This is a genomic window from Streptomyces sp. NPDC055966 (genome assembly GCF_042269865.1).
GTDB lineage: Bacteria > Actinomycetota > Actinomycetes > Streptomycetales > Streptomycetaceae > Streptomyces.
Genome location: NZ_JBHJYK010000018.1, coordinates 185,263 through 241,601, shown reverse-complemented (window position 1 = coordinate 241,601; position 56,339 = coordinate 185,263). Strand labels below are relative to the sequence as shown.

Below are 56,339 nucleotides of genomic sequence, written 5' to 3'. Positions count from 1 at the left end.
GCGCACGGCTTGTCGGCGACTCCTTCACAAGCCGCGCGGCATCGTCGCAATCGCTTGCTGGTCTTCCCCTTGTCTTACCGACGGCGAATCCGGCACTCCGCGCCAAAGCCGTGTCCGGGGACGCGGGGATGTGCAGATCCGTCGCCGTCGGTGACCCGCGTGGGTATTGGATGTGCAGATTCGCTGAAGCCGGGATTCCGTTACGCGCGTGAAACGGACCGTTACTGATCGGTAGCGGACCGTGTCGGATCGGAGTCGGTTGAGAGCCGACTCGGGGCCGACGGGGAGCCGGCCGGGGAGCCGCCGGGCGTCAGTCCAGGATCGCGTACACGGTGCTCGCCCGGGCGGCGAGCGCCCCCGAGTCCGCGTCGGACAGTGTGACGTCCGCGAAGGCCATCCGGCGGCCCAGTTTCGTCAGGACCGCTTCGATCAGGACATCCGCGCCGGTCACCGGCCGCTGGAACGACGTGGACTGCTGCACCGTCGTCATCGGCACGAAGGCGCCCCGCGCGGCCGACACCGCGATCACCGTCGCCGTGTCGGCGGCCGCCATGAGCGCCTGCCCCGACAGCCCGCCGCCCTCCCGGGCCAGCCGCTGCGACCAGGGCAGACGCAGCACCGCCCGGTCCTCGCCGATGCCTTCGACACTCAGCCCGAGATCGCGCACCCAGGGCGCGAAGCGGTCGGCGAGGATCGTGTCGGCTTCGGCGGTGGTCATCGTCATATGGGCGATTGTTCCCAGCCGCCCCCGCCACCACGCCCACCGCGGCCGACCCTGGCCGATTCCCCCACCCCGTACGGCAGTTGCGCCGCCCGTTTGAACACGGCGCGCGCCCGGTGCGTACGTACGGCCATCCAGGCGCCGAATCGAACTGCCCAAGAGCGGCAGACCCCCGTCCCCAGGAGGTCGAGAAGTTGAGTCACAAGCGAATGCCCAAGCGCAAGGCCGCGATAGCGGTGGGCGGTGTCGCGGCGCTCGGAGCGGCGGCTCTCCTGCTGCCCAACGCCATGGCGTCCCAGGACAAGAACGACACGAACGCCGCGGGCACCCTCGGCACCGCGCGGACCCTGAAGGCCTCGGACGCCTCCGGCCTCGCCGCCCAGCTCCAGAAGATCCTCGGCGACGCCTTCGCCGGGTCGTACTTCGACAGCGGCAAGCAGCAGCTGGTCGTGAACGTGGTCAACGGCAACAGCAACAAGATCGTCCAGGTCGAGAAGGCGGGCGCGGTCGCCCGCCAGGTGCAGAACAGCACCAAGGCGCTCAAGGGCGCTGCCGGGACGCTCAAGACCAGGGCGACGATCCCCGGCACCTCGTGGGCCGTCGACCCGCGCACCAACAAGATCCTCGTCACCGCGGACTCCAGCGTCACCGGCGCCAAGTGGAACAGGCTGCAGTCGACCGTGCAGAGCCTCGGCTCGAACATGGCGACCCTGAAGAAGTCCGCCGGCACCTTCAAGACCTTCGTCTCGGGCGGCGACGCCATCTTCGCCCAGACCCAGCAGGGCGGCGTCCGCTGCTCCCTCGGCTTCAACGTCACCGCCTCCGACGGCAGCCCCGCCTTCCTGACGGCCGGTCACTGCGGGGTCGCGGCCAAGGACTGGTCCGACTCGCAGACCGGCCAGCCCATCGCCACCGTCGACCAGGCGAAGTTCCCGGGCAACGACTTCTCGCTCGTCAAGTACAACGACAAGACCACCCAGGCGCCCAGCGAGGTCAACGCCGGCAACGGCCAGACCGTGCAGATCACCAAGGCCGCGGACGCCACCGTCGGCGAGACCGTGTTCCGCATGGGCTCCACCACCGGCCTGCACAACGGCCAGGTCACCGGCCTCGACGCCACCGTGAACTTCGCGAGCGAGACCGTCCCGGGCGGCACCGACACCGTCAACGGCCTCATCCAGACCAACGTGTGCGCCGAGGCCGGCGACAGCGGCGGCTCCCTGTTCACCCAGGACGGCAGCGCGGTCGGCCTGACCTCCGGCGGCAGCGGCGACTGCACGAGCGGCGGCGAGACCTTCTTCCAGCCGGTCACCGCCGCCCTCCAGGCCACCGGTGCGACGCTGGGCGCCGGCGGCAACGCGGGCAACGGCGGCGCGGGCGGCCAGTCCGGCTCCGCCGCCCCGTCGGCCTCGGCGAGCGACCCGGCCGGCGCCGGCGGCGCCCAGATCGGCGGCTCCGCCGACCCCTCCGCCTCGGCCACCGACCCGTCCGGCAGCGCCGGGGCCGGCGCCGGTGGCAGCGACCAGTCCGGCGCAGGAACCGGTACCGGCACCGGCGATCAGTCCGGCAGCGGCGCCGCGAGCACCGCGAACAACGGCTCGTCCGTGACCGGTTCGAACTGACCCCGAGCCGACCGGCTCACGGTCCGGCCCTCCGGCGGGAGGGCCGGACTCCTCTCCCGTCACGGGGAGTCAGACAACGGGGCAGGCCCGCAGCAGCAGCACCGCCACGTCGTCCGCCCGGCCCCGGGCCGCCGCACTGTGCCGTACGACCTCGTCCGCCAGGTCCTCCAGCGGCCGCTGCCCGCACTCCGACAGCAGACCGCCGAGGTCGACCAGCGCGTCCTCGATGTCGATGCCGGGGGACTCCACCAGGCCGTCGGTGTAGAGGAGCAGCACCGAACCCGGTGCGAGGGACACCTCGGTCGTCGGATACACGGCGCCCGCGTCGATCCCGAGCAGCGGGCCGCCCGCCAGGTCCAGCACCCGCACCCGGCCGTCCGGCCGCCTGAGCAGCGGCGGCGGATGCCCCGCCCGCGCCATCACGGCCCGCCCGCGCGCCGGATCCAGCCGCAGATACAGACAGCTGGCGAACAGTTCCGCGCCGAGGTCGATCAGCAGCCGGTTGGTGCTGCTCATCACCTCGTGCGGCTCCTGCCCGACCGTGGTGTACGCCCGCACGCCGGTACGGATCTGCCCCATCAGGCCCGCCGCCGTCACGTTGTGCCCCTGGACGTCCCCGATCACCGCCGACGACAGCGGCAGCGTCGGCACCAGATCGTAGAAGTCGCCGCCGATGTCCATGCCGTGCATGGCCGGCAGATAGCGGGCGGCGGCCTCGATGCCGGGCGGCGGCACCAGCGAGCTGGGGAGCAGGGCCTGCTGGAGGCCGTGCGCCAGCCGGTGCTTGGCGTCGTAGAGCCGGGCCCGCTCCAGCGCCTGCGCGATCAGCCCGCCGAGGGAGGTCAGCACGGCCCGCTCGTCGGCGGGGAAGACATGCGGCTCGGCGTACGCCAGCACGCACGTGCCCACCGGCCGGCCGGACGCGATCAGCGGCAGATACGCCCAGGCCGCGAAGCCGTCCGGGGTCTCGTGCCGCTGCGGATACAACCGCTCCAACTGCTCCCGCGAGTCGAAGAACGCGGGCACCCCGCTGGTCAGGGCATGGGTGCCCGGGGTGCGCTCGGCCAGCGGCAGCCCGTCGAACCGCTCGACGATGTGCGGGTCGTCGTACCCCCGGTGGCCCAGCACATGCAGCCGCCCGCCCTGCGAGCCGAGGATCACCATCGCCTGCCCGCCGACCGCCGGGGTCACCTCGTCCCACACCAGCTGCACGACGTCCTGCACGCCCACCGCCTCGGTCAGCGCGCCCGCGAGGCTCAGCACCTGCGAGATCGTCACCAGCCGGGACGGCGCCGGACCGGCCCGCGGCGCCTCCTGCGCCATGTCCGCCACGGCCCGGGCCCGGGTGATCCGCACACTCAGCCCGCTGCGGCTGGGATACATCCGGAACGACAGCCACTCGCCCGGCGGACGCAGCGCCACGAACGACGTCACCTGCTGGCTGAGCAGCGCTCCCCGGTAACGGTCCTCGTACATCGGGTCGTTGAGCCAGGGCACCGACGCCCACGGCAGCGTCCCGAGCAGCTCCCCGGCCGTCCGGCCGAGCAGCTCGGTGGCGGCCGCGTTGGCGAACGCGATCCGGCCGTTCAGATCCAGCGACAGCAGCCCGTAGGGCAGCCGGGCCACCATCCGCACCGCCTCGGCCGAACCCGCCGTGCCCGTCGTGCCCGCCGCGACCGCCGGCAGCGGCACCGCCAGCACGTCGACCTCGGGGCCGAGCGGCCGGTTCTGTGCCGCGGCCCGTTCCAGCCGCAGCGCCAGCCGGTCGCAGGCCGCGGTCAGATCGGCGCGTTCCACGTCCGACAGCTCCGGCGGATGCGCACCCGGCCACGTCACGAACACCGCGCCGTACAGCCGGTTCCCGGTCGCCACCGGCATCGCGGCCAGCGCGAACGGGTACGGCAGCACCAGCGCGATCCGCGGATACCGGCCGGCCATCTCCTCCTCGCCGCCCACCCACACCAGCCGGCGCTCGCGCGCCGCGTCGGCGACCGGGATCCGCGCGCCCAGCCCGACCCGCTCCCACGGCGCCGCGAACGCCCGGGGCATGCCCGCGTGCACCGCCATCTCCAGGACCTGCTGGTCGGGGCGGAGCAGATACACCGCGCCGGAGTGGGCGCGCACCTCCTCCAGCATCGAGGCCAGCGCGAGCGACAGCACCGGCCGGGCGGCCACCGTGTCCTCGGCCGCCGGTGCCGGTACCGGCCCTGAGCCCGGCCCGTCGGACACGCCACCACCTCCTCGTACGGCCGCGCGTCGTGCCCCGGGGACCAGACTCCCTCGCGGGAGCGCGCCGCGCACGGCGAGCGCCCCGGCCCCGCCCTGCTCGCCCGTGCCACGGAGCCGCTGGCCAACCGGTCCGCCCGGACATGTGCCGCAGACATCGGAAGCGCGGGCGGCGTACGGGCGCTCCGCGTGCGCCCCCGCGCACCCTGATGGCCGATTCTCCGCGCCCGTGAACGCAGGACGCGCCCAAGAATGGGCAGGCGCTTTCCGCACCGACCGCACAGCGAGGGGACGAGCGGGCGGGCGGGTACGCGGGGGCGGATCGCGACGGTGGGGCCGGGCGATGAGCGCGGGGTACGACGAGCTTGCGAGGGGGCGGGCAGTGATTCGGTTGCTTCTGGTGCACGACGCGTGTCTGGTGCGGGCGGTGCTGGCGGAGTGGCTGGGCCGGGAACCGGGGCTGGACGTGGACGACACACCGTGGCGCGGCGCCGCGGCGAGGATACGGTCGTCGTCGCCGGACGTGTGCGCGGCGGACCTGGACTGCGTCGACGGCCATGGCATACCGCCGCTCGGCGATCTGTCCCCGGCGCGGGCCGGGGCGGGCCGGCCGCCGGCGCTGGTGGTCATGGCCCACGCGAACCGGCCGGGCCTGCTGAAGCGGGCCGCCGAGGCGGGCGCCCTCGGCTTCGTCGACAAGGCGGGCTCACCGGACCGGCTGCTGCGCGCGATCCGCAGCGTCGCCGCGAGGGAACGTTTCGTCGATGCCTCACTGGGCTTCGGCTTCCTCAAGGCGGCCCAGATGCCACTGACCAGACGCGAGCTGAGCGTGCTGTCGCTGGCGGCCGGGGGCGCGTCGATCGCGGAGATCGCCGGAAGCCTGCACCTGTCGCACGGCACGGTCCGCAACTACATGGCGTCGATCACCCGCAAGACGGGCGCGCGGAATCGGATCGACGCCATACGCATATCGCGGGGGGAAGGCTGGCTGTGACCGGTACCGGCTAGCGGGGGAGTGCGGTCGGTGACGGGGGGCGGCCGGTGGTGAGCTGCCGGTACAGGGCCGAGGTGCGCAGCAGGTCGTCGTGGGTGCCGCAGGCGGTGTGCGCGCCGTCCATGACCAGGATCCGCCCGGCCCGGCGGGCCGAGCCGAGCCGGTGGGCGACGACCAGCAGCGTGCCGCCCGGCCGCCCGGCGAAGGCCCGCTCGGCGCGTGCCTCCGCCGCCGGGTCGAGATGGCAGGTCGCCTCGTCGAGTAGGGCGAGCGGGGCGGCGCAGAGATAGGCCCGGGTCAGCGCGATCAGTTGGCGCTCGCCGGCCGACAGCGCCGTCGGCTCGACCCGGGCGTCCGGCCCGCCCAGCGCCCGCAGCAAAGGGGTCAGTCCGACGGCGTCGGCCGCGGCCAGCAGCTCGGCCTCCGGTACGGGGCCCGGCCGGAAGAGGGCCAGGTTCTCGGCGAGGGTGCCGCCGTGGACGTAGGCCTCCTGGGGGATGAGGACGGTCGCCTGCGGCGCGGGCACGGGGTGGCCGTGCACGCGGATCGTGCCGTGGTCCGGGGTGAGCTGGCCGGCGATCAGGCTGGTGAGTGTCGACTTGCCGATGCCGCTGGGGCCCACGACGGCCAGGTGGGCGCCGGTGGGCAGGGTGAGGTCGAGGCCGTCGAGGATCGGCTCGCCGGCGGAGCCGTAGGCGAAGGTGAGGGAGGTGAGGGCGAGGGCGGGCGCGGACCGGGTGCTTGCGATGGGCGGGCGGGTGCGGGTCCGTGGTGGCTGGTCGCGCCCCGCCGCGGAGCCGCTGAGGGACGCGGTCCCGCGCCCCTGGGCCGGTTGCGCCTCCCGGAGTCGAACGGTGCGCGGTCCTCGGCTCGTCAGGCGGCGCAGCACCACCGTCAGGCGCGAGCCGCTCGTGCCGAGGCCGTGGACCAGGTTCTGGAGTGCGGGGAGCAGGGACTGGGTGACGTAGGCGAGCGCGCCGACCAGGGCGCCCGCGGTCACGCCGTGGCGCAGCAGCCAGGGGGCCGTGACCAGGAGCAGCACCACGGGCAGCTCGCCGCCGACGGCCAGCGCCGCCGTGCGCGCCAGGCTCCAGCGGGCCAGGGCGCGTGCGGTGGCCAGCTCGGCGTCGATCCGTCGCCCCAGGTCCGCCGCGACGCGCTCCTCGGCGCCGCACGCCGTGACGTCCCGCAGTCCGGGACACAGCGCGCCCAGCTCCCGCGCGAGTGCCTCGTCGGTGGTGAGGAACGCCTCCTGACGGCGGGCCAGCGGTCGCAGCGTCACGGCGAACAGGGCCACCCCGGCCAGCAGCGGGGGCAGCACGACGGTCAGCAGCAGCGGGGCCAGCGAGAGCAGACCGATCAGGGCGCCGGCGGCCGTGAACAGGAACGAGCGCGACACCATCACCACGCCCGCGAGCGTGTCCCGGGCCAGTTCCACCTGCTGGGTGAGCCCGGACAGCGCGCCCGGGTCCGCCTCCCGCACCCCCCGCCCGACCACGGCGGTCACCAGCCGGTCCCGGGCCGGTTCGACCAGCTCGGCGACCACGCCGTAGACCCGCCCGGTCCCGTACGCCCCGGCGCACACGGCGAGCCCCGCCGCCCCCAGCCACCCCAGCCCGGTCCGTACGCTTCCGGCCAGGAACCCGGTGTCCAGCGCCCGCGCGAGCGCGTAACCGACGACAAAGGTCTGCCCCGCCTCCAGCACGGACCACGCCCCGAGCCGCACCAGGACCCGCCACCGGTCCCGCAGGAACCGGGCCGCCCGCCCGCGCAGCGGTGCCGGACGCCCGCCGGCCGGATCCGCTGCCACCCCGCGCCGGTCCTCCTCACCGCGCACGCCGCTCAACTCCCCTCCTCGGCACGGCACATGAAGCACTCGGTCGCTCCGTTCCGATGGCTGTCCGGCCCATGTGCCCCCCATCAGCCCCGTTCCTCGCTTCGCGGCGCGGCCCCGGCGTCGCTCTCCCCCTGCACCCCGAACACCGCCCGGTACGCCGCGTCCCGCCACAGTTCCCGGTGGGTGCCCAGAGCCCGGACGCGGCCGTCGTCCAGCCAGGCGACGAGGTCCGTGCGGGCCGCTGTCGTCGGGCGGTGGGCGATCAGGAGGCGGGTACGGGCCGGGCCGGAGGCCAACAGGCTCTGGGTGATGCGGTGTTCCGTGACCGTGTCGAGGCTGGACAGGGCGTCGTCGAGGATGAGGAGGCGGCTCTCGCGGACGAACGCCCGGGCGAGGCCGAGGCGTTGGGACTCGCCGCCGGAGCGGGGGGCGTCGGCGACGCGGGTCGCGTAACCGTCGGGCAGTCTGCGGACGAAGTCGTCGGCGTGGGCGCGCCGGGCGGCCGACCGGACGGCGGCCGGGGTCCGGTCGGCGAGCCCGAGGGCGAGGGCGTCCTCGATCGTCGTGCCCAGCAGGGCCGGGCGTTCGAAGGCGTAGGCGACCGCGCGGCGCAACTCGTCGTGGGTCAGGCTGCGGAGGGGGACGCCGTCCAGCAGGACCTCGCCCGCGTCCGGGTCGGTGAGCCGGCCGGCCACCTCGGCGAGCAGGGACTTCCCGGCGCCGGAGCGGCCGACGAGCGCCAGGGTCGTACCGCCCGCAATGGTCAGATCCAGTCCGTCGAGGACCGCGCGGCCGCCCCGGACGGCGGTCACCGCCCGCAGCTCCAGCCGGCCGGGTCCGGGGGGCAGACGGCGGGTGCCGTGCTCCGGGCGGGGTACGGCCGTCACCTCGGCGAGCCGGCCGGTCGCCGCGCGGGCCCGGGCGAGCGCGGTCAGCCGGCCGACGAGCGCGCCGACGCCGGTCGCGAGCACCGCGTACCGGGAGGCGGCCAGCAGGTCGCCGACCGACAGCCGGTGCCGGGCGAGCAGCAGCCCGGCCACCGCGAGAACCGCGAGGTTCAGCAGCGGTGCCACGGTGACCGCCTGCGCGGCGGCCCGCCCCTGCACCTGCCACATCCGCCGCCCGGCGCGCGAGAGTTCGGGCAGCGGCGCCAGGACGCGGGCCGTCTCCCGGTCCGCCACGCCCGCCGCCCGGATCGTCCGGGAGCCGCCGATCGCCTCGGCCAGCGCCCCGGCGATCCGGCCCTGCACCCGCTGGTATTCGGTCACGCATTCCGTCGTGTCCCGGGCGAGGGCACGCAGCAGCAGGGCCAGGACCGGTGCTCCGGCGAGGAACACGGCCGCCAGCCACGGGTCGATGACGCCGAGCGCCACCACGCCCCCGACCGGCCCGGCGAGCGCGGAGAGCAGCACGGCCACCGCGCCCGGCGCCGTCCCGGCCTGCGCGGCGTTGCCGACCCCGCGCGCCACCAGGTCCCCGGCGCCGAACCGGGCCGTCGCGCGCGGGCCCAGCGCGAGGACGTGCCCGGTGACACGGCGGCGCAGCCAGGCGGTGGCGTGCGCGGTGGCCGTGCCGGTGAGCACGCCCGCGCAGCCGTCCAGCAGGGCGAGCAGCAGGACGACACCGGCACAGCAGGCGACCCAGCGGGCGGTCGGCGCATGGGCGAGGAGCAGGTCCAGAGTGTGGCCGAGGAGGGCCGGCAGCAGCAGGCCGGCGGCCGTGGCGGCCGTACTCACGGCGCACAGCGCGGCACAGCGGGCGCGGCCGTGGCGCAGCACCGCCCGCGACAGGGCGCGGGCTGCCGCCGAAGTGCCGCCGTCGGGGCGGGAGTCGGCAGGCGGCGCACCGGGGCGGCCCCGGACGGCCCCTCCCCGGCGGAAGGGGGCCGTCCGGAGCCGGTGGATCACCCGCTCGGTCAGAGACAGAGCAGAATGCTCGCGGCGGAGACGCAGGAGAGCAGGCTCACGGTGCTCGCGCCGCCGCCGTCGTGCTCGTCGGAGTCGAGGGTCTGAAGGTCGAGCAGTGCCATGGCAGGGTCCTTTCCTTGTCGGGGACGGGGGTTGGATCACGGCTCCGTCCGTGCGGAGCCGCGTGCGGGGGCCGCCGGTGGCGGCGCGAGGAACGGCAGGTGCGCGGTGCGGGGGTCGTCGCAGGCCGCGGCGAGCGCGAGCAGACAGCCCGCCGTACCGGTGGCGAGGTCCATGGACAGACGCATCATCTGGTGCCCGGGGAAGGCGAGTTGGCCCTGGTAGTCCATGGCGAACCAGCCGAGACCCTCGATCTGCCGCGCCAGCCGCTCCCGGTCGGCGCCGGGCGCCGTGGAGCGGGCGAGGTGCAGGATCATTCCGGCGCGGCCCTGGAACAGGCCGGGCTGGGCGTAGAAGCGTGAGGTGGCGGCGGTGAGGATGCCGGCCCGGGCGCGGGCGAACGCCTCGTTGTCCGTGTGCGCGAGGTAGTCGTCCAGGACCAGGCCGATGCCCGCGCTGCCGTCGCCGAGATAGGGCAGCGTCCGCCGGCCCTCGTCCACCTCCAGGCCGCCGCCCGCCTTCTGGGTCACGCAGCAGTCCAGGTCACGGCGGAGCGCCACGGCCGCCGCGGCCAGATAGCGGTCCTCGCCGGTCTCCTGGTGGCGCCGCAGCAGGAACAGCGCCGGACCGCTCGCGCCGCGCAGCAGCCCGGCGCGCCGGCGCGGGGTGTCCGGCACGGGCTCGGCGAGCCGTCGTACGACGATGTCGGCGGCCTCGGCGGCGTGTTGCCGCAAGGACGGCTCGCCGGTGGTGTCCGCGAGCCGGCCGAGGACCAGGCCGAGTCCGGCGAGCCCGCCGTGCAGGTCGGAGGCGAGATTGCGCCAGTTCTCCCGCAGGATGCCGTCGACCAGGTCCAACGCCCGTTGCCGGTGGCCGAGCCGGTCGAGGACGAGGGCGACGCCGGCGAGGCCGTCGTACAGGCCGAGCGGGGTGCCGGGCGGCGGCGGGGCGGTGTGGTCGAGCAGCCAGCGCTCGCCCTCGTCGTAGCGGCCCGCGCCCGACGCCTCCAGGGCGTACAGGACCCCGGCCGCGCCGTGCGCGAGGCCGAGACCGCCGCCGTCGGAGAACTGGGCGATGTCACCGGGGAACAGCCGGTCGTCGCGCTCCGGGGTGGCGGAGGCGAGGATCGCCTTCACCATCGAGTCGCGGCTGTACGGCCAGTCGCCCGGCACCACGGGCGGGGCGGTGCGGGCGCGTCGGCCGCCCGCCGTGTCCCGGGTGATCTCCGCGACCGCCTCGTCCAGGAACTCCCTTGGTACGTCCGGGAATTGGTCCGCGATGACGTCCGCGAGATGGGCGGCCTTGCCGCGGTCCACCACGAACAGCGTGGTCACCGGCAGGAACAGGGCGAGCCGCAGACAGGCCAGCGCATAGCGGTCCACGTCCGGGCCGCGGCGGTCCGGCGGGGCGAAGAAGCCGGGATGGGCGACGGTCTGCCGGGCGTTCTCGGCGGCGGGGGCGGCGGCCTCGAAGTCGATGAGATGCACGGACTGTTCGTCCTCGGCCACCATGATGTTGAAGACGTGCAGGTCGTTGAAGACCAGCCCGCACGCGTGCACCGCCTCGACCGCCCGTTCCACCGCCGCGTGGATCCGCAGCGCCCACGCCGTGTACGCGGCGACCCGCGCCGGGTCGGGGTCGGGGGTGAGCAGCGGATGCCGCTCGGCGAAGAAGGAGTTGAGCGGGCGGCCCGCCAGGAAGTCCATGACCAGGAACCGGTGCTCGCCGAGCAGGAACCAGTCCCGCACCCCGGGCACCACACCGGTCCCGGCGGCCCGCTCCAGCGCCGCCCTCTCCCGCTCCAGCCGGGTCACCGCGTCCGCGCCGTCGGCCGCCAGCCCCGCGTGCGGCCGGGCCTCCTTCAGCACCACCTTGCGCCCGTCGCGGGTGTCGGTGCCGGCGTACACCCCGCCGCCGTTGGAGAAGTGCAGCGCCTTCTCGATGCGGTACGGCAGCTCGCCGACCGTCGTGGTGTTGCGGGCCGCGAGATGCGGCCGGAGGAACGCGGGCAGGGTCACCCACTCGGGGACCTGGAAGGACGGCGCCCTGCGGTCCGGCACGAGCCTGCCCTCGCCGTCGGCCACCGCGAGGACCAGTGTGCCGCGCTCGTCGACGACGTACCGGCGGGCGAAGGCGCCGTAGCGGACGTAGAGCGGACCCTCGCCCCAGCGCAGGTCGGTGAGGATGTACGGCCCCTCGAACCCCGCCAGCAGGGCGCCCAGTTCGCGCAGGACCTCGTGCAGCCGCGTCTCGTCGGCCGGGTAGACGGTGACGAACTTGCCACTGGTGTCGCGGCCCGCGTACTTGGCGTTGCGCAGATGCAGCAGCTGCGGGCCCGGCACGAACTTGAAGGGGATGCGGCGCGGTACGCAGTAGTCCCAGACGATCTCGGCGATCCGCTCCGCGTTCGCGGCGGTCGCCGAGGAGTGGATCTTCCAGCCCTGGGCCGGCGCCGGCAGCGGCGCGCCGTCCGCGCCGAGCGGGGTCAGATTCAGCCAGTCTCCGGAGCGGGACGCGTGCCAGCCGTCCGGGACGGTGCGGCGCGCCGCCGTGAACTGGGCGGTCTGCGCACCGCCGGCGTCCGCGAGCCGGTCGGGCGTGTCGTAGAAGTGCCCGTCGGCCAGCGCGTACACCTCGTACCGCTTGTCCATGCCCCTCCGCCCGCGTCGTCCCCGGCACCCTCGGCACCCTTGTCCTCGGTCACCGGACCTTCGACCCGGTGACCGGAAGAGACACTCGCAGGCGTCGCACGGCCGCGGACAGTCACGACTGTCACGAGGTCACCGTGCGGAACTCACGGGTCAAGATGTGTTCGGCGGCTTTCGAGCGGATCCGGGCCCGCGTGGCCCCGGGCGTTCCCCAGGGCCACCCGTAGCGTTCACAGGGGCTGCGCAGGAGCCTCACACGCGCTGTAATGGCGAACGTGGTGAGCGAGGGCGCGGCGGTCGGCGGTACGAGGACGGGGCCGGAGCGCGCCGCAGCCGCTCTCGACGCCCTCGGCGCCTCGCCCGGCACCCCGGACCGGCTCCACCGCGTCCTCGAACAGGCGCTGGTGTTCGCCGGCGCCGCCTTCGTCGGCGTGTACACGCCCGGCGACGATCCCGCGCAGCTGTCCCTCGCCGAATCGGCTGGTCTGCCGCGCACCCTGTACGGGCTCCGCGACGGCTACCCGGCCGCCGGCACGTCGCCGGTCGCCGCGGCCCACCGCACCGGCCGCCCGCGGTGGCTCGGCCCCGAGGAACTGGCCGGGTGCCCCGAGGCGCGGCGCACGCCCTCCCCGGACTTCTCCGTGGCCGTCCTGCCGCTCGACCCGGCGGGCGCGGGCGTGCTGGTGGCCGTCAGCGAGCGTCCGGGCGGCTTCGGCACCGAGGACCGGGCCTGCCTGGAGCTGGTCGCCCGCGCGGTCGCCGTCCCCGCCCCGGCCGCCGCGGGGGAGCCCGGCGAGCTCTCCGAGAACGCCTTCGACCTGGCCATGGACACCGGCCGGGTCGAGGTCGGCGCCGCCATCCTGGGGCTGTTCGGGCTCGGCCGGGACTCCTTCGACGGCCGGGTGGAGACCCTGCTCGCGCGCGCCGTGCCCGAGGACCTGCCCGCGCTGATGTCCGTGGTCGAGGCCGACCACATGTCCATCGGCGACCGTGAGCTGGAGTTCCGCATCCTGCAGCCCTCCGGCGCGCCGCTGTGGCTGCGGCTGCGCGGCCGGCTGCTGTCCGGCGGGGAGGGCCGCCCGGCCCGGCTGGTCGGCACGGTCGCCGACGCCTCCACTCTGCGCTCCGACGTCACCGACGTGGCCCGGGTGCAGCGCCTGGCCGCCGCCCTCGCCACCGCCGGCACGGTCAAGGACGTCGGCCGGGCCGTCGTCGACGCCCTGCGGGTACCGCTGCGGGCCGACCGGATCGCGCTCGCCGAACTGGAGCACGACCGCCTCGTCGTCACCGTCCTCGACCCGCCCGAACCCGAGGCGTGGCCCGAGGTGTGGCGCACCGAATGGCGCACCGAGTGGCCCGACGCGCCGGTGCGCGCCATGCCCACGCTCGCGGCCGCGCTGCGCGAGGGCCGCGCGCGGATCTGGCCCGCCGGCAGCACCCTGGAGCCCGCCCTCGGCGAGGTCGGCCCCGGCGGCCTCGCCGTGCTGCCGCTGCCCGCCGCCGGCCGGGTGGCCGGCGCCTGCCTGATCGGCTGGGACGACCCGCACGACTTCGGCCCCGACGAACGCGCCCTGCTCACCGCCTGCGCCGCCCTGACCGGCCAGGCCCTGCTGCGCGCCCACGCCTTCGACGCCGAGCACGAACTCGTCGGCATGCTCCAGCGCACCCTGCTGCCGCGCCGCCTGCCCCGGCTGCCCGGCGCGGTCGCCGTCGCCCGCTACCTGCCCACCACCGCCGGGCTGGAGGTCGGCGGCGACTGGTACGACGTCATTCCGCTCGCCGACCACCACGTGGCCTTCGTCATCGGCGACGTACAGGGCCACAACGCGGGCGCCGCCACCCTGATGGGCCAGATGCGCACCGCGCTGCGCGCCTACGCCGCCGAGGGCCACACCCCGGACGTGGTCGTCGCCCACGCCAACCGGCTGCTGCTGGACATGGAGACCGACCTCTTCGCCACCTGCGCCTACGTCGACGTCGACATGGAGGAGGGCACCGCCTGGATCGTGCGCGCCGGCCATCTCGAACCGGTCCTGCGTCACCCGGACGGCAGCACCGAGATCCTGCGCACCGAGGGCGGGCCGCCGCTCGGCGTGACGGCGCAGGCGGACTTCCCGATGACCCCGCTGCGCCTGGCACCCGGCACGGTGGTCGCGCTGACCACCGACGGCCTGGTGGAGTCCGCGGACACCGACCTCGACACCGGCATGCAGCGGCTCGCCCACGCCCTGTCCGCCGCCGACCCCGCCCACCTCGGCCTGGTCGCCGACGCGCTGCTCACCGACGCCCACCGCGCCGACGACGTCGCCCTGCTGCTGATGCGCTACGACGGGATGGCCGTACGACCCCTGCGCGAGAGCTGGACGGTGTGGCGCGTACCGGAGGCGGTCCGGCACGCCCGCCGCTTCACCCGGCGCACCCTGCGCACCTGGGGCGTGAGCCCGGACACGCTCGACACGGCCCTGCTGGTGGTCTCCGAACTCGTCACCAACGCCCTCGTGCACACCGACGGCCAGGTCCGCCTCGACCTCAGCCTGGTCAACCACCGGCTCCGGCTGGCCGTCGCCGACGCCTCGCCGCGCAGCCCGGTCAAGCCCACGAGCATCGGCTGGGAGGCCACCGGCGGGCGCGGCATCCTGCTGGTGGAGGCGGTCTCGGCGGCCTGGGGGACGGTCCCGGTCAGCGGCGGCAAACAGGTGTGGGCCGATCTCGTGCCCGGCGGCTGACCCGCCACTCGGGTACGGGTACGCGCGCCCCCGGCAGGTCGAAGGGGCTCGCCCGACGGCCGTGCCTAGGGTCGATCGGCGTGGCACACACCTTCGAAGAACTGGTCGCGAAGCAGCGCGCCGCCGACGCGGCCCAGCGCACGGTCGACCAACTGCGGGAGGCCTACGGCCCCCCGGCCGAGCGGGGTATGACGGGCGCCCAGTCGGAGACCTACGAAACGGCGCTGCGTGCCTCGCGGGACCTGGCCCGCGAGGCGCAGACCGCGCTGAGCGACTACGCGAGGGAGACCGGCCGCACGCGCGCCGACATCGAGGCCGAGGTGGCCCGGGCGGCCGCGGAGCCGCAGGAGACATGAGCACGGCGGCAGGCGACACGAGCGGCGTCGGCCGTGGGGGTGGCGGGGAGGTGAGCCGCGCCGAGCGGCTGGTACGGGCCGCCGACGCCCGGCTGCCCGTCCTCGACGGCGGCCCGCTGCTGCGCAAGGCGTTCCCCGACCACTGGTCCTTCCTGCTCGGTGAACTCGCGCTCTACAGCCTGCTGGTGCTGTTCCTGACCGGCGTCTGGCTGACCCTGTTCTTCACGCCCGAGATGCGCGAGGTCGTCTACGCGGGCCCCTACGCGCCGCTGCGCGGGGTGCGCATGTCCACCGCCTTCGCCTCCACCCTGCACATCAGCTTCGACGTGCGCGGCGGACTGCTGCTGCGGCAGGCCCACCACTGGGCCGCGCTGGTCTTCGTCGCCGCGATCGGCGTGCACCTGCTGCGGATCTTCCTCACCGGCGCCTTCCGCCGCCCCCGCGAGCTGAACTGGGTGATCGGCCTGACCCTGTTCGTGGTCTCGCTCGCCGAGGGCTTCGCCGGCTACTCGCTCCCCGACGACCTGCTCTCCGGGACCGGACTGCGCATCGCACAGGGCATCATGACCTCGATCCCGCTGGTCGGCACGTACGTGGCCTTCTTCGTCTTCGGCGGCGCGTTCCCCGCGCACGACATCGTCACCCGGCTGTACCCGGTGCACGTCCTGCTGCTCCCGGGCGCCCTGATCGCCCTGGTCACCGTGCATCTGATCCTGGTGGTCCACCTCAAGCACACCCAGTGGCGCGGCGCGGGCCGCCGCGTGGACAACGCCGCCGGCAAGCCTTTCTTCCCCCAGTTCACGGCCTCCTCGGGCGGGCTGTCCCTCATCGTCTTCGGCGTCCTGGTGCTCCTCGCCGCACTCGCCCAGGTCAACCCGGTCTGGAACTACGGCCCCTACCGCCCCGACCAGGCCTCCACCGGCGCCCAGCCCGACTGGTACGTCGGCTTCCTGGAGGGCGCGCTGCGACTGATGCCGGCCTGGGAGACGAACCTCGCCGGACACACCCTGATGTGGAACGTCCTGCTGCCCGCCGTGGTCCTGCCCGGCCTGCTCTTCGCGGTGCTGTACGCCTATCCGTTCGTCGAGCAGCGCCGCACCGGGGAGTGGCGCCGCGAGCAGCACTTCTGCGACCGCCCGCGCGAACGCCCCGTCCGCACCGGCCTCGGCGTCGCGGGCATCGTCTGGTACGGCGTGCTGCTGCTGGCCGGCGGCAACGACGTCGTCGCGCAGACCTTCCGGATCTCCGTCAACGCCCTCACCTGGGTGCTGCGCGTCGCCGTGGTCGTCCTGCCCGTCCTCGCGTTCCTGGTGACCCGCTGGCTGTGCCGGGCCCTCACCGAGGCCGAGCGGGACCGGCTGGCGCGGGGTGTGTCCACCGGCGAGATCCGGCAGAACATCGCCGGCGGCTACGAGAGCGACCACGCACCCGTGGCGTCCTTCCGGCCCGGCGCCCCGCGAAGGCCGCTCACCGCCGCGCGTACTGGTACGCCATCCCGAACACCCCGCGAGCCAGCACCCCCAGACCGATGAGGAACAGCCAGAGTCCGTAGACCACCCCGCCGGCGCTCAGGGCGAACCCGAGCGCGGTGATGATCGGGAACATGCTCTCGTCCGGGAAGAACGCCACCGGTTCCGCCCCGTCGGCCACCTCCGCCTCCGCACGGTCCTGCGCCCGGCTGCCCCGCCGCCGGTACTGGATCAGGCAGAAGAACGACACGAGCGCCGCCATCCCGCACGCGACGACCAGCGCGACCGTGCCCGTCTCGTCCCCGGACCACACCCCGTACAGCGCGGCGGACCCGCCGAAGAACAGCGCCACCCCGCCGAACAGCATCGACTCGGTCCTCATCCGGCCGTCTCCTCCCCGGCCCGGGCGGCCTCCGGATGGTGCAGGTCGAACGCGGGCGACTCCGAGCGGATCCGGGGCAGGGCCGTGAAGTTGTGCCGGGGCGGCGGACAGGAGGTGGCCCACTCCAGGCCCCGGCCCCAGCCCCACGGATCGTCGAGGGTGACCTTCACGCCCCGGGCGGCGGTGCGCCAGACGTTGTAGAGGAACGGCAGCGTCGAGATCCCCAGCAGGAACGCGCCCGCCGAGGACAGCGTGTTGAGCAGGGTGAAGCCGTCCGTCGGCAGATAGTCCGCGTACCGGCGCGGCATGCCCCCCGCGCCCAGCCAGTGCTGCACCAGGAAGGTCAGCTGGAACGCCGGGAACAGCAGCCAGAAGTGCAGCTTGCCGAGGCGCTCGTCCAGCATCTTCCCGGTGAACTTCGGCCACCAGAAGTAGAACCCGGCGAACATCGCGAACACCACGGTGCCGAACAGCACGTAGTGCAGGTGCGCCACGATGAAGTAGCTGTCGGTCACGTGGAAGTCCAGCGGCGGGGAGGCGATCAGCACCCCGCTCAACCCGCCGAGCAGGAACGACACCAGGAAGCCCATGGCCCACAGCATCGGCGTCTCGAACGACACCGATCCGTTCACCATCGTCCCGATCCACGCGAAGAACTTGATCCCGGTGGGCACCGCGATCAGGAACGACATCAGGGAGAAGAACGGCAGCAGTACCGCGCCCGTGGCGAACATGTGGTGCGCCCACACCACCGCCGACAGCATCGTGATGGCGACGGTCGCGCCGATCATCGGCAGATAGCCGAACTGCGGCTTGCGGGAGAACACCGGGACGATCTCCGAGATGATCCCGAAGAACGGCAGCGCCACGATGTAGACCTCCGGATGCCCGAAGAACCAGAACAGGTGCTGCCACAGGATCGCGCCGCCGTTCGCCGCGTCGAAGACGTGCGCCCCGAACTTCCGGTCCGCCTCCAGCGCGAGCAGCGCCGCCGCGAACACCGGGAACGCGGGCAGCACCAGGATCGAGGTGAACAGCACGTTCCAGGTGAACATCGGCATCCGGAACATGGTCATGCCCGGCGCGCGCAGACACAGGATCGTGGTGATGAAGTTGACCGCGGTCAGGGTCGTCGACACACCGGTGACCACCAGCCCCATCGCCCACAGGTCGCCGCCCGCCCCGGGCGAGAAGTAGGCGCTGTTCAGCGGCGCGTACGCGAACCAGCCGAACGCGGCGGCCCCGCCCGGCACCAGGAAGCCGGACACCACCATCAGCGCCCCGAACAGGTACATCCAGTACGACATCGCGTTCAGCCGCGGCAGCGCCAGGTCCGGGGCGCCGATCTGGAGCGGCATCACCGCGTTGGCGAACCCGGCGAACATGGGCGTCGCGAACAGCAGCATCATGATCGTGCCGTGGATGGTGAAGAACTCGTCGTAGCCGTGCTCGTTCAGGAACTGGAGCCCCGGCCGGGCGAGTTCGGCCCGCATGCCGAGCGCCAGCAGCCCGGCGAACAGGAAGAAGCAGAACGCCGTGACCATGTACAGCCGGCCGATCACCTTGTGGTCGGTCGTGGCCGCCCAGCGCAGCAGGGTCCGGCCGGGCCGCGGGGCGGGGGCCGTGTACCGTTCGACGGCCTCACGGCTGTCGGACATCTGTGGTAGTTCGGTCATCCCGGGCGACGCTACTCCGGGTGCCCGAACGCCCCGCCCGCGCCACGCCTGGGCACCGCCCGGCAAACCGCCGTCGATGTCCGGGGCGCAGGGGCCGGGGCGGTCGGGCGGTGCTCAGGCGTGGGTCTTGGCCAGCAGTTCCAGGACCTCGGCGGTGGTGCCGCTCTCGCCGAGCCGCGGGAAGATCCGCTCCACGCTGTTCGCGTGCGCCTCGGCGTCGGCGTCGGCCATCGCGTCGGTGGCGAGGGTGACGTGGTAGCCGTGCGCGTACGCGTCACGGGCGGTGGACTCCACGCCGATGCTGGTGGCGATGCCGGTCAGCACGATCTGCGTGATGCCGCGCCGGCGCAGCTGGACATCCAGGTCGGTGCCGTGGAAGGCGCTCCAGTTGTGCTTCGTGACGCGGATGTCGCCGGCGTGGCCGTTCAGTTCGTCGACGATGACGTCCCAGCCCTCGGCGAAGGCGAGGCCGCGGGCCTGGCGCTCGGTACGGCCGGGCACGACGTCCCCGCCGTCGGCCGAGAAGGAGACGCGGACCAGGACCACCGGGAGGTTCCGGGCGCGGAAGGCGTCGGCGAGTTCCGCCGTGCGCGCCACGACCTCGGGGCCGGCGTACGGCTGGGTGGGCATGGCGGCGATGCCGTTCTGGAGGTCGATCGCGACGAGGGCGGTACGGGGGTCGAGCGTGGTGAGCGACATGATCGGTCAGGCCTTTCCGAGCGGTGCGGTGGGGGAGGGGTGAGCCGACCGGGGAAACGGTCCGGCAAGGTCGTCGCCGGCAACAGGACGGAGCGGGCGAGCGGGAAGGGGGCCGGGCGCGGAACGGCCCGGGCGCCTCGGCGGGCGGGGCGCCGCAGGCGACGCCGGTCGCGCCGATGGGCACCAGCGCCACGGCGGTCATATACGGCGGTCATCGAGGAGTCGACCTCAGGGGCGGATTGGTCCGCTCCGTGCGTCCGGCGAGCCTCGCCGCCACGGTCGTATCAGGGCTCCGACAGCCGGTCCATCAGCTCCAGCACCCGGAGGACGGCCTGCCGCTCCTCCTCCGTGTACCGCTCCTGGAAGGCGCGGGCCAGCCACTCGCTGCGCGCCTGCCGGTTGCCCTCCACGCGGGCCCGGCCGGCCTCGGTCAGCGTGACCAGCTGGCGGCGGCCGTCGGCCGGGTCGGGGGCGCGCAGGATCAGCCCCTGCTGTTCCAGGGCGGCCAGTGTCGTCGCCATCGACTGCGGGCGTACGCCCTCGGTGGCGGCGAGGGCGCTGGCCGTGGCGGCGCCGTGCTTGCCGACCAGGGTGAGCGCCGACTCCTGGGACGGACTGAGATCGGTGTCCTGCGCGACCTCGCGGAGCCGGCGCCGCAGCCGGCTGAAGACCACGCGCAGATCGCGCGCGGCGCGGGTGGCGGAGTCGGAGGTGTCAGCCATGCCCACCAGCGTAGGTCCGACAGCCGAAACTGTCCAGCTCGAACTGTTCAGTTCCGGCTGATTGATTTGGCGTCCGCCGGCCGTGACTCGATTAGGCTGGCCGGGTGCGTCTGCTGATGATGTCCGACACCCACCTGCCCCGGCGCGCCAAGCGGCTCCCGGAACAACTGCTGGCCGAACTCCCGCGCGCGGACGTGGTGTTCCACGCCGGTGACTGGGTCGACACCGCCACCCTGGACCTGCTGGAGAGCGGCAGCCGCCGTCTGATCGCGGTCCACGGCAACAATGACGGCCCCGAGCTGCGGGCCCGGCTCCCCGAGGTGGCCCACGCCGAACTGGACGGCCTGCGCTTCGGAGTCGTGCACGAGACCGGTCCCGCCCAGGGCCGCGAGGCCCGCTGCGCCGCCCGCTTCCCCGACCTCGACGTGCTGGTCTTCGGCCACAGCCACATCCCCTGGGACACCACCGCCCCGACCGGCCTGCGCCTGCTCAACCCGGGCTCCCCGACCGACCGCCGCCGCCAGCCGCACTGCACCTACCTCACCGCGACGCTCGCCGACGGCACCCTCACCGACGTGACCCTGCACCGGCTGCCGCAGCGGTAGCGGCCCTGTGCCAGGATGCCGGGATGATCTCTGACAACGGCATACCGGGGGACGTCGTTCCGGCGGGTCGCATGGCCGGCGGCGAGCAGCCCGTGCTCGCCCTGCCCGGCGGACTTCAGCTGCGCCCCTGGCGCCCCGACGACGCCGGCACCCTGCTGACCGCGGCCCAGGACCCCGCGATCCGCCGGTGGAACCGGCTCGCCGTCGACAGCCGTGAGGACGCGCTCGCCAGGATCGAGCGGATGCACGCGCGCTGGCGAGCCGAGACCTTCGCGGTGTGGGCCGTCGCCGCGCCGGGCGGACCCGCCGTCGGACTGTGCGCATGGGGCGACATCGATCTGCACGAGGGCAGTGCCGAGATCGTCTACTGGCTCCTGCCCGAGGCACGCGGCGGCGGCGTCGCCGTCGAGGCCACGCGCAGGCTCAGCCAGTGGGCCCTCGACGACCTGGGCCTGCACCGCCTGCGCCTGTGCCACTCGGTCGCCAACCCGGCGTCCTGCCGGGTCGCCGAGAAGGCCGGCTACACCTACGAGGGCACCCAGCGCAGCGCCCTCCTGCACGCCGACGGCTGGCACGACCAGCACCTGCACGCACGCGTGGCGGGCGACACCGCGTAGCGGGCCGCCACCGCGGGGCGGCGAACTCGTGGCGCGGCCCCACGACTTGCCCCGCGACCTGCCCATGCCTTGCGCCAGGCGCTGCTCCGCGACCCGCGCTTCCCGGACGCGGCGGCCTCGCTCACGCGGCGGGCGGATGGATGGCCCCGGCGGTCGTGGTCAGCGGTGCGCCGGAGCCGCCCCAGCGCAGGGCGACGATCTCGGCGGCGACGGACACCGCGACCTCCTCGGGCGTACGGGCCCCGAGGTCGAGCCCGAGCGGCGAGCGCAGCCGGGACAGCTCGGCCTCGCCCAGACCGGCCTCGGCGAGCCGTGCGCGCCGCTCGTCGTGGGTCTTGCGGCTGCCCATCGCGCCGACGTAGGCGGCCGGGCGGCGCAGGGCCTCCTCCAGCAGGGGGACGTCGAACTTCGGGTCGTGGGTGAGGACGCAGATCACCGTGCGGTCGTCGGTCCGCGTGCCGGCGAGGTAGCGGTGCGGCCAGTCGACCACGACCTCGACCGCGGCCGGGAAACGCTTCGGCGTGGCGAAGACCGGGCGGGCGTCGCACACGGTCACCCGGTAGCCGAGGAAGTCGCCGACGCGGGCCACCGCGGCCGCGTAGTCGATCGCGCCGAAGACCAGCATGCGCGGGGGCGGCGCGAACGACTGGAGGAACACCGACACGTCGTCCTCGCGGCGCTCGCCGTGGGGACCGTAGTGCCGCATCACCGAGGCGCCGAGGGCGAGTTCGCCGCGCGCGTCGGCGGTGACGGCGACGTCGAGGCCGGGCGCGCCGAGCGTGCCCTCGGCCCGGTCCGGCCGGACGGCGAGCGTGGCGCCGCGCGGCGCGGGCCCGTCCACCACCGTGGCCGCCGTCACCGGCTCGCCCGCCGCGACGGACGCGGCGAGCGCCCCGAACGCCGGATCCGACGCGGGAGTCACCGGCCGCACCAGCAGCGTGATCTCGCCGCCGCAGGTGAGGCCGACCGCGAAGGCGTCCGCGTCGCTGTACCCGAACGTCTCCAGCCGCGCCTCGCCGCTCGCCACGACCTCCCGCGCCAGCTCGAACACGGCCCCCTCCACACAGCCCCCGGACACGCTCCCCACCACCTCGTCGTCCGGGCCCACCGCCATCGCGGCACCGGGACCGCGCGGCGCGCTGCGGCTGACCGCGACGACCGTGGCCAGCCCGAACGGGGCCCCGGCCGCGTGCCAGCGCGCCAACGTCGGCAGGATCTCCCGCACGCCCCACTCCTCTCCCTGCCCCGCGCGAACACCGCCCGCAGGGTCGGCACCGTGGAGACAGCGACCCAATGGTGGCCGTACGTCACATTACGGCCGCGTCCGGGGTGCGGCGAGCGCGGCGGAGGGGGTTTCGTTGAACGTTAATCCATTGCCGCCGGGTAGCGGAGTCTGCTGCACTGCGCGGGTTCCGACGTACGTCACACAGGAAGGTCCAGCGATGCGCGCTGCGTGCATGTCCGCCCAGGAAGGAATCCACCCCATGCCGAAGGACATCACGCTCAGTGCACCTGCTCAATCTCGGAATTCTCGCCCATGTCGACGCCGGTAAGACCAGCCTGACCGAACGGCTGCTGCACACGGCCGGGGTCATCGAGGAGATCGGCAGCGTCGACGACGGGAACACCCGGACCGACACGCTCGCGCTGGAACGCCGGCGCGGCATCACGATCAAGTCCGCCGTCGTGTCGTTCCCGCTCGACGGCGTCACCGTCAACCTCATCGACACCCCCGGTCACCCGGACTTCATCGCCGAGGTCGAGCGCGTGCTCGGCATCCTCGACGGCGCCGTCCTGGTCGTCTCGGCGGTCGAGGGCGTCCAGGCGCAGACCAGGGTGCTGATGCGCACCCTGCGCCGGCTGGGCATCCCCACGCTGATCTTCGTGAACAAGATCGACCGGCGCGGCGCGAACGGCTCCGCCGTGCTCGACCAGCTGTCGCGCCGGCTGGCCGTGCCGCTCGTCCCGATGGGCCGCCCCGCCGCGCCCGGCACCCGCGCCGCCCGCTTCGTGCCGGACCTCGCCCCGGCCGCCGCGGAGGTGCTCGCCGAGCACGACGACGAACTGCTCGCGGCCTGCCTCGACGGCGGGATCCCCGACGGCCGTCTGCACGCGGCCCTCGCCGCCCAGACCCGCAGCTCCCGTGTCCATCCCGTCTACTTCGGCTCCGCGATCACCGGCGCCGGGGTGCCCGAACTGGTCGGCGGCGTCGAACGGCTGCTGCCTCCCGCCGACGGCGACCCGCACGGCCCGCTGTCGGGCGCGGTCTTCAAGGTCGAACGCGGTCCGGCGGGCGAGAAGATCGCCTACGCGCGGCTCCGCGCCGGCACCCTGCGCGTGCGTGACCGCGTCCCGTACGGCGCCGCCCGTCGTGTGACGGGCAGGGTCACCGCACTGAGCGTCTTCGACGGCGGTACCGACACCCGGCAGGACCACGCCGGTGCCGGGCGGATCGTCAGGGTGTGGGGCCTCGACGGCATCCGGATCGGGGACACGCTCGGCACGCCCGGACGGGCGTACGAGCACCACTTCGCGCCACCGACCCTGGAGAGCGTCGTCGTCCCCGGCCCCGGCACGGACCGGCGCGCCCTGCACCTGGTGCTCACCCAGCTCGCCGAACAGGACCCGCTCATCGGCGTCCGCCACGACGAACGGCGCGGGGAGACCTCCGTGTCCCTCTACGGCGAGGTCCAGAAGGAGGTCGTCCAGGCCACCCTCGCCGAGGAGTTCGGCCTGGAGGTCACCTTCCGCGAGACGACCACCCTGTGCGTCGAACGGCCCGCCGGCACCGGGCACGCCGTCGAGTTCAACAACAAGGACGGCAACCCGTTCCTCGCCACCGTCGGCCTGCGCGTCGAGCCCGCACCGCCCGGCGCGGGCGTGGCGTTCCGGCTGGAGGTGGAGCTCGGCTCGATGCCGTACGCCTTCTTCAAGGCCGTCGAGGACACCGTCCGCGAGAGCCTCGGCCAGGGGCTGCACGGCTGGCAGGTGCCCGACTGCACGGTGACCATGACCCACAGCGGGTACTCGCCCCGGCAGAGCCACGCCCACCAGGGCTTCGACAAGAGCATGTCGAGCACCGGCTACGACTTCCGGGGCCTGACCCCGCTGGTGCTGGCCGAGGCGCTGCGCCGCGCGGGCACCGTCGTGCACGAGCCGGTGCACCGCTTCCGGCTCGACGCCCCGGCGGACACGCTGGGCGCACTGCTGCCGGTGCTCGCCCGGCTCGGCGCCGTACCGGAGAGCACCGCCGCGGCCGGAGCCGCCGCCGTACTGGAGGGCACGGTGCCCGCCGCCCGGGTGCACGAGCTGCAGCAGCGGCTGCCCGGGCTCACCCGCGGCGAGGGCGAGCTGGAGACGGCGTTCGACCACTACGCGCCGATCGCCCGGGGCGCCGTCCCCGAGCGGCCGCGCACCGACCACAACCCGCTCAACCGCAAGGAGTACCTGCTGAACGTGATGCGCAGGACCGGGGACGGGACGGCGTGAACTGACTGAGAGTCAACTTACTTATGAGTCAGGTGGTATTGACGCGGCTTTCGGCGGGCCGGACTGTGGTGGACATGTCGAACACCCGGGCACGTCTGCTGGTTGTCCTGGTCGTCCTCAGCGGATTCCTGACGGTGGCGGGCGCCCCGCCCGCCACCGCCGCCACCTCGGCTCTCCCCTCCGACTCCCTCTGGTTCGACGGCTCCGCCCTCACCGTGCAGAACGGCCGGTTCACCGACGGCCAGGGGCGCGAGATCGTCCTGCGCGGCTACAACGTCTCCGGCGAGACCAAACTGGAGGAGAACGGCGGCCTGCCGTTCGCCTCCGTCGCCGACGCCCGCACGTCCGCGACCGCGCTGCGCGCCCTCGGCGGCGGCAACGCGGTCCGCTTCCTGCTCTCCTGGGCCCACGCCGAACCCGTACGCGGCCAGGCCGACACCGCCTATCTGGCCGCCGTCACCGACCAGATGCGCGCCTTCCTGGACGAGGGAATCCGCGTCTTCCCCGACTTCCACCAGGACCTCTACTCCCGCCACCTGTTCCACACGGGCAGCTGGTACACCGGCGACGGCGCGCCCAAGTGGGCCGTGGATACCGGGAGTTACCCCGCCGAATCCTGCGGCCTCTGCCTCTTCTGGGGCCAGAACATCACCCAGAACGCGGCCGTGCAGAAGGCCCAGTACGACTTCTGGCACGACACCTACGGTCTCCAGGACGCCTTCCTCGCCACCGCGCGGACGGCCATGGCCTACCTCCAACAGCACCTGACCGCTGCCGAGTTCGCCGCCGTCGCCGGATTCGACCCGTACAACGAGCCCTACGCCGGAAGCTACGACTCCGGGCAGGCCTCCCGCACCTGGGAACGCGATCTGCTGTGGCCGTTCTACGTGAGGTTCCGCGCCGCCATGGACGCCGCCGGCTGGCAGGACAAGCCCGCCTTCGTGGAGCCGGGCCTCTTCTGGAACTCCGACATCTCCACCCAGAAGCAGGAGGGCGGCCTGCTGGACGCGGGCACCCTCGGCCCGCGGTACGTCTTCAACACGCACTTCTACGACCAGAAGGCCATCTCCGGGATCCTGATGTGGGGCAAGGCGGCCGACGGCCAGTACGCCTCCGACTTCGCCGCCGTCCGCGACCGCGCCGCCTCCGCCGGCACCGCGGCCGTGGTCAGCGAGTTCGGGCACCCCCTGTCCGGCACGGTGTCCGACAAGGCGCCGACCGTCCTGAAGGCCATGTACCAGTCCCTCGACTCCCGCCTGCCGGGGGCGAGTTGGTGGTCGGACCCCGCCGCCTCGGGCCCGGTCCTGTCCGGCACCCAGTGGCAGTGGGACATCTACAGCGGCCGGCATCACGAGCTGATGAACGGCAGTCCCGACAAGGTGCAGACCTCCGGCGACGCCTGGAACGGCGAGGACCTCTCCGCCGTGGACCTGGACGAGTCCGGCAACGTCACCCTCCGGCAGGACGCGCGGCTGCTGGACCGCCTGTACCCGAGCGCCACGGCCGGTACGGCCCTGGCCTTCACCTACGAGGACCGCTCCCGCGACGGCTCCACCACCCTCACCTGGAACCCGGTGCCCAGCAGCCTGCCGCACGTGGCCCGACTGGTGGGCTCCGGCCGGTACGGGCTGCTCGTGTGGCGCTCCGGGGACGGCACCGCGCCGACCGAACTGCACCTGCCGGCGTCCTTCCCGGCCGCGTCGACCACCGTCGTCTCCGACCTCGGCACCGTGTACGCCCCGCCCGCCTACACCGGGGCCGGCACACCGGTCGCCGTCGCCCCCGAACCGGGCGGCACCGGAAGCCGCCGGCTGCTGCTCGGCGACACCGACTCGGGCGTCCTGCACTACGCGCTGGTGACCGACGGGGCCACGTCCCCCTCGGCGGACCTGCTGAGCGCGGCCCGGTCCGAGCTGGCCGCGTGGGCGGGGGCGCACTTCTGAGACGCCCGTGACCCCTGACGAGGAAGCCGAGCGGCCCCCGTGGAGAGTGGGGTCCCCCCGGAGGCCGCCGGCGCTCAACTCCCCGTCGGGCCCGTCCAGTCGGCCTGGACATGCCCCAGCCGGACACGCTGCGGATGGTCGCCGACCGGTACGGACAGCACCTTCTGGCCGGTGGCGAAGTCGATGGCCGTGACCTGGTCGGCGCCGGCCTCCGAGATGATGCAGTCCTTGCCGTCGCCGCTCACCGTCGCCCAGTACGGCGTCGAGGCGGTGATGAGCGGGCCGACGTCGAAGGAGGCCCGGTCGACCACGGTCGCGTAGTTGTCCATGGTCCCGGCGACACACAGCTTGGTGCCCTCGGGATTCATCGAGATGCCGTGGTGGCGCGAGTCCAGCAGCCACGTGGTGCGGTCCGGGTTCGTCGCCGGGTTCGCCGGCAGCGTCTTCACCCGGGTGATCCTGTCCGCGGCCACGTCGTACTCCAGGAAGCCGTTGAAGAACGACACCTGGAAGTACAGCTTGGACCAGTCGGGCGTGAAGGCGGCGGGCCGGACCGCGCTGGAGAAGTCCTTCAGCCCGACCGCGTCCAGCCGCTGCCGCATGTCGATGGTCCTGACCTGCTTGAACGTCGTCGCGTCGACGATCGTGATGTGCCGGTCGCCCTTGGTCCAGTCCCAGCTCGGATCGTCCAGGGAGGTCGTGACCTCGCCGATGGACATGTTCCAGAGGTACTTCCCGCCGTCGGTGAAGAAGTTCTCGTGCGGCTTGTCGCCGGTGGCGAACTCGCCGAGTTCCCTGCCGGTGTCGATGTCCAGCACCTGCACCTTGTTCGCGGTCGACGCCGAGACGGCGACCCGGGTGCCGTCGGGGGAGACCGCCATGTGATCGGCGCGGTAACCGGCCACCGGGAAGCGCCAGTTGATCCTGTCGGTGGCCAGGTCGATGGAGACCACGTCGGCGAAGCTCGGCCGGGAGACGACCACGGACCTGCCGTCGGGCGTGGAGTACATGTCGTCCACGTACTGGTCGTGCCCCTGGCCCACCTCGTTGCGGATGGACGTGTAGTAGATCCACTTGATCGGGTCGGCGTTGATCTCGGCCAGTCGCGCCGCCTTGTCGGGGACGACATCGATCCGGCCGATCTTCGCGAAGTCACCCGTGGACCTGATGACGTCGGCGGTGCCGTCCCAGTTGTTGCCGACGAACATCACCTCGCGCAGACCGTCGGAGCCGGGCGTGGCGGCGGAGGCGGCGGTCGCCGGAGCGGCGACGGTCAGGACGAGTGCGGCGGCCACGGAGCACAGGTGCCTGGTTCTGGAGGCAGGCATGACTGCTCTCCTTCCTCGGGGGAGAAGTCTGAACACGCGTGCTTTCACAGTGAACTTACTGAAAAGTAAGGAGGGGGTGGGTTACTCGACAAGAGGTGTGCACGACAGGATTGAGAGCCGGTGCGGCGAGGGCGGGCCGGCGGCGGGGAGACGGAGGGGGACAGGTGGCGGGAAGGTTCAGGGCGCCGACGGGCCGCTACGGCGGTCGGTCCGCCGAGGAACGGCAGGCCGAACGGCGCCGGCGTTTCCTGGACGCGGCCCTGGAACTGTTCGGCGGACCGCCCGGCTACCGGGGCACGACGGTCGCCGCACTCAGCCAGGCCGCCGGACTGTCCACCCGTCAGTTCTACGAGGAGTTCCGCACCCTGGAGGACGTCCTCGCCGCGCTGCACCTGGAGGTCAACGGCTGGGCCGAGCAGGCGGTGCTGGACGCCCTCGGCGCGGCGGACGGACTGCCGCTGGCCGAGCGGGCCACGGTGCTCTTCCGGGCCTACGCCCGCGACGTGACCTGCGATCCGCGCCGTATCCGCATCGCCTTCGTGGAGATCGTCGGCGTGAGCTCCCGGCTGGAGGAGCAGCGGCTGGCCCGCCGGGCCCGCTGGGTCGACCTCATCCGCGCCGAGGCGGACGCGGCCGTCGTACGCGGCGAGGCGGCGCCGCGGGACTACCGGCTGGCGGCGACGGCCTTCATCGGCAGCGTCAACGGCCTGCTGCACGACTGGAGCGCCGGCTGGGTGGACGCCACGCTCGACGAGCTGGTGGACGAGCTGGTGCGGCTGCTGCTCGGGATGCTCCGGCCCGAGGGCTGGCGCCCCGCACCCGACGTGCCGGGCGCTGTCTGAGCCCCCGGCTGCTGCTCGCCTGTCGGCGCAGGTCAGTGCCGGTCCGTGCCGTTCGGCGCGCGGGATCGGCCCGGAGCTGGTCTGCTGGTGCGGGGGCGTCGTACCCGTGCGGTACCCGTGCGCCGGGCGGCACAGCCACCGCGAGACATGGGAGAGCGGGAGAGAGGGAGAGAGGGAGCGTGATGAGCACGTATCGAGTCGCGCAGGTGAGGAGCGCGGGCGGCGCGTTCGAGCTGGCCGAGCGTCAGGTGCCGGAGCCCGGGGCGGGCCAGGTGCGCATCGCCGTCGAGGCGTGCGGCATCTGCCACAGCGACGCCATGTTCGTGCACGCCGCGGTGCCGGGCATCACCTTCCCGGAGGTCCCCGGGCACGAGATCGCCGGCCGCGTGGACGCGCTCGGCGAGGGCACCCAGGACTGGGGCTGGCAGATCGGCGACCGCGTGGCGGTCGGCTGGTTCGGCGGCAGCTGCGGCCACTGCACGCCCTGCCGGCGGGGCGACTTCATCGTGTGCGCCAACCTCAAGGTGCCCGGCTGGGCCTACGACGGCGGCTTCGCGGAGAAGATGATCGCGCCCGTCGACGCCCTGGCCCGGATCCCGGACGCCCTGGCGGCGGCCGACGCGGGCCCCATGGCCTGCGCCGGCGTGACCACGTACAACGGCCTGCGGCACAGCTCCGCCCACCCCGGGGACCTGGTCGCGGTGCTCGGCCTCGGCGGCCTCGGCCACCTCGGGGTGCAGTACGCGGCGGCGATGGGCTTCGAGACCGTGGCGATCGCCCGCGGCGCCGAGAAGGCCGACTTCGCCAAGCAGTTGGGCGCCCACCACTACGTGGACAGCACCGCGGGCACCCCGGTCGCCGAGGCCCTGCAGTCCCTGGGCGGGGCGAACGTCGTGCTGGCAACCGCCGGGAACTCCGGCGCCATCACGGCCACCGTGGACGGTCTCGCACCGCGCGGTGAGCTGGTGGTGATCGGCGCGGACCCGGAGGCCATGGGCATCAGCCCGCTCCAGCTGATCATGGGCGCCCGGGTCGTGCGCGGACACCCGTCCGGCACGGCGCAGGACGTGCAGGACACCATGGAGTTCAGCGCCCTGCACGGCATCCGCCCGATGACCGAGACGGTCCCGCTGGACGACGTCGACGGCGCCTTCCAGAAGATGATGGCCGGCAAGGCCCGCTTCCGCATGGTCCTCACGAACGGCTGACCCGGGCGACGCCGACCCGGGCCACGGCGGGATCCTTCCGGGCGGCGACGACCGAGAGCGGCCCCGGCGGCACACCCAGCCGCCTCCCGGTCGGCCCGCGGCTGCCTGGCGAAGGTGCCCCGGCCGGGCGGGTCAGCCGTCGGCCAGCCGCTCCAGTGCGGCCAGGACCGGGGCCGCCCCGTCCTCCGCGCGGATGCGGGCGGCCAGGGAGCGGGCCCGTTGCCCGTACCCCGGCCGGCGGGTGGCCTGCAGCAGGGCGCAGGAGAGGGCGTCCACGGTGAGGCGGCGCAGCGGTACGGCGGCCGGGGCGACGCCCAGGGCGACCAGGCGGGCGGACCAGAAGGCGGCGTCGAACTGGATCGGCACCGGCACGGCGGGCACCCCGGCGCGCAGGCCCGCCGCGGTCGTACCCGCACCCGCGTGGTGGACCACGGCGGCCATGCGCGGGAAGAGCAGCGCGTGCGGCACGTCGTCGATGGTCAGCATGTCCTCGCCGTCGGCCGCGAGCCCGCCCCAGCCGCGCTGGATCACCCCGCGCAGCCCGGCCCGCCGCAGCGCCGCCACCACCTGGGCACTGAGCCGTGCGGCGTCCGGCACCGTGGCGCTGCCCAGCCCGACGAAGACCGGCGCCGGACCGGCGTCGAGGAACTCCTGTACGCCAGCGGGGAGTTGGTCCTCGGTGTCGTACGGCCACCAGTAGCCGCTCACCGTCAGCCCCGGCCGCCAGTCCCGGGGCCGGGGCACCACCAGCGGGCTGAAGCCGTGGTGCACCGGCCACAGCCGTCGCTCCCGGGCCCGCAGCGCGGCACCGGAGCGTACCGGGGGCAGTCCGAGCCGCCCCCGCACACCGGGCAGGGCACCCGAGAAGATGTGTTCCGTGGCGAGGCACACCCCGTGCCCGGCGACCCGGTTCACGACCGGCCCCCAGGAGCCGCCGCCGAGCACGGGAGGCGCGAACTCCCGCGTTCCGGCGAGGGGTTGGAGGTACACCCCCATGCTCGGCAGGCGCAGTCCCTCGGCGATCGTGTGGCCGAGCGGGGCGAGCGAGGCGGACAGCAGCAGTGCCTCGCTGTCCCGGGCCGCCGTGAGCAGGTCCTCCGTCATCCGCCCGACCAGCCGGCGCGCCATGTCCGCGAGGCGCAGCAGCTTCGTGGCCTCGCCGGCGCTGCGGTGCAGGCCCCGGCCGCGCGGCGACTCCAGCTCCGCCCGGGGGTCGACCGGCAGCGGGTGGAAGCGCACGCCCGAGCCGCAGAGCAACGGCCCGAAGCGGGCGTGGGTGACCAGGGTGACCTCGTGCCCGGCGCGGGCGAGGCGGTGCCCCAGTCCGGTGTAGGGGGCGACGTCGCCCCGGGATCCGGCCGTCATGATCGCAATGCGCACGATGACCCAGTATGGCGGCACGGCCCCTCGCGCGGGACCCAACGGCCCAGCGGGCACGGCCGGTTCGCCCCCGTCACAGCCGTTGACTTCACCCCCGGGCGGCTCTACGGTCGGCCCGCGACACGTTCGGAGTGTCGATCTGTGTTCGAAATACCGACTATGCCGACGATGCCGACGACCGAACCGGTCGACGTATCACTCAGCGTGGATTCCGTTCCGCACACGGAGGCGCCGATGTATCCCTCACCCCGTCCGACCGCCGAAGGCCTGCTGCTCCGGTGCAGAGCCGGCGCCGTCCGCGCGCTCGTCCTGGCGCTGACCGCGGCCGCCGCCCTCCTCTTCGCCCAGCCCGGCCCTGCCAGGGCTGCGGTGACGGCCCGTCAGATCGCCGTGCCCGCAGCGCCGATGGGCTGGGCCTCCTGGAACAGCTTCGCCGCGAAGATCGACTACAACGTCATCAAACAGCAGGTCGACGCGTTCGTCGCGGCCGGTCTGCCCGCCGCGGGCTACCGGTACATCAACATCGACGAGGGCTGGTGGCAGGGCACCCGCGACAGCGCCGGCGACATCACCGTCGACACCGGTGAGTGGCCCGGCGGCATGAGCGCCATCGCCGACTACATCCACAGCAAGGGCCTGAAGGCCGGCATCTACACCGACGCCGGCAAGAACGGCTGCGGCTACTACTACCCGACCGGCCGCCCCGCCGCCCCGAACACCGGCAGCGAGGGCCACTACGACCAGGACATGCTCCAGTTCTCGAAGTGGGGCTTCGACTTCGTCAAGGTCGACTGGTGCGGCGGCGACTCCGAGGGCCTGGACGCGAAGACGGCGTACACCTCGATCAGCTCCGCCGTCACCAGGGCGACCGCGGCCACCGGCCGCCCGCTCACGCTGTCCGCGTGCAACTGGGGCAGGCAGAACCCCTGGAACTGGGCGCCGGGCCTCGCCACCATGTGGCGCACCAGCACGGACATCATCTACTACGGCAACGCGCCCTCCCAGGCGAACATGCTGGCCAACTTCGACCAGGCCCAGCACCCGGCCGCCCAGCACACCGGGTACCACAACGACCCCGACATGCTGATGACCGGCATGCCCGGCCTCACCGCCGCGCAGAACCGCGCCCACATGGCCCTGTGGGCGGTCTCCGGCGCCCCGCTGCTGGCCGGAAACGACCTGACGACGATGACGAGCGAGACGGCCGGGATCCTCACGAACCCCGAGGTCGTCGCCGTCGACCAGGACCCGCGCGGCCTCCAGGGCGTCAAGGTCGCCGAGGACACCACCGGACTCCAGGTCTACGGCAAGGTCCTGTCCGGCACCGGCAACCGGGCCGTCGTCCTGCTGAACCGCACCTCCGCCGCGCGGAACATCACCGTCCGCTGGTCCGACCTCGGCCTGACCGGTGCCTCGGCGACGGTGCGCGACCTGTGGGCGCGCTCCACCCTCGGCTCGTACGCGACGAGTTACACCGCCGGTGTCCCGGCGGGCGGCTCGGTCATGCTCAAGGTCAGCGGCACCGAGGCGGCGAGGACCGACTACGGCACGACCTCCACCGGCACCTACACCGGCGTGAGCGCCGCGAGCACCGGCCTGGCCGTGGCCGACATCGCCTACACCAACACCGGTTCCACACCCCTCACCGGCACCCTCCGGGTCGACGGACAGACGGCCACCGCGGTCTCGTTCCCGCCGACCGGTTCGTCCCAGGGCACCGTCTCGGTCCAGGTGAACCTCATCAAGGGAGCCGGCAACTCCCTCGCGCTGACCGGCGGTCCGTCCCTCGGTGCCCTCACCGTCCGCCCCCTGCCGGGCACGAACGGCACCCTCCTGACCGGCAAGCAGTCCGGCCGCTGCGCCGACGTCTACGACAACACGCTCACCAACGGCACCCAGGCCGAGCTGTGGGACTGCAACGGAGGCGCCAACCAGGCCTGGACGTTCACCTCCCGGGGGGAACTGGTCGTCTACGGCGACAAGTGCCTCGACGCCTACGACCGCGGCACCACCGACGGCACCAAGGTCGTGATCTGGGACTGCAACGGCCAGGACAACCAGAAGTGGACGCTGCACACCGACGGCACGATCACCAACGTCCACGCGGGACTGTGCCTGGACGCCTCCAACGCGGCCACCGGCAACGCCACTTCCCTGGTCCTGTGGACCTGCAACGGTCAGGACAACCAGAAGTGGTCGCAGACCTGACCACTGCCCGGGCGGTCGCCGTCGTCGCGGCTCAGCGGCGTCGGGAGCGCCGGGTGTGCGGCGCGGGGCGGGGTCGCGCCTGCCCGAGCACCGACCGCAGCGCCCGCACCGACCGCAGCCGTAGCCCTCCCAGGCTCGCGCGGGCAGAGAAGGTCCAGGTCAGCCGGGAGGTGACCTGGACCCTCGCACTTCTCCTTCCGGCGCCCGTCATGCCTGGGGCCGCCTACTCGTCCCAGGCCTGGATGATCAGCTGGCTGGTGATCTTGCCGTCGCGCAGCGTGAGCATCGACTCGGCGAGGACCTTGGTGCCGTCCCCGTACTGGCACTTCTCGCTGAAGGCGACGTGATCGCCCTGTACGACGCACTGGTCCAGCTTGTGTGTCATGTCGCGGCGGTAGATGTCGTCCAGCAACTCGGCGATCTGGGCCCGGCCGTGCAGGACGGTGGGGTGGCTGGGCTGGTGGTCGTGGTCGACGATGCGGATCTCCGCGTCGTCGGCGTAGAGCGCGAGCAGGGAGTTGCCGGTGTTCCCCTCCACGGCCCGGCGCAGTGTCTCGGTGTCGAAGCCGGAACCTGTCACGGTCCCCATGGTGACCTCCTTCGGACGCCCGCGGCCCGGCGTGGATCGGGCCGCGCGGGCTCCACTCTTCGAGGCTCCTCCGGCCCGGCGGGCACGGCAAGCGCAGCCGGGCGCCTCCGCCTCGCGGGTAGCCGCGGCCCGCCACCCGTGTCCGGCCGGGGTCCGGGGGCGTTGTTGAGGGCATGATCTCCTCTCGACGTATCGTCGCCGCCCTCGGCCTCGCCGCCGGGATCACGGGCCTCGCCGTCCCGACGGCGAACGCGGCGCCCACCGGCGCACCGCACAAGGCGCTGCTCAACCCCATGACCACGCTCGACGCCATCGCGGTCAGCGACATCCCGGCCGCGCACCGCAAGGAGGTCCCGAAGGTGTCCGAGCAGATGCGCGCGCTGAACCGGGTTGACCAGCTGAACAAGCTCGACGCACTGCACCAGGTCACCGACCTCGCGGGCCCGTGACGGGCGTGCCGCCGGCCGTCGCGGCCTGAACCGCCGCCCGAGGCCCGTTCGCCGGCCGCGGCCCTCACGTCTGTCCGCCGCCGGACCCCGTCCCCGGCCCCGCACGCAGCACCGCCCAGTCCCGCGACAGGGCGAAGGCCGTCGCCGGGCCGTCCGGCAGACAGCCGGGCAGCAGGCGGACGAGCAGGTCGGCGGGGCCCAGTTCCAGCCAGACGCGGACCCCGGCGCGGTGCAGCACCCCGGCCATGTCCGCGAACCGCTGCGGTGTGCGCCGTACCCAGAACTCCGGCTCGGCGGTCTCCGCGCCCACCGGGCGGGCGGTGCTGTCACAGACGAGGGGGAGGCGCGGGGCGCGCGGGTGCAGGGTGGCGAGCGTACGGCCGTAGGCGCCGAGGACGCCCTCCAGAGCGGGGCGCCCCGGGGCCGGGCCGGGCAGGGCGCCGAGGAGACGGGCCAGGGTGCCGACCGCGTGACAGGCCTCCGCCAGGGAGAAGACACCGGCGGCGTACGCGGCGGCCATCCGACCGGCCGCCTGGCCGTAGACCACGTCCGGCCTGACTCCCCAGCTGTGCAGCAGCCGGCACTGCGCCACCTGGAGCGCGAACAGCGCCGGACCGGCGTACGTCGCCCGGTCCAGCAGGGCCGCCGTCCGGGTGCCGTCGGCCGCGAACATCACACAGGCCAGCGGGAGTTCGAGATACGGGTCGAGGCGCGCGCAGATGTCGTCCAGCGTCTCGGCGAACACCGGGAACTCCTCCCGGAGTTCGGCGCCGGCTCCGGGCCGTGGTGAGGCACCGGCCGAGAACAGGAAGGCGGTACGTCCCGTGCAGCCGTCAAGGGGCATGCCCCCATTGAGGCACGGCCGGACCGGGAGCAGACACCAGGCAGATTCCTGCACCCTGCAAAAAAATTGCCATCATGGAATGACCTTTTCCAGTCACATCCCGGGACCTGCGGAACGCTCGCGAAGAAACCCGGTCAGGCGAGAGATCCACGATCACCGCCGTGGTCCCCGCCGCTACCGATCGGTCACGCGTAGGGTCGGCAGCGAAGGCAATCGAAAGAAGGGGCCAGACCATGGCGCAGGAAGTCCGCGGCGTGATCGCACCGGGGAAGGACGAGCCCGTACGGGTCGAGACGATCGTGGTGCCGGACCCGGGGCCCGGCGAGGCCGTCGTACGTGTCCAGGCCTGCGGTGTCTGCCACACCGACCTGCACTACAAGCAGGGCGGCATCTCCGACGACTTTCCCTTCCTCCTCGGCCACGAGGCCGCGGGCGTGGTGGAGTCCGTCGGCGCCGGTGTCACGGACGTGGCGCCCGGCGACTTCGTCATCCTCAACTGGCGTGCGGTGTGCGGGAACTGCCGGGCCTGTCTGCGCGGCCGGCCCTGGTACTGCTTCAACACCCACAACGCGAAGCAGAGGATGACCCTCACCGACGGACGCGAGCTGTCCCCGGCCCTCGGGATCGGCGCGTTCGCCGAGAAGACCCTCGTCGCCGCCGGCCAGTGCACCAAGGTCGACCCGGCCGTCTCCCCGGCGGTCGCCGGACTGCTCGGCTGCGGGGTCATGGCCGGTCTCGGCGCGGCCCTCAACACCGGCAACGTCGGACGGGGCGACTCGGTGGCCGTCATCGGCTGCGGCGGCGTCGGCGACGCGGCGATCGCCGGGGCGGACCTCGCCGGCGCCGCGAAGATCATCGCCGTGGACATCGACGACCGCAAGCTGGAAAAGGCCCGCACCCTGGGCGCCACCCACACCGTCAACTCCAAGGAGACCGACCCCGTCGAGGCGGTCCGCGAGCTGACCGGCGGCTTCGGCGCCGACGTCGTCATCGAGGCCGTCGGCCGCCCCGAGACGTACAAGCAGGCCTTCTACGCCCGCGACCTCGCCGGCACCGTCGTCCTCGTCGGCGTCCCCACCCCCGAGATGAAGCTCGAACTGCCCCTGCTGGACGTCTTCGGCCGCGGCGGCGCCCTCAAGTCCAGCTGGTACGGCGACTGTCTGCCCTCCCGGGACTTCCCCATGCTCGTCGACCTGCACCTGCAAGGCCGCCTCCCGCTCGACGCGTTCGTCACCGAGACCGTCCAACTGGACGAGGTGGAGAAGGCGTTCGAGCGGATGCACCACGGCGACGTGCTGCGCTCGGTGGTGGTGCTGTGATGAGCGCCCGCATCGAACACCTCGTCACCTCCGGCCGGTTCACCCTCGACGGCGGCAGCTGGGAGGTCGAGAACAACGTGTGGATCGTCGGCGACGACCACGAGGTGATCGTCATCGACGCCGCCCACGACGCCGAGGCCATCGCCGCCGCCGTCGGCGACCGCCGCCTCACCGCGATCGTGTGCACCCACGCGCACAACGACCACATCGACGCGGCTCCCGCCCTCGCCGACCTCACCGGCGCCGTCATCTGGCTGCACCCCGACGACCTGCCGCTGTGGAAGCAGACCCACCCGCACCGCGAGCCCGACCGGCACCTGGTCGACGGCCAGGTCATCGAGGCGGCCGGCGCCGACCTCACCGTGCTCCACACGCCCGGCCACGCCCCCGGCGCCGTCTGCCTGTACGACCCCGGGCTCGGCACGGTCTTCACCGGCGACACCCTCTTCCGGGGCGGCCCCGGCGCCACCGGACGGTCCTGGTCCCACTTCCCGACGATCATCGACTCCATCCGCGACAAGCTCCTCACCCTGCCCCCGCAGACCAAGGTCCTCACCGGGCACGGCGACCCCACGACCATCGGCGCCGAGGCACCGCACCTGGAGGAGTGGATCGAACGGGGCCACTGAACCGTCCGAGGCCCCGCGGACACCGGTGATCCCGGCGCTCCGCAGCGGCCGTTCCCGCCGTACCCGGTGAAACGGCGGCCCGGGCGCCGTACGGTCGCCCCATGACCGATCACACCCGATTCGCCGGACACGGCGTACTCGTCACGGGCGCGGCCCGCGGCATCGGCGCGGCCGTCGCCCGGCGCCTCGCCGAGGAGGGCGGCCGCGTCCTGCTGACCGACCAGGACCTGCCCGAGGCCGAGCGGACCGCCGAGTCCCTGCGCCAACAGGGGCTCCCCGCCGAGGCGTTGGCGTGCGACGTCGCCGACCGCGCCGCGGTGGACGCCGCCGTCGCGCGGGCCGTCACCGCGTTCGGCTCGCTCGATGTGCTCGTCAACTGCGCCGCCCACTGCACCCCGGACGCCCCGCTGTTCGAGGACGACTGCGACGACGCGTGGGCACGCGACCTCGACATCACCCTGACCGGCGTGCGCCGGTGCTGCCGGGCCGCGCTGCCGCACCTCGTCGCCTCCGGGCGCGGGGCGATCGTCAGCATCGGCTCCGTCAACGGCGGCCAGGACTTCGGCAACCACGCCTACAGCGCCGCCAAGGCCGGCCTCGCCTCGCTGACCCGTACCCTCGCCGGCCACGCGGCGGCCCGGGGGGTACGGGTGAACCTCGTGGTGCCGGGCACGGTCCGCACCTCGGCGTGGGAGGGGCGCGACGACGAACTGGAGGCCGTCCGGCCCCTCTACCCGCTCGGCCGCATCGGCGAGCCCGAGGACGTCGCCGCCGCGGTCGCCTTCCTCGCCTCCCGCGACGCGGCCTGGATCACGGGGACGACGCTGGTCGTCGACGGCGGCCTGACGGCGGTGAACACGGGTTTCCTCGCGGCCGTGAAGCGCCCGTCCTGACGAACGCGACGAAGTTCACCGTTTCGTCACAGTCCGGCCGGAACCACAACCCCGCCGTCCCCGCGCAGGTCTAGGAGTCCGACATCGCGGGAAGCGAGTGGTAAGCACCCGGGGCGGCTCCCGGGCGGCAGGGGAGAACAAGGGGAGAAGGGGACACGGACATGGGGGACACACGCAGACGGGGCGTTGTCGCGCTCGGGGTCACGGGACTGGTGGCGCCGCTCACGCTCGCCCTCACCACGGCGCCGGCCCAGGCGGCCACGAGCTGCACCACGCAGGCGGGGCCGTATCAGAAGCAGGCGGAGAAGTTCCTCGGCCGGCCCGTCGACGGCAAGCAGTCCGCCGCCGACTGCCGGGCCATCAAGGCCTTCCAGGACACGCACGGCATCACGCCCGACATCGGCTACGCCGGGCCCGTCACCTGGGGCGTGATGGATCTGGTGAGCAAGCAGCGGGCCGTGGGGAAGAACCCGAACAAGGACGGCGCGTGCCCCGTGAACAAGGGCCGGATCGCCTGCGTGAACCTCACGCTCCAGCTCAGCTGGATCCAGGACGGGAAGAAGGTCGTCTACGGGCCGGTGCCCGTGCGCACCGGCCGCAAGGGCTACGTCACCCGCACCGGTCTGAAGAAGGTCTACTGGCGGGACCTCCACCACGTCTCGACCGTCTACAACGTGCCCATGCCGTACAGCCAGTTCTTCGACGGCGGTCAGGCCTTCCACTCGGTGGGCCTGAGCATGTGGAACCCGCCGGGTTCGCACGGCTGCGTCAACATGACGACCAAGGACGCCCAGACGTACTGGTCGCTGCTGAGGACGGGCGACGACGTCTTCGTCTACGGCCGCAAGCCGGGTACCTGAGCGGCATCCGAGCGGCACCTGGGCCGTCGTCGCCCGGGCCGTCACGCCTCGGGCGCGTCCCCGAAGTCGGGGATCCGCAGCCGTACCCCGCCCTGCCGCGCGGACTCGTGCGCGATGACGCCCGGCAGGGTGTAGCGGGCGGCCGTCCACGCGTTCACGGTCGGCAGGCCGCGGGTGGTGACGGCGGTGACGAAGTCGTCGACGAGGAAGTGATGGCTGCCCTCGTGGCCGTTGTGGAGGTGGTCGAACTCCCTGGGCAGCCTCGACCGGTCGTGCACCGGGGCCGAGCCGGAGGTGAAGGCGGCCCGCAGCTCCGGTGCGATGTGCGCGAGTGAGGGGTCGTCAGGGGCCAGGGTCTGCTTGGGCTCCAGCAGCTCGCTGATGTCCCGCACCCCCTTCTTGTCCTGCCACAGCGCCACCGTCGCCAGCTGCTCCATGCTGGCCTCGGTGCCGAAGAACCGGAAGCGGGACTCGCGGATGTGCGAGGGATAGCCGACCCGCCGGAACTCGTTCGTACGGAACGATCCGCCGCCCGCCACTTCGAACAGGGCGGTCGCGTTGGACACGTCGTTGTCGAACTGGCTGACCGAACGGTCGAAAACGCCGTCCCCGCGATCGTCGCGCACGCCGAGCGCCGACACGCTCACCGCATGTGTCCGCCAGGCCCCGAGCACCCCGCCCACCGCGTGCGTCGGGTACAGCAGCGGCGGATAGCTGGCCGTCGCCCGCCAGTTCTCGCCGCCGCTGTACCGGTAGGCGTCGTAGAAGCCGAGGTCCATGTCGTGGACGTAGTCGCCCTCGGCGTAGAAGAGCCGGCCGAAGGCGCCCTGGTCGAGCTGGTCGCGGGCGTGCACGGTCGCGGGGTGGTAGTGGCTTGTCTCGCCCATCATGTACGTCAGCCCGGTCGCCCGGACCGCGTCGATGATCGCGCCGATCTCCTCCGTGGTGATCGCCATGGGCACGGCGCAGTACACGTGCTTGCCGGCGCCCAGCCCCTGGAGCACGAGCGGGCCGTGCGTCCAGCGCTGGGTGAAGATCGCGACCGCGTCGACCGCCGCCGACTCCAGCATGGCCTCGTACGACGGGAAGGTGCCGGCGAGCCCCTGCGCGGCGACGAGCCGCTCGGCCCGCTCGGGCAGCAGGTCGGTGACGTACACGTCACGGACGCCGGGATGGGCCTGGAACAGCGTGGCGAACTGACCGGAGAACTGTCCGGCGCCGACGATGCCGAGAGAGAAAGTCATGACGATTACTTTTGGTGCGGAAGAATTGCATCGTCAAGGGGCGGGAGGAAGCTTCTGCAGCGCGCACGGTGCACAGTAGGGTGACCTGGTTGCTTCTGAGCCAAAAGAAAATCTGCGCCGGAAGAAGATGCGCCAGAAGAAGATGCTCAAAAGAAGAGGGGTGCTGTGACCGACTGGCTTCCGCTGAGCCCCGCGGAGCGCTCCGTGGCGATCGAGGCGCTCGTGCACGGGCCGCTGTCCCGCACCGAGCTGGCCCGGCGTCTCGGGCTCTCCCAGGGCAGCCTCACCCGCCTGACCAAGCCCCTCATCGAGTCGGGGCTGCTGGTGGAGGCGGCCGAGCCGGACGGTGGCGCGGAGGCACGCCAGGGGCGCCCCTCCCGGCCGCTCGGCGTCGTGGCCGACTCCTGCTCCTTCCTCGGCTTCAAGATCACCGCCGACCGGGTCTACGGCGTTGTCACCACCCTGCGCAGCGAGGTCGTCGCCCGTCTCGACCGGCCGCTGACCGGCCACGGCCCGGACGCCGTCGCCGACGTGGTCGCGCGGCTGGCCGCCGACCTCGCGAAGGGGCGGCCGGTCCCGGCCGGCATCGGCATCGGCGTGGGCGGTCTGGTGCGCGAGCGCGCGGTGGTGGCGGACTCGCCGTTCCTCGGCTGGCGGGACGTGCCGCTCGCCGCGCTGGTCCGGGACCGCAGCGGGCTGCCGGTCGTCGTCGAGAACGACGTCGCCGCCCTGGCCGAGGCCGAGACCTGGTTCGGCGCGGGCCGGGGCCTGGACCGCTTCGCCGTCCTGACCATCGGCGCCGGCCTCGGCTACGGGCTGGTGCTCGGCGGCAGGCGCGTGCCGTTCGCGGAGGAGGGCCGCGCCCCCGGCCGGTACTGGATCGTCGACCCGCACGGCCCGCTCACCCCGGACGGCGCCCGCGGCAGCGCCGTGTCCTTGCTCACGATCCCCAGCATCGAGTACCAGATCCGCGCCGCGACCGGCCGTGACGTCGGTTACGAGGACATCCTGGCCGGTGCCGCCGCGGGCGAGCCCATGGCCGCCCGGGTCGTCGGCGAGGCGGCGCGGGCGCTCGGCGTCCTGGTCGCGCAGATCGCCAACTTCGCGCTGCCGCAGAAGATCCTGCTCGCCGGGGAGGGGGTCGGACTGATGGACGTGGCCGGGGCCACGGTCCGCGAGACCGTCCGCGCCCACCGGCATCCGCTCGCCGAACCGGTGGATCTGGAGACGAAGGTCTCCGACTTCCACGACTGGGCGCGCGGGGCGGCGGTGCTGGCGATCCAGGTCCTCGTGCTGGGTGAGGGGAGAGTGTGAACTCCCGTGTGCGCATTGACAGATCGACGTGATGAGTAACACGGTCCGAAATGTCCGTATCGAGGGTACTTACTCACGACGTCTTCACGTCGAGCGGCATATGCTTCACAGCATGTCCACCACTGTTGAAGCCGTCACCGAGCGCTCTGCGCGATCGGCCGCGGAGGTCAACGAGGAGATCAGGGCCCTGTGGCGCCGGTCGGGCGGGACACTGACCACCGAGCAGCGCGCGGAGTACCAGCGCCTCGTGCTGGAGTGGGCCGCCGCGACCCCGCGGTCGAAGCGGGCGGCCTGACCGGCCTCGCGTCGACCGCGCCGCCACCGCACCGCTTGAACCCTTGGGCACCCGTGACCGCACGGGTGCCCTTCTCGTGTCCCGTCAGCCCCAGGTCGCCGAGTAGTACCGCTGATAGGCCTTGCGATCCTGCTCGGCCCGGATGTACCGGGTCGCGACGAGCGCGATCAGACTGCCCGCGATGACCAGCAGCCCGGGACCGACGTTCCGGGTGTCCGTCAGCCGCGCCAGCAGTGTCTCGTTCCCGCCGCCCGCCACCGGCGCCGCCGAGCCCGGCGTCACGCCGCTCGGGGCGATCGCGGCCTGCGTGGCCGCGGCGGACGGCGCGGGGGAGGGGGCGGCGCCCTGCGCACCGCCGGCGTTCTGGGCCGACACGATCAGCTTGACGTTCAGCGCCGTCAACGCCTTGGTGATCGGCTGGAAGAACGTCGTACCGCCCGCCGTGCAGTCCCCGCTGCCGCCCGAGGTGACACCGAGCGCGATGCCGTCGGAGAACAACGGGCCGCCGCTGTCGCCCGGTTCGGCGCACACCGTGGTCTGGATGAGCCCGGTGACCGTCCCCTCGGGGTAATTGACGGTCGCGTTCAGCGCGGTCACCGTGCCGTCGTGCAGCCCGCTGGTGCTGCCGCTGCGGAACACCCGCTGCCCCACCGTCGCATCGGCGGCCCCCGTGATCCGCACCCCGTTGCCGCCGCCGATCGCGACGACGTCGGCGCCGTCACCGGCCCTGCCGGAGGCGTACTTCACGAGCGAGAAGTCGTTGCCGGGAAAGGTGCTGCTCACCGTCTGCCCCAGCTGCCGGTCGCCCTGGTTGTCGGCGAACCACGTGGACCCCGCCGGACCGCAGTGCCCGGCCGTGAGGATGAAGTCGCTCTGGCCGTTCGTCACGTTGTACCCCGCCGAGCAGCGGCCGCCGGTCGACAGGATCGGCTGGGCGCCGTTGAGCCGCGTGGTGAAGGAGCCCCCCGTCCGCCGCATCCGCACGAAGTCACCGATTCCCGCGGCCATTTGACTCATCCGGGACCAGTCGCCCCGGGACACCGTGCTGTCCGCGCTCACCAGCACCTCGTTGGTCCGGTAGTCCACCGCCCACGCGGTGCCCGCCACCCGAGGCGCCGAACGCAGCGTGGCCGTGGCCGACGTGAGCTGGTCCATGCTGTGCGCGACGACCTTCGCCTCGGCCCCCGCACCGCGCACCGCCCGCGCCGCCGCGTCGTCGGTCACCGCCACCACCGGCCGCCCGTCGGCGCCGATCCAACTGCCCGCCGTACGGGCCGTGCCGAGCCGCGCCACCAGCGCGGCGCCGGTGTCCCTTCCGCCGCCGGCGGCGGACAGCGTTCTCGTGGCGGCGCGAGGTGTCTCGCTCGCCATGGCCGCCTGGGTGACCATCACGCCCCCCAGGAGGAGTCCGCCGACCGCCGCCAGGCGTGTCACCCGCCGGACGATGCGTCGTCGTGCGTGCCGCATGCGTGGCTCCCGAAGCCGAACCCGACCACGCGCCGCCCGTGCCGACGGCGCGAGACCCCCGGCTCGTCGAGGGCCCGCACCTCCATACGCGGCCCGGCGCCCCAGCGTTCAGCGCAACCGGTCTTCGGCGAAAGCGGTGTTCGGGGAGCCCGGTGTTCAGGGAGACCGGTGTTCGGGGGCCCGATGTTCGCTGAGGCCGGTAGGTCCCGCCCGCCCGGCTCGGTTCTTCCGCGCCATCCCGCCGAACATGGCGGACCTCCTCGACGATCCGCGTCTCGGGCGCGATGCCCTGGGCGACCTCGTGCGTGTTGTCGGCGGTCGGCAGCCCGGTGCCGATGTCCAGGAACTGCCGGATCCCCGCCTCGGCGGCCGGATGGCGCACGGCACGGCCGAGGAAGAGCCGGTCGGCGCGCGCGTACTTCCCGATGCCCGGGTGCAGTTGGCGTATCCGGTAACCGGCCGCGCGGTCGACCTCGTAGGAAAGCCGGGCGAGCGATGCGGCCATTCGTTCATGACGCAATCCAGACGCTTGAGTTGATCACCACCCTGAACTCCGGCACTCCGGCACTCCGGCTCTTCGGAGCGTTCCCGCCGCCGCCCCTGCCGCATATCGTGAGCCCCATGAGCGGCACACCGCGCGACACCCACGGCGAACCGGACCCCCTGCGCGCCCTCGACCTGGCGCGGCTGCGCCGCCGTACGAGCATGAAATGGCGCACCTACCCCGAGGACGTGCTGCCGCTGTGGGTGGCCGAGATGGACGTCCCCCTCGCCGAACCCGTGGTCCGCGCCGTCACCGACGCGCTCACCCTCGGCGACACCGGGTACCCGGCCGGGACCGCCTACGCCGAGGCGCTCGCCGCGTTCGCCGCCGACCGCTGGGGCTGGGACGGGATCGCGATCGAGCGCACCGCGATCGTCCCCGACGTGATGCTCGGCGTGGTCGAGATGATCAAACTGGTCACCGGGCCCGGCGATCCGGTCATCGTCAACCCGCCGGTCTATCCGCCGTTCTTCCAGTTCATCGGCCACATGGACCGCAAGGTGGTCGAAGCGCCGCTCGGGCCGGGACAACGCCTCGACCCGGCCGCCCTGGAGGAGAGGTTCCGGGAGGCGACCGCCGGCACCGGCCGGGCCGCCTTCCTGCTGTGCAGCCCGCACAACCCCACCGGCACCGTCCACACCGCCGCTGAACTGGCCGCCGTCGCCGACCTCGCCGAGCGGTACGGCGTCCGGGTCGTCGCGGACGAGATCCACGCCCCGCTCGTCGCCCCCACCGCCGCCTTCGTGCCGTACCTCGGCGTGCCCGGCGCCGAGCGCGGCCTGTCCCTGATGTCGGCCTCCAAGGGCTGGAACCTGGCCGGCCTCAAGGCCGCGCTCGCCCTCGCCGGACCCGGCGCCGCCGACGACCTCGCCCGGCTGCCCGAGGAGGTCGGGCACGGCCCCAGCCACCTCGGCGTCATCGCCCACACCGCCGCCCTGCGCGACGGCAGAGGCTGGCTGGACGCCCTGCTCACCGGGCTCGACACCAACCGGCGGCTGCTCTGCGACCTGCTCGCCGAGCACCTGCCCGCGATCCGCCTCCACCCCGCCGAGGCCACCTACCTGGCCTGGCTCGACTGCCGCGCCCTCGGCCTCGGTGACGACCCCGCGCGGGTCTTCCTGGACCGCGGCCGCGTCGCCCTCAGCTCGGGCCTGCCCTTCGGCACCGGCGGCGCGGGGCACGTACGGCTGAACCTGGCGACCTCGCCCGAGATCCTCACCGAGGCGGTACGGCGCATGGCGGCCGCCCTGCCCGCCGCGCGGCCGGGCTCCTAGACTGCCCGGCATGGACGACACGCGACTGGACCGGCTCGGATCCGGCAAATACCTGCTGGTGACCAGCTACCGCAAGAACGGCACCCCGGTCGCCACCCCGGTGTGGGTGGTCCGGGACGGCGACACCCTCGGGGTGTGGACGGCCGCCGACAGCTACAAGGTCAAGCGGATCCGGCGCCGCGCGGACGTCCTCGTCGGCCCCTGCGACGTGCGCGGCAACCCCACCGGCGACCTCTTCCCGGCCACCGCCGTGCTCGCCGACGGCGCCACCACCGCCCGCTACCGGGACCTGATCGCCCGCAAGTACGGCATCCTCGGCCGCCTCACCCTGCTGGGCAGCCGGCTGCGGCGGGGCCTGGACGGCACCGTCGGGATCCGGGTGACCCTCACCGACTGACACCGGCGGGGCCACCCGGAAACGGGATCGCTACGACGCGTCGAGCACCGAACCGGACAGCACCAGCCCGTCGGGCACCGGCTTGCCGGTCGTCACGTCGACCTGCTGGAACCGCACCGACTCCGTCGGCTCCCTCACCGTGTCCCCGACCGTGGGCACGGTGATGTCCACGCTCGTCTTCCCCGCCGGCACGTCCACCCACAGCGAGACACCGGCCTTCGACAGCGGACGCTCCGGGTCGGGCTTGGCCCCCGCGGTCTCCTCCAGCCAGCGCGCCGGGACGTCCTTCGTGGACAGCTCCGGCCCGGTGGCCGGCACCGCGGCGAACATCGCGTTCATGTCCACGTCCACGGCCTGTGACAGGGACAGCCGCCACGTCAGGGACCGCCCCTCCGTGACCCGGTCCGCGACCGGCGTGACCTTCATCGTGGGCGCAGGGTCGTCGTCGTGGACCGTGATGCCGCCCCGGTAGGAGCCGACGACCGCGCCGTGGACCGCCTTGACCAGCACATCGTGCGAAACGTCCGTGCCGTAGCGCGTGTTGCCCTTCACCTCGACCGGTACGTCGATGTCGTGCCCGCCCGGCCGCACCGTCACCAGCCGGTCCTTCGCCTTCCCGGTGGCCGGGTCGACGACGTACACCCGGACCTGCCCGCTGCCGTGGCCGCTCACCCGCACCGGCACGTGATAGGTGCGCACACCCGAGTCGCCCTCGGCCACCGTCATCCGGCCGAGGTCCACCCGGGGCAGCGCGACCGCCCGGACCGCCGGCGTCCCCGGCCGCCAGCCCCACGCGTCCATCAGCCAGGCCTGCCCGGACGCCGAACGCGCCGTCAGCTCCATCGACTTGACCGAGCCGAGCCGCAACCCGGCACGGGCTGCGGCCGTCAGCGGCAGCCGGAACTCACGCGCCCAGTACGACGCGGTGCGCTCGCTGCCGGGCAGCCCGTCGGCACGCACCCGGCCCAGCGTCACCTTCCGTCCCGAGGTGTCGGTGAGGGACACGTCCCACTGCGCGCCCCGGGAGTTCGGCGGCACGAACAGCCGCAGCGCCAGCGCCTGCCCGCCCTCCAGCGACACCGGGTGCGGCACACTCACCCGCGCGGGCGTGCCGGCGCGCGTCCAGCGCAGCGCGATCGCCCGGCGGCCGCTCTCCCGGCCGGTCTCCCACTGGGCGAAGTGCGGCGAGGCCCCCTTCGCGCCCTGTCCGAGACAGGCCTCGGCGGCACTCGGGTTCACCGCGTCGCACAGCCGGGCGCCGGTCACGCGCACCCCGCCATCCGGCAGGAACCCGGCGCTCCGGCGCGCCCCCACCGCGTGGCTGAGGACCCGCGCCGGGTCCGCCGACGGCGCCCGCCTGCCGGAGCCGTCGAGCAGCGGCCGTACCCGGTCGTCGCCGGTCAGGAACAGCCGCGCGGCGGCCGCGATGTACGTCGAGCCGGCCCGGTGCTGCTGGTCGGCGGTGAGCCGGGTCGCCGCGCGCTTGCCGCACACCGCGTCCGGGTGGTCCGGGTCGTCGTAGAAGTCGTCCTCGGAGGGCGCCGCGGACCGGCCGGGCGTCCACTCGGAGTTGAAGAAGTTGTGGTCGGCGCCGATCACGTACACGGCGCTGTGCAGGGCGCTGCCGTTGCTGACCGCGCGGGTGCCGTCGACGTACACCTCGCCCTGGAGGTCGGACACGTCGCCGTCGCAGCCGGGCAGGATCGTCATCGACGGGATGTCGGGCACCGGGTTCTGGCCGAAGACCGTGGGACCGATCAGGACCATGCCGCGGACGGTCCAGCGGACCGGGCCGTGGTAGCCGTCCTGGTCGGCGGGCGGCGGGTAAAGGCTGTCCATGGCCGCCCGGTTGACCCCCTCACCGCCCCGCGAGTGACCGACGAGCAGCACCCGGGACAGATCGGCGCGCGGCGCCTGGCGGACGACCGCCGGCGCGGCGGCGGGGTGCGCGGCCCAGTCGGCCCAGCGGGCCAGATGCAGCCGCACCAGCGAGGAGCGGGCCTGGGCGCCGCCGTCCTCGGCCGCGAAGTCCTGGCCGTTGATGCCGTTGGCGGAGACCGAGACGGTCACATAGCCCTGCGAGGCCAGCAGCTGCTGGTCACGCAGATAGCCGCGGTGGCTCGGCACCGGCTTCCAGCCGGTCTTGCAGGGCCAGTCGCCGCCGATCTGCTCGCCCTGGTAGCAGGTGTAGTGGCGGCCGTGCAGGAACAGCGCGAGCGGCCGCCTGCCGGGCGCGCCGACCGGGGCGACGACCACCCCGCGCATCTCGACCGGTACCGGGAGGCCGGGCAGCTTCACGGACGCGAGGCTGTACTCGCCGCTCGTCGTGCGGTACGTGCCGGGCTTGCCCGGGTCGACCGAGTTCGCGGGCAGCGGGGCAGGCGGCTGCGCCGCGGTGGCGGCCCCGCCGGTCGCGGGCGCGTCCAACTGCCGTCCGCCCGACCAGACATGCAGCCCCCGCAGTCCTTGCGTGCCCTGCGGTCCGCGCAGCCCTTGCAGCTCGCGCAGCTCGTCGGCGCGCCGCTCGTCCAGGGGCAGCCGGAAGGTGCGCCCGTCCGCACCTTCCCGCGGCGCTCCCAACAGGCGCTCGCCCGCCCGGAATTCGATCCGGGCGTCACCCATCGGCACCGGCCGGTCCGAGCGCCACTCCAGCTGCGGCTGCGAGCGCTGCCCGGATATCCGCCAGCCCGGCGGCAGCGAACCGTCGGCCGACGCGGCCAACTGCGCGTCATGTGACGGTGGTTGGCCTTGGGCGACTGCCGCCCCTGGGGATGCCCCCGCCACCGCGGCCAACGCGGCGGCGGTCACCCATATGTGCCGGGCACGGACCACTGTTCCTCCTCGACCCCCGAATCCCGGGCGCCCAGGCCGTCCCGGGAGCCCCTCGATTCCGGAGGACGGAAGGCGGAGACTGTGGGTTGCCTGTGAAAGAAGAGTGATCGTTCGGATGATGCGATCAAGACAATGATGGTCTGGATCCACGCGGTTGTCCGGTCGGCTCCGCCTCCAGCCGCCCGCCGGTCCGCCAGGACCGGCCAGCTCAGACCGGCCGCGCCGCCCGCTCCAGCAGGGCGACCGGCACACCCCGGCCCGCCAGGTGATATGCGACCGACACCCCGAGCATCCCGGCGCCCACGACGACGACCGACATCAAGTCGCCTCTCACCCGGGCGACTTACTCGCGGCCGTCCCTTGCTCGTCTCTGTCCCGCCCCCCGACTGGACCACTGGACCCGGCCACCGGTGGCTGCGCGCGTGCCAGGGGCGGTGCCGTGCCGACGGCCACCGCGCGCGACGGCGCTCTCGCGCTCGGCGTCGGGCTCGCCGCCGGCCGCGCGTTCGAGACCGGACAGCCGGTGGCGTACGGGAGTTGGTGCCGGGGATGTGTGGCACCGGTGAGGTGCGTCAGGTCCAGGCCCGGTACGGCTCGTCCATCAGCTGGAACACCGGCTCGCCCCGCACCGGGTCCTTGGCCGTGGACAGCCGGACCCGGTCGCCGCTGTGGATGCCGACCGGCGGTCCCATGACGCGGCCCCGGACCACGAAGCCCTCGGCCATCTCGATGAGCGACACGTTGCGCGCGGCGGGTGTGTTGCGGTGCAGCACCGTGGAGTGCCGGACCGTCCCGACTCCCTCACTGCGCTCCGTACGCAGCTCGCTGCCCTGGCACACCGGACAGAGCAGCCGGTGGTACATCGCGGTGGCACACCAGGTGCAGCGCTGGAAGAGGATCGCGTCCTTGATGTCTTTGGCGTCCACGGAGCCGGAGACGGCCGCGGGGACGGAGACGGCTACGGGGACGGGATCGAGCACGCCCGTCGCGGCGCCGGCCGCCGGAAACGAGGCATTTGCTGAGTGGTGGTACACGCTGGTCAACTCCCTGCGCTCGGCCGGAATCCTGCGTGTCCGGCGCGCACCGGGCACACGTGTGGGCGGGAGCCGTGCTGCCGCGCACGCCGACAGCGTATGGCACTCAGTGTCACTCGTAAAGGCACTGCGTACCCCCATCTGGCAGATGGCGTTCGCGATCAGGTCCGGTCGAGCGCCGTCTCCAGCTCCTGCACCACGCGCCACAGCGGGGTGTCCCGGCGGCAGGCCAGCACCACGACGTCGTCCGGATCCTCCGCCGGCGCGCCGACCGGCACCGGGTTGACGCGCGGGGGCGCCGCGGCGGCGGACCGCCCGAACGCCCTCTGTACATAGCCGAGCGCGTGGTCGACCGCCGCGCCCGCGTCGCCCTCGCCGTCCGACCGCAGCCAGGAGCGCAGCCCGTTGTTGTGTGCCGCGACGACGGCGGCCGCGATCACATCCGCCCGCAGCGTGCCGTCGGGCAGTCCGGTGAACCGTCCGCGCAGATACTCGGCGAGCGCGCGCTCGTAGCGCCACACCACGGACAGCTCGTAGGCGCGCAGGCCCGGCACCTGTTTGGTGAGGCGGTAGCGCTGCACCGAGAACGCCGGGTTCTCGGCGTACATCCGCAGCACCAGCCGGGCCGCGTCGCACACCCGCCGCACCGGTTCGTGCTCCGCGCCGCCCGCCGCGAGGAACGCGGTCATGTCGGCCAGGCAGCGCTCGTGGTCGGGGAAGACCACGTCCTCCTTGGAGGGGAAGTAGCGGAAGAACGAACGCCGGCCGACCCCGGCCAGGGCCACGATGTCGTCGACGGTCGTCTGCTCGTACCCGCGTTCCACGAAGAGCCGGAACGCGGCCGCGACCAGGGCCTCCCGCATCGGCGGCTTCGCGGCCGGTGCCGCGCTGCTGGAGCTCATGAACGGGAACGTAGCACCCGCGCGGACGTCATGACACTCAGTGCAGGAAGAGTAGGCCCGAGGGGGAACTGAGTGCTGTATGAGGGGGACGGGAGGGCGATGGCTGCGCCGTGCGGGCGTTTTCCGAACATCGGATCGATCGAATTGATTGGAATCGATCGATACGATTGTGGGCGTAGAGTATGCGATCCGCGATCACCGAATCCGCGTGACCACCGTTCCAGGGGGAACCCCATGCGACTGCACGTCGACCAGCGCCATGAGCGGGTGCTCGAACTCGTCCGGGAGCGGGGCAGCCTCCGCGTCGCCGAACTGGCCGCCGAACTCGGCGTCTCCGCCGTCACCCTGCGCCGCGACGTGGAGACCCTCGCGGCGCAGGGGCGGGTGCGGCGGCTGCACGGCGCGGTCGTCTGGCCCGGCGAACAGTCCCCCGCGCCGGCCGCCGCGGCCGCACCGCGGCCGGACTCCCTCGAAGGCGCCGTCATCGGCATGATCGTGCCCACCACGGTCAACCTCTTCGCCGCCATCGTGCGTGGTGCCCGGGAGGCCGTCGCGGCCCGGGGCGGGCGGCTCGTCCTCGGTGTCTCCGGCTACGTCGACACCGAGGACAGCGTGCAGGCGGAACACCTGATCGCGGGCGGTGCGCGCGGACTGCTGGTGGCGCCCAGCTGGTTCGCCGGCGTTCCCCAGGACGGGCAGGAGAAGTGGCTGATGGAGAGCGGGGTGCCCACGGTCCTGGTGGAGCGCTCCGCCCCGCCCGGCAACCCGGCCGCCGACCTCGACCGGGTCCGCACCGACCGCGCCCACGGCGCCGCCGTCGCCGTCGGCCACCTGGCCGCGCTCGGCCACCGCCGGATCACCGCCGTGCTCCAGGAGGGCCCGCACGCCGTCCAGATCGGCACCGGCTTCGACGCGGCCGTACGCGCGCGCGGGATCGACGTCGACCAGGGCGCCCCGAGCGTGCGCGAACACGGCGACTACGACGCTTCCGTCGACTACCTCGTCCGGGCGGTGCGCGAACGCGGCGTCACCGCGGCCCTGGTGCACAGCGACGAGGACGCCATCGTGCTCGTCCCCCGGCTCCAGGCGCACGGTGTGCGGGTGCCCGACGACCTCGCCCTCATCGCCTACGAGGACGAGGTCGCCGCGCTCGCCGACGTGCCCCTGACCGCCATCGCCCCGCCCACCCGCGCGGTCGGCGAACTCGCCGCGAAACTCCTGCTGCGCCGCCTCGCCGAGCGGGGCGGGCAGCAGCACCCCGGACCCCGCCAACACCTCGACCTGCTCCCGGAGTTGCGCATCCGCTCCTCCTGCGGAGGCCGGGCGCCCGCCGACGGCTCCTGACCGCCACCGCACCACTCCGGTTCACCGAAGCGATCGAGACTCGATCAATAGTCGATCGTTTTGATTATCTTGCGCGAACGCTGCTGACGTTGATCGCCTGTGCGCAAGAGATGTCCTGCGACGGCCTCTGCCGTACGAGGTCTCGTAGGAGCCGTGCATGACGCGTACGCCACGATCGTTCCGCACGGTTCACCGGCCGCCTCCACGCCGTCCTCTACGTCACCGAACCCGACGTACCCCCGTCGACTCCCCCCTCTGCACCCTGCCGAACGTCCTGCTCACCCCGCACATCGCCGGCTCCCTCGGCACCGAACCGGGCCGCATGACCGAGTGGGCCGTCGACGAACTCGCCCGCTACGCCTGCGGTCTGCCCTTCGCCCACCCCGTCGGCCCCGAGGAACTCACCCGCTCGGCCTGAACCCCGGCCCGCACCGGCCCCGAACCCGGCCCGACCGCCGCACACCGACCCGCCCCCGCCGACGGTCGTCCCCACTCTGCGACGTAACCTTTCTCCACCGTGCCGGGACCGGCCCGCGCCGCCAGGCATCGCCTACGGCCGCGGGACACCGGCCGTTCCCGCACCGGCCCGTCCGAGGAGATCCCGCATGCCCGCCGCCCGCCCCCGCCTGCTCTACGTCACGGACCTGGCGTACCGGGCCCGCGGGCGCCGCTACTGCGACGAGGACATCTTCCTCACCTCCCGGCTGCGCGCCCGCTTCGACCTCGCCCTGTGCCACCCGCTGGACGCGGCCGCGCTGATGGACGGCTACGACGCCGTCGTCGTCCGCAACAGCGGGCCCGTCCTCGGCTACCAGAGCGCCTACGACGCCTTCCGCGCGCAGGCGATCGAAACGGGCACCCGGGTGTACAACCCGCTCACCGGCAAGGCCGACATGGCCGGAAAGCAGTATCTGCTCGATCTGAGCGCCGCCGGATTCCCGGTGATACCGACGGTCGGCGGCGCCGAGGACCTGCACCGGCTGCCGTCCGCCGAGCGGTACGTGGTCAAGCCGAAGCTCGGCGCGGACTCGGTCGGCCTGCGGGTCGTGCCCGCGGGCCAGGTCGCCGCGGCCGCCGCTGCGGCCGGCGGGGAGGTGCTGATCCAGCCCTGCGTCGACTTCCTCCACGAGGTGTCCTTCTATTTCGTCGACGACGACTTCCAGTACGCCCTGTACGCCCCCGACCCGGAGCGCCGCTGGGCGCTGGAGCCCTACGCCGCGACCGCCGCCGACCTGGAGTTCGCCCGGCGCTTCATCGACTGGAACGACCTCGGCCACGGCATCCAGCGCGTGGACGCCTGCCGTACCCGCGACGGCGGACTGCTGCTGGTCGAGCTGGAGGACCTGAACCCCTATCTGTCGCTGGACGCCCTGCCGGAGGAGGCCCGGGACGCCTTCGTCGGCGCGTTCACGGCCTCCCTGGGCCGGTTCGCGCAAGGCGCTCTCACCGCAGCCTGACGGTGACCCGCTGGGTGGCCCCCGTCGTGCCCGTGAGGTCGCCGAAGACCAGCGTCAGCGCGGTGCCGGCGGCCGCGGCCGCCGAGCGTGGCCGACCACGGCGTGACCAAGGAGTCGTCATGACAGCGCTTTCCAGCACGCGCTTTCTCGAACGCTCAACAGTTCTTACCGAGTTGAGCGATTCGATCGGTTGATGGGCGGTGTGGCGTGGGGTGCTCCGGATCGGCGCGTCGACCGGAGCGCGAACGGGGACCGGGCGTGAACGGGGCCGCCGTACACGCCGTATCTGAGCACGAGGACCTCATGAGTCCCGCCCGTCCGCGACGGGGCGGGGACGGAAGGAGAGTCAGGTGCCGACACCGCCCGATCCCGAACGCCCGCAGTCCGGGCCGGTCCTGGAACCCGTCCGGGTGCTGCGGCCCCGCCGGTTCGACGCCCTCGCGGAGCTGATGCGGGAGATCCGCCCGGACCCGGTGACGTACGAGCCCGTCGGCACGGCCGCCGGGCCGCGCCCGACCGCCGGTCGAGCGGTGCCCGTCGCGGAGGAGGACACCCAGGAGCTGCCGCCGGTACCGGCAGTCAGGGCCCCGGCCCCCGCCCCCGGCGCCCGCGCCGCGACGCCCCGGCTGCGGCGGGCCGCCGTCGCGGGGGCCGTTGCCGCTGCCGCCCTCGTCGGCTTCGGCTGCGCGATGCTGCTGCCCTCCGGCCAGGAGTCCACCGCGAGCGCCGCGACCGCGCGGCCTGCGACCACCGCACCGCCCGCCACCGCGCCAGCCCCCACCACTCCCGGAGCCCCCACGGCGGCCACCGACCCCGACGGCCCCGGCACCCTCCGCCAGGGCGACACCGGGCCTGACGTCACCGAACTCCAGCAACGCCTGCTGCGCATCCCGGACGTCTACCGCGACGGATCCACCGACGGCACCTTCGACGCCGCCCTCACGGCGGCCGTGGCCCGGTTCCAAGTCTGGTACGGCATCAGCGGCGACGAGCGAGGCGTCTACGGCGACGACACACGCCGGGCCCTGGAGTCACGGACGACCCCCGGCGAGGGTTCGTGAGACCGGCCGGAGCGACGGGCGGCGCGGGGATCAGCGTCCCGGGCCGCGCCCCGACAGGGCCTCGCTGACCGCTCGTACGCTGCGGGCGATGTGCTGGAGCTGCAGGACCTCGGCGGCGTACAGCTTGATCGTGTGCTCGATGACCGACTCGGGCAGCCCCAGCATCGGCAGCTCGGCGCGCGCGGTCTGCAGGGCGGTCCGGGCCACCCGGACCTCCTGCTGGACCTGGAGCTGGGCGTGCCGGGCCAGCAGCACGGGGTGGCGGATGAGCGCCGGATAGCTGGCGTAGCGCGCGGGGATCAGCTCCCGCAGCCATTTGGCCGCCGAGCGCTCCCAGTCGTACGAGCCCGGCGTCTTGACCTGACAGGGCCAGTCGGGACTGATGCGCGTGCTGGTCAGGGGCATGATCATCGCTTCCGGTGTGCGGCGTCGTGAGGGTGGTCCGACGAATGCGGGGCGGCCCCGGTCTAGGGGATGGCCGGGGCCGCCACGGGCGCGTCACGCAGACGGCGCGCCCCGGAACACCACACATGCCGACGTGGGTAGGAGCCGGCGGCCGGGGGTGTCCGTACGGGGGCCCCGGCCATCGGGAACCGGCGCTGCGGGTGATGTTGCGTGCGCATGGCTGGTCCGTCGGCTTTCTCGGGGCGGTGGCGCGAGCGGTGGGTCCGCGTGCGCGGAACGTGCCCGGAGTGGGTCGGGCGCGATCCGTGAGCAGTATTTATATATGCCGTCCGGTTTGCAAGACGTATGAAAACATTCATGCGTGCTTTGTGGTGGATGATCCCTGTCCGGGGGTATCGGGGGGTGCAGGATCTTCACGGATCCCACGCGCGGACGTCAGTCCTTCATGAAGAACTGATGCTGCTCGGAGAGCTGCTCGTACTTCTCCAGCCGGGCCTGGGTGCGCTCCGGATCGGCGTCGGTCATGGCCTGGAGCAGCGCGGCGGCCAGCACGCCGGGCGCGGCGTAGGAGTCGAACACCATGCGCGAACCGGTGCCGGTGGCGAAGGTGATCTCGGCCGCCTCGGCCAGCGGCCCGAGTGCCAGGTCGGTCACGAGCGCGACCTTGAGCCCGGCGTCCCGGGCCACCCGGACGGCCTGGAGGGTCTCGTGGGAGTGCCGGGGCATGGCGAAGGCGAGCACCCAGGTGCCGCCGGCCTCGCGGGACTGGAGCAGGGCGTCGTAGGCCACGCTGCCCCCGCGCGTGACGAGCCGTACGTCGGGATGGATCCGGCGGGCCGCGTAGCCGAAGTACTCGGCGAGGGACACGGAGATGCGCAGGCCCAGCACGGTCAGCGGGGTGGAGCGGGACAGCGCGCGGCCGACCCGGATGATCCGGTCGGGGTCGGCGAAGTCGCGCCGCAGGTTCTCCAGGTTCTCGATCTCGGCGTCGACGGCCGCCTGGAGTTCGTTGGCCCGGTCCTCCTCGCCCGGGCCGCCCGCCAGCGTGCTCAGCGCGATCGACTGGAGCCTCTCGCGCAGCGCGGGATAGCCGCTGAAGCCGACGGCGGCGGCGAACCGGGTGACGGAGGGCTGGCTGACCCCGACCCGGTCCGCCAGCTCGGTGATCGACAGGAACGCGGCCTCGGTGATGTGCTCGATCAGATACTGGGCGATGCGCCGCTGCCCCGGCGACAGACGGGGGCCGTCGAAGAGTTCCCGGAGCCGGGAGGTCGGAGCGGGCTCGGCCTCGGGCACGGTCTTGCCCGAGGTGATCGCTGATGCCTGTGCACGTGCCTGCTGCGGCGAGGGCACCCGCTCGCCTCCTTTGTCTGCCACGACCACTCAACATAGCTCACCTGCCGTCTTGACCAGCGGGTTGAGCGTACGTGCTCACCGACGATAGAGGCTGATCGAATAGCC

General features: G+C 73.4%; 49 protein-coding genes and 2 pseudogenes (1 of these 51 running past the window's edge). 25 read left to right on the top strand and 26 right to left on the bottom strand.

All coding sequences use genetic code 11. The features are described from left to right. Positions 1 to 310 precede the first annotated feature (310 nt). Positions 311 to 724: a PaaI family thioesterase gene (locus ACFC8N_RS33445; protein WP_356029502.1), complete on the bottom strand. Its 414-nt coding sequence runs from the start codon at positions 722 to 724 to the stop codon at positions 311 to 313. 206 nt (positions 725 to 930) lie between these two features. On the opposite strand from ACFC8N_RS33445, the gene ACFC8N_RS33440 reads away from it, so the two are divergent. After that, on the top strand, positions 931 to 2,343 hold the full coding sequence (locus tag ACFC8N_RS33440) for a S1 family peptidase (protein ID WP_376292356.1): 1,413 nt from the start codon (positions 931 to 933) through the stop codon (positions 2,341 to 2,343). 69 nt (positions 2,344 to 2,412) lie between these two features. On the opposite strand, the gene ACFC8N_RS33435 is transcribed toward ACFC8N_RS33440, so the two are convergent. Then, the gene (locus ACFC8N_RS33435) at positions 2,413 to 4,572 is read right to left on the bottom strand and encodes a SpoIIE family protein phosphatase (protein ID WP_376292316.1); all 2,160 of its coding nucleotides are present in this window, start codon (positions 4,570 to 4,572) and stop codon (positions 2,413 to 2,415) included. 379 nt (positions 4,573 to 4,951) lie between these two features. Between ACFC8N_RS33435 and ACFC8N_RS33430 the strand changes: the two genes are divergently transcribed. Next, a complete protein-coding gene (locus ACFC8N_RS33430) occupies positions 4,952 to 5,563 on the top strand; it encodes a response regulator transcription factor (RefSeq protein WP_356029506.1) in 612 nt (203 codons plus the stop codon). 10 nt (positions 5,564 to 5,573) lie between these two features. Here ACFC8N_RS33430 and ACFC8N_RS33425 read toward each other — a convergent pair whose 3' ends face one another. The 4 genes from ACFC8N_RS33425 to lanKC form a co-directional block, all read right to left on the bottom strand. After that, complete coding sequence (locus ACFC8N_RS33425) at positions 5,574 to 7,400, bottom strand: ATP-binding cassette domain-containing protein (RefSeq protein ID WP_376292354.1); 1,827 nt, start codon at positions 7,398 to 7,400, stop codon at positions 5,574 to 5,576. A gap of 83 nt (positions 7,401 to 7,483) precedes the next feature. Beyond that, positions 7,484 to 9,190 carry an ABC transporter ATP-binding protein gene (locus ACFC8N_RS33420; protein ID WP_376292351.1) on the bottom strand — a complete coding sequence of 569 codons (1,707 nt, stop codon included), beginning with the start codon at positions 9,188 to 9,190 and terminating at the stop codon, positions 7,484 to 7,486. Between the two features lie 125 nt (positions 9,191 to 9,315). Beyond that, positions 9,316 to 9,429 carry a SapB/AmfS family lanthipeptide gene (locus ACFC8N_RS33415; protein ID WP_356029508.1) on the bottom strand — a complete coding sequence of 38 codons (114 nt, stop codon included), beginning with the start codon at positions 9,427 to 9,429 and terminating at the stop codon, positions 9,316 to 9,318. A 36-nt stretch (positions 9,430 to 9,465) separates the two neighbouring features. After that, entirely contained in the window at positions 9,466 to 12,078 is a 2,613-nt protein-coding gene (lanKC, locus tag ACFC8N_RS33410) for a class III lanthionine synthetase LanKC (protein ID WP_376292313.1), read from the bottom strand. 263 nt (positions 12,079 to 12,341) lie between these two features. Between lanKC and ACFC8N_RS33405 the strand changes: the two genes are divergently transcribed. The 3 genes from ACFC8N_RS33405 (at position 12,342) to ACFC8N_RS33395 (ending at position 16,689) form a co-directional block, all read left to right on the top strand. After that, positions 12,342 to 14,801, top strand: coding sequence for a SpoIIE family protein phosphatase (locus ACFC8N_RS33405; protein ID WP_376292310.1), 2,460 nt, complete (start codon positions 12,342 to 12,344; stop codon positions 14,799 to 14,801). 80 nt (positions 14,802 to 14,881) lie between these two features. Then, a complete protein-coding gene (locus tag ACFC8N_RS33400; protein WP_356029512.1) occupies positions 14,882 to 15,157 on the top strand; it encodes a hypothetical protein in 276 nt (91 codons plus the stop codon). After that, positions 15,154 to 16,689, top strand: a complete 1,536-nt coding sequence (locus tag ACFC8N_RS33395; protein WP_376292307.1) for a cytochrome bc complex cytochrome b subunit — start codon at positions 15,154 to 15,156, stop codon at positions 16,687 to 16,689. The genes ACFC8N_RS33400 and ACFC8N_RS33395 overlap by 4 nt, the downstream gene beginning before the upstream one ends. On the opposite strand, the gene ACFC8N_RS33390 is transcribed toward ACFC8N_RS33395, so the two are convergent. From ACFC8N_RS33390 to ACFC8N_RS33375, 4 genes are all read right to left on the bottom strand, one after another. Then, positions 16,625 to 17,008, bottom strand: coding sequence for a cytochrome c oxidase subunit 4 (locus ACFC8N_RS33390; RefSeq protein WP_356029514.1), 384 nt, complete (start codon positions 17,006 to 17,008; stop codon positions 16,625 to 16,627). The two genes, ACFC8N_RS33395 and ACFC8N_RS33390, sit on opposite strands and share 65 nt — an antisense overlap. Continuing rightward, positions 17,005 to 18,666 carry a cytochrome c oxidase subunit I gene (gene ctaD, locus ACFC8N_RS33385; RefSeq protein WP_362819548.1) on the bottom strand — a complete coding sequence of 554 codons (1,662 nt, stop codon included), beginning with the start codon at positions 18,664 to 18,666 and terminating at the stop codon, positions 17,005 to 17,007. The genes ACFC8N_RS33390 and ctaD overlap by 4 nt, the downstream gene beginning before the upstream one ends. 132 nt (positions 18,667 to 18,798) lie before the next feature. After that, positions 18,799 to 19,383 carry an isochorismatase family protein gene (locus ACFC8N_RS33380; RefSeq protein ID WP_356029515.1) on the bottom strand — a complete coding sequence of 195 codons (585 nt, stop codon included), beginning with the start codon at positions 19,381 to 19,383 and terminating at the stop codon, positions 18,799 to 18,801. A gap of 284 nt (positions 19,384 to 19,667) precedes the next feature. Next, complete coding sequence (locus tag ACFC8N_RS33375) at positions 19,668 to 20,105, bottom strand: MarR family transcriptional regulator (protein ID WP_356029516.1); 438 nt, start codon at positions 20,103 to 20,105, stop codon at positions 19,668 to 19,670. Positions 20,106 to 20,209: 104 nt separating this feature from the next. Here ACFC8N_RS33375 and ACFC8N_RS33370 point away from each other — a divergent pair, with 104 nt between their 5' ends. Further along, positions 20,210 to 20,710: a metallophosphoesterase family protein gene (locus ACFC8N_RS33370; RefSeq protein WP_376292304.1), complete on the top strand. Its 501-nt coding sequence runs from the start codon at positions 20,210 to 20,212 to the stop codon at positions 20,708 to 20,710. Positions 20,711 to 20,733: 23 nt separating this feature from the next. Then, on the top strand, positions 20,734 to 21,327 hold the full coding sequence (locus ACFC8N_RS33365; protein ID WP_362819486.1) for a GNAT family N-acetyltransferase: 594 nt from the start codon (positions 20,734 to 20,736) through the stop codon (positions 21,325 to 21,327). Positions 21,328 to 21,448: 121 nt separating this feature from the next. Here the strand turns inward: ACFC8N_RS33365 and ACFC8N_RS33360 are convergent, their stop codons facing one another. Then, complete coding sequence (locus ACFC8N_RS33360; protein WP_376292301.1) at positions 21,449 to 22,552, bottom strand: XdhC family protein; 1,104 nt, start codon at positions 22,550 to 22,552, stop codon at positions 21,449 to 21,451. A 281-nt stretch (positions 22,553 to 22,833) separates the two neighbouring features. Here ACFC8N_RS33360 and ACFC8N_RS33355 point away from each other — a divergent pair, with 281 nt between their 5' ends. Together ACFC8N_RS33355 and ACFC8N_RS33350 are read left to right on the top strand one after the other, a co-directional pair. Then, positions 22,834 to 24,816 carry a GTP-binding protein gene (locus ACFC8N_RS33355; protein WP_376292298.1) on the top strand — a complete coding sequence of 661 codons (1,983 nt, stop codon included), beginning with the start codon at positions 22,834 to 22,836 and terminating at the stop codon, positions 24,814 to 24,816. Between the two features lie 74 nt (positions 24,817 to 24,890). After that, complete coding sequence (locus ACFC8N_RS33350; RefSeq protein ID WP_376292296.1) at positions 24,891 to 26,759, top strand: cellulase family glycosylhydrolase; 1,869 nt, start codon at positions 24,891 to 24,893, stop codon at positions 26,757 to 26,759. A 74-nt stretch (positions 26,760 to 26,833) separates the two neighbouring features. On the opposite strand, the gene ACFC8N_RS33345 is transcribed toward ACFC8N_RS33350, so the two are convergent. After that, the gene (locus tag ACFC8N_RS33345; RefSeq protein WP_376292293.1) at positions 26,834 to 28,087 is read right to left on the bottom strand and encodes a YncE family protein; all 1,254 of its coding nucleotides are present in this window, start codon (positions 28,085 to 28,087) and stop codon (positions 26,834 to 26,836) included. Between the two features lie 164 nt (positions 28,088 to 28,251). Between ACFC8N_RS33345 and ACFC8N_RS33340 the strand changes: the two genes are divergently transcribed. Both ACFC8N_RS33340 and ACFC8N_RS33335 read left to right on the top strand, forming a co-directional pair. After that, complete coding sequence (locus ACFC8N_RS33340; RefSeq protein ID WP_356029525.1) at positions 28,252 to 28,929, top strand: TetR/AcrR family transcriptional regulator; 678 nt, start codon at positions 28,252 to 28,254, stop codon at positions 28,927 to 28,929. 182 nt (positions 28,930 to 29,111) lie between these two features. Further along, positions 29,112 to 30,137 (top strand): alcohol dehydrogenase, encoded by a 1,026-nt coding sequence (locus ACFC8N_RS33335; protein ID WP_376292291.1) that lies wholly within the window; start codon positions 29,112 to 29,114, stop codon positions 30,135 to 30,137. Positions 30,138 to 30,269: 132 nt separating this feature from the next. Here ACFC8N_RS33335 and ACFC8N_RS33330 read toward each other — a convergent pair whose 3' ends face one another. Continuing rightward, entirely contained in the window at positions 30,270 to 31,502 is a 1,233-nt protein-coding gene (locus ACFC8N_RS33330; protein ID WP_376292349.1) for a glycosyltransferase, read from the bottom strand. A gap of 249 nt (positions 31,503 to 31,751) precedes the next feature. Here ACFC8N_RS33330 and ACFC8N_RS33325 point away from each other — a divergent pair, with 249 nt between their 5' ends. Next, complete coding sequence (locus ACFC8N_RS33325) at positions 31,752 to 33,725, top strand: ricin-type beta-trefoil lectin domain protein (protein ID WP_376292288.1); 1,974 nt, start codon at positions 31,752 to 31,754, stop codon at positions 33,723 to 33,725. 223 nt (positions 33,726 to 33,948) lie between these two features. Here ACFC8N_RS33325 and ACFC8N_RS33320 read toward each other — a convergent pair whose 3' ends face one another. Further along, on the bottom strand, positions 33,949 to 34,314 hold the full coding sequence (locus ACFC8N_RS33320) for a nuclear transport factor 2 family protein (protein WP_356029530.1): 366 nt from the start codon (positions 34,312 to 34,314) through the stop codon (positions 33,949 to 33,951). Positions 34,315 to 34,487: 173 nt separating this feature from the next. Between ACFC8N_RS33320 and ACFC8N_RS33315 the strand changes: the two genes are divergently transcribed. Next, positions 34,488 to 34,763, top strand: coding sequence for a hypothetical protein (locus tag ACFC8N_RS33315; RefSeq protein ID WP_356029532.1), 276 nt, complete (start codon positions 34,488 to 34,490; stop codon positions 34,761 to 34,763). A gap of 64 nt (positions 34,764 to 34,827) precedes the next feature. Here the strand turns inward: ACFC8N_RS33315 and ACFC8N_RS33310 are convergent, their stop codons facing one another. Further along, a complete protein-coding gene (locus ACFC8N_RS33310; protein ID WP_362819492.1) occupies positions 34,828 to 35,607 on the bottom strand; it encodes an acyltransferase domain-containing protein in 780 nt (259 codons plus the stop codon). Positions 35,608 to 35,840: 233 nt separating this feature from the next. Between ACFC8N_RS33310 and ACFC8N_RS33305 the strand changes: the two genes are divergently transcribed. The 4 genes from ACFC8N_RS33305 (at position 35,841) to ACFC8N_RS33290 (ending at position 39,308) form a co-directional block, all read left to right on the top strand. Further along, on the top strand, positions 35,841 to 36,926 hold the full coding sequence (locus tag ACFC8N_RS33305; RefSeq protein WP_362819494.1) for an S-(hydroxymethyl)mycothiol dehydrogenase: 1,086 nt from the start codon (positions 35,841 to 35,843) through the stop codon (positions 36,924 to 36,926). Further along, positions 36,926 to 37,555 carry an MBL fold metallo-hydrolase gene (locus ACFC8N_RS33300; RefSeq protein ID WP_356029537.1) on the top strand — a complete coding sequence of 210 codons (630 nt, stop codon included), beginning with the start codon at positions 36,926 to 36,928 and terminating at the stop codon, positions 37,553 to 37,555. Before ACFC8N_RS33305 ends, ACFC8N_RS33300 begins: the two co-directional genes overlap by 1 nt. A 101-nt stretch (positions 37,556 to 37,656) precedes the next feature. Next, a complete protein-coding gene (locus ACFC8N_RS33295) occupies positions 37,657 to 38,448 on the top strand; it encodes an SDR family NAD(P)-dependent oxidoreductase (RefSeq protein ID WP_376292285.1) in 792 nt (263 codons plus the stop codon). A gap of 161 nt (positions 38,449 to 38,609) precedes the next feature. Beyond that, positions 38,610 to 39,308, top strand: coding sequence for a L,D-transpeptidase family protein (locus ACFC8N_RS33290; RefSeq protein WP_376292283.1), 699 nt, complete (start codon positions 38,610 to 38,612; stop codon positions 39,306 to 39,308). A 41-nt stretch (positions 39,309 to 39,349) separates the two neighbouring features. Here the strand turns inward: ACFC8N_RS33290 and ACFC8N_RS33285 are convergent, their stop codons facing one another. Beyond that, a complete protein-coding gene (locus ACFC8N_RS33285) occupies positions 39,350 to 40,552 on the bottom strand; it encodes a Gfo/Idh/MocA family oxidoreductase (protein ID WP_362819497.1) in 1,203 nt (400 codons plus the stop codon). 165 nt (positions 40,553 to 40,717) lie between these two features. Between ACFC8N_RS33285 and ACFC8N_RS33280 the strand changes: the two genes are divergently transcribed. Both ACFC8N_RS33280 and ACFC8N_RS33275 read left to right on the top strand, forming a co-directional pair. After that, a complete protein-coding gene (locus tag ACFC8N_RS33280; RefSeq protein ID WP_376292281.1) occupies positions 40,718 to 41,866 on the top strand; it encodes an ROK family protein in 1,149 nt (382 codons plus the stop codon). Between the two features lie 100 nt (positions 41,867 to 41,966). After that, on the top strand, positions 41,967 to 42,161 hold the full coding sequence (locus ACFC8N_RS33275) for a hypothetical protein (RefSeq protein ID WP_071371440.1): 195 nt from the start codon (positions 41,967 to 41,969) through the stop codon (positions 42,159 to 42,161). Between the two features lie 84 nt (positions 42,162 to 42,245). On the opposite strand, the gene ACFC8N_RS33270 is transcribed toward ACFC8N_RS33275, so the two are convergent. Together ACFC8N_RS33270 and ACFC8N_RS33265 are read right to left on the bottom strand one after the other, a co-directional pair. Further along, a complete protein-coding gene (locus tag ACFC8N_RS33270; RefSeq protein WP_362819499.1) occupies positions 42,246 to 43,628 on the bottom strand; it encodes a S1 family peptidase in 1,383 nt (460 codons plus the stop codon). A 262-nt stretch (positions 43,629 to 43,890) separates the two neighbouring features. Next, positions 43,891 to 44,109: pseudogene (locus ACFC8N_RS33265) on the bottom strand (SAM-dependent methyltransferase); the annotation flags it as partial. Between the two features lie 140 nt (positions 44,110 to 44,249). Here ACFC8N_RS33265 and ACFC8N_RS33260 point away from each other — a divergent pair. Both ACFC8N_RS33260 and ACFC8N_RS33255 read left to right on the top strand, forming a co-directional pair. Then, a complete protein-coding gene (locus ACFC8N_RS33260; protein ID WP_376292277.1) occupies positions 44,250 to 45,446 on the top strand; it encodes a MalY/PatB family protein in 1,197 nt (398 codons plus the stop codon). 10 nt (positions 45,447 to 45,456) lie between these two features. Beyond that, the gene (locus tag ACFC8N_RS33255) at positions 45,457 to 45,843 is read left to right on the top strand and encodes a PPOX class F420-dependent oxidoreductase (protein WP_356029547.1); all 387 of its coding nucleotides are present in this window, start codon (positions 45,457 to 45,459) and stop codon (positions 45,841 to 45,843) included. A gap of 30 nt (positions 45,844 to 45,873) precedes the next feature. Here ACFC8N_RS33255 and ACFC8N_RS33250 read toward each other — a convergent pair whose 3' ends face one another. The 4 genes from ACFC8N_RS33250 to ACFC8N_RS33235 form a co-directional block, all read right to left on the bottom strand. After that, positions 45,874 to 48,675, bottom strand: coding sequence for a hypothetical protein (locus ACFC8N_RS33250; RefSeq protein WP_376292275.1), 2,802 nt, complete (start codon positions 48,673 to 48,675; stop codon positions 45,874 to 45,876). Positions 48,676 to 48,883: 208 nt separating this feature from the next. After that, on the bottom strand, positions 48,884 to 48,994 hold the full coding sequence (locus ACFC8N_RS33245; protein WP_356029550.1) for an FAD-dependent oxidoreductase: 111 nt from the start codon (positions 48,992 to 48,994) through the stop codon (positions 48,884 to 48,886). A gap of 253 nt (positions 48,995 to 49,247) precedes the next feature. Next, a complete protein-coding gene (locus tag ACFC8N_RS33240) occupies positions 49,248 to 49,709 on the bottom strand; it encodes a zinc ribbon domain-containing protein (RefSeq protein ID WP_362819503.1) in 462 nt (153 codons plus the stop codon). A gap of 161 nt (positions 49,710 to 49,870) precedes the next feature. Further along, the gene (locus tag ACFC8N_RS33235; RefSeq protein ID WP_356029552.1) at positions 49,871 to 50,611 is read right to left on the bottom strand and encodes a TetR family transcriptional regulator; all 741 of its coding nucleotides are present in this window, start codon (positions 50,609 to 50,611) and stop codon (positions 49,871 to 49,873) included. A gap of 234 nt (positions 50,612 to 50,845) precedes the next feature. Here ACFC8N_RS33235 and ACFC8N_RS33230 point away from each other — a divergent pair, with 234 nt between their 5' ends. From ACFC8N_RS33230 to ACFC8N_RS33220, 3 genes and pseudogenes are all read left to right on the top strand, one after another. After that, complete coding sequence (locus ACFC8N_RS33230; RefSeq protein ID WP_376292272.1) at positions 50,846 to 51,955, top strand: substrate-binding domain-containing protein; 1,110 nt, start codon at positions 50,846 to 50,848, stop codon at positions 51,953 to 51,955. A 191-nt stretch (positions 51,956 to 52,146) separates the two neighbouring features. Beyond that, positions 52,147 to 52,373 (top strand): annotated as a pseudogene (locus tag ACFC8N_RS33225) (hydroxyacid dehydrogenase); the annotation flags it as partial. 187 nt (positions 52,374 to 52,560) lie between these two features. Then, positions 52,561 to 53,412, top strand: a complete 852-nt coding sequence (locus ACFC8N_RS33220; protein ID WP_376292270.1) for a hypothetical protein — start codon at positions 52,561 to 52,563, stop codon at positions 53,410 to 53,412. Here ACFC8N_RS33220 and ACFC8N_RS33215 read toward each other — a convergent pair. Further along, positions 53,399 to 53,533: a hypothetical protein gene (locus ACFC8N_RS33215; RefSeq protein ID WP_362819506.1), complete on the bottom strand. Its 135-nt coding sequence runs from the start codon at positions 53,531 to 53,533 to the stop codon at positions 53,399 to 53,401. The two genes, ACFC8N_RS33220 and ACFC8N_RS33215, sit on opposite strands and share 14 nt — an antisense overlap. A gap of 229 nt (positions 53,534 to 53,762) precedes the next feature. Between ACFC8N_RS33215 and ACFC8N_RS33210 the strand changes: the two genes are divergently transcribed. Continuing rightward, positions 53,763 to 54,473 (top strand): peptidoglycan-binding protein, encoded by a 711-nt coding sequence (locus ACFC8N_RS33210; RefSeq protein ID WP_376292267.1) that lies wholly within the window; start codon positions 53,763 to 53,765, stop codon positions 54,471 to 54,473. 30 nt (positions 54,474 to 54,503) lie between these two features. On the opposite strand, the gene ACFC8N_RS33205 is transcribed toward ACFC8N_RS33210, so the two are convergent. The 3 genes from ACFC8N_RS33205 to ACFC8N_RS33195 form a co-directional block, all read right to left on the bottom strand. Continuing rightward, positions 54,504 to 54,884, bottom strand: coding sequence for a hypothetical protein (locus ACFC8N_RS33205; protein WP_079173186.1), 381 nt, complete (start codon positions 54,882 to 54,884; stop codon positions 54,504 to 54,506). A 429-nt stretch (positions 54,885 to 55,313) separates the two neighbouring features. Continuing rightward, positions 55,314 to 56,231, bottom strand: a complete 918-nt coding sequence (locus ACFC8N_RS33200) for a MurR/RpiR family transcriptional regulator (protein WP_362819550.1) — start codon at positions 56,229 to 56,231, stop codon at positions 55,314 to 55,316. A 78-nt stretch (positions 56,232 to 56,309) separates the two neighbouring features. Beyond that, positions 56,310 to 56,339, bottom strand: partial view of a phospholipid carrier-dependent glycosyltransferase gene (locus ACFC8N_RS33195; protein ID WP_356029558.1) — the 3' portion only. It continues 1,689 nt past the right edge of the window; 30 of the gene's 1,719 nt are visible here — the last part of the coding sequence; its start codon lies off the right edge, out of view — the gene reads right to left on this strand; it ends in the stop codon at positions 56,310 to 56,312.

Coding starts and splice junctions, on each gene's coding strand:
- ACFC8N_RS33350 (WP_376292296.1), top strand. CDS start 24,891: ATGTCGAACACCCGGGCACGTCTGCTGGTTGTCCTGGTCGTCCTCAGC.
- ACFC8N_RS33275 (WP_071371440.1), top strand. CDS start 41,967: ATGCTTCACAGCATGTCCACCACTGTTGAAGCCGTCACCGAGCGCTCT.
- ACFC8N_RS33305 (WP_362819494.1), top strand. CDS start 35,841: ATGGCGCAGGAAGTCCGCGGCGTGATCGCACCGGGGAAGGACGAGCCC.
- ACFC8N_RS33270 (WP_362819499.1), bottom strand. CDS start 43,628: ATGCGGCACGCACGACGACGCATCGTCCGGCGGGTGACACGCCTGGCG.
- ctaD (WP_362819548.1), bottom strand. CDS start 18,666: ATGTCCGACAGCCGTGAGGCCGTCGAACGGTACACGGCCCCCGCCCCG.
- ACFC8N_RS33255 (WP_356029547.1), top strand. CDS start 45,457: ATGGACGACACGCGACTGGACCGGCTCGGATCCGGCAAATACCTGCTG.
- ACFC8N_RS33375 (WP_356029516.1), bottom strand. CDS start 20,105: ATGGCTGACACCTCCGACTCCGCCACCCGCGCCGCGCGCGATCTGCGC.
- ACFC8N_RS33445 (WP_356029502.1), bottom strand. CDS start 724: ATGACGATGACCACCGCCGAAGCCGACACGATCCTCGCCGACCGCTTC.
- ACFC8N_RS33220 (WP_376292270.1), top strand. CDS start 52,561: ATGCCCGCCGCCCGCCCCCGCCTGCTCTACGTCACGGACCTGGCGTAC.
- ACFC8N_RS33395 (WP_376292307.1), top strand. CDS start 15,154: ATGAGCACGGCGGCAGGCGACACGAGCGGCGTCGGCCGTGGGGGTGGC.
- ACFC8N_RS33315 (WP_356029532.1), top strand. CDS start 34,488: ATGATCTCCTCTCGACGTATCGTCGCCGCCCTCGGCCTCGCCGCCGGG.
- ACFC8N_RS33320 (WP_356029530.1), bottom strand. CDS start 34,314: ATGGGGACCGTGACAGGTTCCGGCTTCGACACCGAGACACTGCGCCGG.
- ACFC8N_RS33405 (WP_376292310.1), top strand. CDS start 12,342: ATGGCGAACGTGGTGAGCGAGGGCGCGGCGGTCGGCGGTACGAGGACG.
- ACFC8N_RS33345 (WP_376292293.1), bottom strand. CDS start 28,087: ATGCCTGCCTCCAGAACCAGGCACCTGTGCTCCGTGGCCGCCGCACTC.
- ACFC8N_RS33205 (WP_079173186.1), bottom strand. CDS start 54,884: ATGATCATGCCCCTGACCAGCACGCGCATCAGTCCCGACTGGCCCTGT.
- lanKC (WP_376292313.1), bottom strand. CDS start 12,078: ATGGACAAGCGGTACGAGGTGTACGCGCTGGCCGACGGGCACTTCTAC.
- ACFC8N_RS33260 (WP_376292277.1), top strand. CDS start 44,250: ATGAGCGGCACACCGCGCGACACCCACGGCGAACCGGACCCCCTGCGC.
- ACFC8N_RS33295 (WP_376292285.1), top strand. CDS start 37,657: ATGACCGATCACACCCGATTCGCCGGACACGGCGTACTCGTCACGGGC.
- ACFC8N_RS33245 (WP_356029550.1), bottom strand. CDS start 48,994: ATGTCGGTCGTCGTCGTGGGCGCCGGGATGCTCGGGGTGTCGGTCGCA.
- ACFC8N_RS33290 (WP_376292283.1), top strand. CDS start 38,610: ATGGGGGACACACGCAGACGGGGCGTTGTCGCGCTCGGGGTCACGGGA.
- ACFC8N_RS33390 (WP_356029514.1), bottom strand. CDS start 17,008: ATGAGGACCGAGTCGATGCTGTTCGGCGGGGTGGCGCTGTTCTTCGGC.
- ACFC8N_RS33330 (WP_376292349.1), bottom strand. CDS start 31,502: ATGACGGCCGGATCCCGGGGCGACGTCGCCCCCTACACCGGACTGGGG.
- ACFC8N_RS33335 (WP_376292291.1), top strand. CDS start 29,112: ATGAGCACGTATCGAGTCGCGCAGGTGAGGAGCGCGGGCGGCGCGTTC.
- ACFC8N_RS33440 (WP_376292356.1), top strand. CDS start 931: ATGCCCAAGCGCAAGGCCGCGATAGCGGTGGGCGGTGTCGCGGCGCTC.
- ACFC8N_RS33300 (WP_356029537.1), top strand. CDS start 36,926: ATGAGCGCCCGCATCGAACACCTCGTCACCTCCGGCCGGTTCACCCTC.
- ACFC8N_RS33235 (WP_356029552.1), bottom strand. CDS start 50,611: ATGAGCTCCAGCAGCGCGGCACCGGCCGCGAAGCCGCCGATGCGGGAG.
- ACFC8N_RS33310 (WP_362819492.1), bottom strand. CDS start 35,607: ATGCCCCTTGACGGCTGCACGGGACGTACCGCCTTCCTGTTCTCGGCC.
- ACFC8N_RS33415 (WP_356029508.1), bottom strand. CDS start 9,429: ATGGCACTGCTCGACCTTCAGACCCTCGACTCCGACGAGCACGACGGC.
- ACFC8N_RS33365 (WP_362819486.1), top strand. CDS start 20,734: ATGATCTCTGACAACGGCATACCGGGGGACGTCGTTCCGGCGGGTCGC.
- ACFC8N_RS33380 (WP_356029515.1), bottom strand. CDS start 19,383: ATGTCGCTCACCACGCTCGACCCCCGTACCGCCCTCGTCGCGATCGAC.
- ACFC8N_RS33215 (WP_362819506.1), bottom strand. CDS start 53,533: ATGACGACTCCTTGGTCACGCCGTGGTCGGCCACGCTCGGCGGCCGCG.
- ACFC8N_RS33285 (WP_362819497.1), bottom strand. CDS start 40,552: ATGACTTTCTCTCTCGGCATCGTCGGCGCCGGACAGTTCTCCGGTCAG.
- ACFC8N_RS33230 (WP_376292272.1), top strand. CDS start 50,846: ATGCGACTGCACGTCGACCAGCGCCATGAGCGGGTGCTCGAACTCGTC.
- ACFC8N_RS33325 (WP_376292288.1), top strand. CDS start 31,752: ATGTATCCCTCACCCCGTCCGACCGCCGAAGGCCTGCTGCTCCGGTGC.